This is a genomic window from Streptomyces sp. NPDC036815 (assembly GCF_055609205.1).
Genome location: NZ_JBVJPW010000032.1, coordinates 1 through 57,671, shown reverse-complemented (window position 1 = coordinate 57,671; position 57,671 = coordinate 1). Strand labels below are relative to the sequence as shown.

Here is a 57,671-nt window from a genome sequence, read left to right as displayed (position 1 = left end):
CCCGCTTTCCCTCGTACGCCGAGTAGTCGACGTTCATGTGGTGCGTCCGCGCCGACATGGTCTGCTCGGCGTGCGGGTCGTAGATGACGATGTCCGCGTCGGCGCCCGGGGCGATGGTGCCCTTCTTCGGGTACAGGCCGAACATCCGGGCCGGGGTGGCGCAGGCGACCTCGATCCAGCGGCGCCGGCTGATGTGCCCGTCGACCACGGCCTGGTGCAGCAGGTCCATCCGGTTCTCGACGCCCGGCATGCCGTTCGGGATCTTCGAGAAGTCGTCGCGGCCCATCTCCTTCTGCCCCTTGAAGCAGAAGGGGCAGTGGTCCGTGGAGACCACCTGCAGATCGTTCGTGCGGAGCCCGCGCCACAGCACCGCCTGGTGCTCGCGCGGGCGCAGCGGCGTCGAGCAGACGTACTTGGCGCCCTCGAAGCCGGGTTCCGCGAGGTTGTCGGTCGACAGGAAGAGGTACTGCGGGCAGGTCTCACCGAACACCGGGAGGCCCTCGTCCCTGGCCCGGGTGAGCTCGGCGACGGCCTCCTGCGCCGATACGTGCACCACGTACAGCGGGGCGCCCGCCACCTGGCTCAGCTTGATCACACGGTGCGTCGCCTCGGCCTCCAGGAGCGCCTTCCTGACCTCCCCGTGGTAGCGCGGGTCCCGCTCGCCGCGTGCCAGCGCCTGCTCCACGAGGACGTCGATGGCCAGGCCGTTCTCGGCGTGCGTCATCACCAGGCCGCCGTTGGAGGCCGCCTGCTGCATCGCCCGCAGGATCTGCCCGTCGTCGGAGAGGAAGACGCCGGGATAGGCGGTGAAGAGCTTGAAGGAGCTGACGCCCGCGGCGACGAGCCGGTCCATCTCCTTGAGCGACGACGCGTTCACGTCGGACATGATCATGTGGAAGCCGTAGTCGACGGCGCACCGCCCGGCCGCCTTCTCGTGCCACGCGTCGAGGCCCTCCGCGAGGGTCCCGCCCTTGGGCTGGATCGCGAAGTCGATGATGGTGGTGGTGCCGCCCCAGGCCGCGGCGCGGGTACCGGTCTCGAAGGTGTCCGCGGCGAGGGTGCCGCCGAACGGCATCTCCATGTGCGTGTGCGCGTCGACGCCGCCCGGGATCACGTACTTCCCGGTGGCGTCGAGCACGCGGTCGGCGCTCCACCCGTGGCTTTCGCGGGTGGCGAGGGCCGCGACCCGGCCGTCCTCCACCAGCACGTCGACGGGCAGTTCGTCGGAGGCCGTGATGACCAGGCCGCCGGTGATCAAGGTGCGGTTGCTCATGTGGTGCGCTCCCTTTCCTGCGGGCCTGCGAGGCCGGTACGTGAGGTCGACTAAGCGCTCCGCAGGGCGCGTTCGAGGATCGCGGCGCCCTCCTCCGCCTCCGCCACGGTCAGCGAGAGCGGCGGGGCGACGCGCAGCACACTGGTGTCGTGCCCGCCGCCCTTGCCGATGAGCAGACCGCCCTCGCGGGCCGCCTCCAGGACGGCGGCGGCCGCCGGTGGGTTGGGCCGGTCCGTGCCAGGTTCGACCAGCTCGACGCCGATCATCAGGCCCCGGCCGCGCACCTCGCGCACGACGGGCAGCTGGGCGCAGATTGCCCGCAGCCGCTCGATGAGGAGCCCGCCGACGCGCCGGGCGTTGCCCTGGAGGTCGTGCTCCAGGAGGTACGCGAGGTTGGCGAGGCCGGCCGCCATGGTGACCGGGGAGCCGCCGAACGTCGAGATGGAGTTGGCGTCGAGGGAGTTCATCACCTCGGCGCGGGCCACCACACCGCCGATCGACATGCCGTTGCCGATGCCCTTGGCGAAGGTGAGGATGTCCGGCGGACCGTTGTGGGCGTGCGCCTGCCAGCCCCAGAAGTGCTCGCCCGTGCGCCCCCAGCCGGTCTGCACCTCGTCGGCGATCCACAGGATGCCGTGCTCGTCGAGGACCTCGCGGAAGGCCGCGTAGAGGCCGTCGGGCGGCGAGGTGAAGCCGCCGACGCCCTGGATCGGCTCGGCGATCAGCGCGGCCACTCCCCCGCGGCTCTGCCCGAGCATGTCCCGCAGGTCGGCGACGCAGGCCGCGGTGAACTCGGCGTCGCCCAGTTCCGCGTACGGGCCGCGGCTGCGGACGCCGCCGTGCACGTACAGCGTCTGGAGCGGCGAGAGGCTGGTCGGCGACCACGACTGGTTGCCGGTGATGCCGACGGTGGTGAAGGAGCGGCCGTGGTAGCTGTTGCGCATCGCCAGGATCTGGTTCGAGCGGCGGTGCGCGGTGGCGAGCAGCAGCGCGGCGTCGTTGGCCTCGGTGCCGGAGGTGGTGAAGAAGACGCGGGCGTCGGGGATGCCGGACAACGCCGCGATGCGCTCGGCGAGTTCGACCATCGGCCGGTTGAGGTAGAGGGTCGAGGAGTGGATGATCCGGCCCGCCTGCTCGCTCACCGCCTTGGTGACCTCGGGCAGGGCGTGCGCCGTCATCGTGGTGAGGATGCCGCCGAAGAAGTCGAGGTACTTGGTGCCGTCGGCGGCCCACACGTGGCGGCCCTCGCCGTGGGTGAGCTCCATGGGCCGCTGGTAGTAGAGCGCGAGCCAGTCGGGCAGCACTGCCTTGTGGCGGTCGTACAGGTCGGTCACGGCTGCACCAGCCCTTCGTAGGCGTCGGGGCGTCGGTCGCGGTAGAACGCCCACTGCTGGCGTACTTCCTCGATGAGGGCGAAGTCGAGGTCCCTGACGACGAGTTCTTCGGTCTTGTCGCTCGCGGTCTCGCCGACGAACTGCCCTCGGGGGTCGACGAAGTACGACGTCCCGTAGAAGTCGTTGTCGCCGTACTCCTCCTGGCCGACGCGGTTGATCGCGGCGACGAAGTACTCGTTGGCGACGGCGGCCGCGGGCTGTTCGAGCTGCCAGAGGTGGGCGGAGAGGCCGCGCGAGGTGGCGGAGGGGTTGTAGACGAGCTGGGCGCCGCCCAGGCCCAACTGCCGCCAGCCCTCGGGGAAGTGGCGGTCGTAGCAGATGTAGACGCCGACCTTGCCGACGGCGGTGTCGAAGACGGGCCAGCCGGCGTTCCCCGGCTTGAAGTAGTACTTCTCCCAGAATCCCTTGACCTGCGGGATGTGATGCTTGCGGTACTTGCCGAGGTAGCTGCCGTCGGCATCGATCACGGCAGCGGTGTTGTAGTAGAAGCCGGACTGCTCGACCTCGAAGACGGGGACGACGATCACCATGCCGGTCTCGCGGGCGAGCTCCCGCATGCGCGTGACGGTGGGTCCGTCCGGCACGGGCTCCGCCCAGCGGTAGTGCTCCGGCTCCTGGACCTGGCAGAAGTAGGGGGCGTTGAAGACCTCCTGGAACCCGATGATCCGCGCGCCCTGCCGGGCCGCCTCCCGGGCGTGCTCCTCATGCTTGGCGATCATGGATTCGGTGTCGCCTGTCCAGGTCGCCTGGACCAGTGCGGCGCGTACGACGTTGACCATGAGCTGCTCCTTCGCGGGTCCTTGAGAGGACGTCAGAGAGCTTCTACGCACGTAGACTTGCTGCGTGGATTAGGAGAACGTAAGCCTCCGCCGACGGGCTGAGCAAGACCATCGCCGTCAACCGGCGGAGTCGATCATGTTTCGCACCCGAGCGGGCCAGAAACGGGCGGAAAGCGGCAGAAGCGCGGCAGCGCCACGCGTCCGCCCGGGCAGCTGTCCGGGCGGGCCCGCGACTCCCTCGGGACGGCCTCGGTCAGGCGCTGAATCCCGCGACGCGCAGGGCGTGCACCAGGTCCCAATGGTGTTCGTCCGAGACCGCCTTGGCCGTCTCCAGGAGTACGGGGATGAGGCGGTGCGGGTCGGTGTGCGCGCAGCGGGCGACGTCCTCGGGGGTGCGCACGCGCAGGTAGGAGTCGAGGAGCGCGCGGGCCTCCCGCTCGCGGCCCGCGTCGATCAGCGCGAGGAGCGCCTCGGCTATCTCGGGCGCGGGGCGCGCGACGCCCTGGCGGAGGAGCTTCCTGCAGTCGTCGCCGCGGCCGGCCCCGGCGAGCGCGTCCGCCAGCGCGACGAGCCGGTCGGGCGGCAGGGACGCGGCCTCCCACAGCAGGGTCGCCCAGTCCGCGCCGAGGCCCGCCCGGTGCAGCTCCCCGGCGAACAGGGGCAGCCGGGCGGCGGGCCAGGCCGCGGCCTCGACGAGCACGCCGTGCGCCTCGCCGCTGCGGCCCTCGCCGCGCAGCCGGACGAGGTCCCGTACGGCGTCGGAGGTGATGCGCTCGTCGGAACCGGCGTCGGCATCGGCGCCGCCGACGTCGGCAGGCGGTACGGGCGCCTGCGCGGCGGCGGGCGCGAACCGCGCGCCGCGGGGCGCCTTCCCCGCCTCGGCCGGGGCCTGCGCCGCGCCCTGACCGGCCGCACCATCACCGCCGTCCCCGAGTCCGGCGAACCGCGCGCCGCGCGGGCGCCGCCGGGAGCGCTCGGCGCGCTCCGGGGTCGGCCCCGGCGCCGGGTTCTGCCGGGGTACGCGGAGCTCGCCCTCCGCCGCGTCGAAGGGGTGGGGCGAGGCGTGGGCGTGCTCGGCGGGCTCCGCACCGGCCGCCCCGCCGCCGAAGTCACCGCCGAGGTCACCGCTGAAACCGCTCCCGAAGCCCCGGTCGAAGGCCTCGCCGACGTCCGCGCGCGCGGCCCCGGCGAAGTCGCCGCCCGGCGCCGCCGTGCCGAGGTCGACCCACGAGGGGCGCGCCGCCTCGGTCAGGCGGTCCATGCGCTCCTGGAGTTCGGCGCACCGGGCGGTCGCCCGTTCCTGGTCGTCGCGCACCCACGCGAGGTCGAGATTGACGCGGTCCACGTCATCGGCGTGGACCGCCTCGGCCAGCTGCCGCGACAGGTCCGCCTGCCGCTCCAGGGCGACCCGCTGCTCCCTCAGCATCATGTCGAGCCGGTCGCTGAGGAGTTCGCGCCCGCCCGGCCGGGCGTCGTACGCGTCGAGGGAGGCCCGGTGCAGGGCGCGCGCCCTGCCCGCCTCCCGCTCGGCCTCCGGGACGCCGCGGTCCGCCGCCAGGTCGTGGAGCAGCGCCTGCACCACGTCCCAGGGCGGTACCTCGGCGCCGTCCAGGCAGGCGCGCATGCCGTCGGGGTCGCGCTGCCAGAACACGCCGCACCAGCCCGCGTCCTGGTCGAGCAGCCCGACCAGATTCCTCAAATACCTTGCGAACTCCCTTACTTCTTCCGGGAGTTGTCCTACTGACATCTGTCCAGCACCGCCCCGTGGAGACTTGGAGTCTTCCGGTCCGGAAGATAACACCAGATGAGTTACGGGACGACTACATGCGGTTTTCCGCTCACTGGTCGGGATGTACCACCATCGCCGATCCGCCGCCCCTGCGGACCTTCTCCGCGGCCGCGAGCCACTTCCCGCCGGGCAGCCGCTGTACGCCCGTGGCGGCGCCGATCTCGGGGTTCTGCTTGAAGGAGTGCCCGATCGCCTCCAGGGACGTGCGGGTCCGGCTGTTCCAGAGCTCCGGTTCGAGCTCGGTCTGCGCGGCGTTGCGCTGGCTCGCGCGCGGCGCGGCGATCGCGTCGACGAGGGGAAGGCCCCGGTCGACGAAGCCCGTCAGGGTCTGCAGGACGGTCGTGACGATGGTCGCGCCGCCCGGCGAGCCGAGCGCCACCACCGGCCTGCCGTCCTTGAGCACGATGGTCGGGGAGATCGAGGAGCGCGGCCGCTTGCCGGGTCCCGGCAGGTTCGGGTCGTGCACCGCCGGGTCGGCGGGAGCGAAGGAGAAGTCGGTGAGTTCGTTGTTGAGCAGGAAGCCGCGGCCCGGCACGGTGATGCCGCTGCCGCCCGTCGATTCGATGGTGAGGGTGTACGCGACGACGTTGCCCCACTTGTCGGCCGCCGTCAGGTGCGTGGTGTTCTCGCCCTCGTACGTCGTCGGGGCCGCCCGGTCGCCCGTGCCGCACGCCCGGGGGTGGCGCGGGTCGCCGGGCGCGAGCGGGCTCTTGAGGACGGCGTCGTCCTTGATGAGGCACTCCCGGGAGTCGGCGAACCGCTGCGAGAGGAGGTGCTTCGTCGGTACGTCCTCGAAGGCGGGGTCACCCACCCAGCGCCCCCGGTCGGCGAAGGCGACGCGGCTGGCCTCGATGTAGCGGTGCAGGTACTTCGTCCTGGAGGCCGCGGAGAGGTCGGTGCGCTCCAGGATGTTGAGGGCCTCGCCGACGGTCGTGCCGCCGGAGGACGAGGGGGCCATGGAGTAGACGTCGAGACCGCGGTAGGAGGTCTTCGTGGGCTTCTGCCGCTTCACCCCGTACTCCGCGAGGTCCCTGACGGAGAGGTCACCGGGCCGGACGACGCGGCCGGACCCCGGGTCGACGGGCGGCTTGTTCACCGTGCGCGTGATGTCCTTGGCCAGCTTGCCGCGGTACAGCGCGTCGACGCCGTCGCGGCCCAGTTCCCGGTAGGTGCGCGCCAGGTCGGGGTTCTTGAACGTGGAGCCGACCACCGGCAGCCTGCCGTGCGGCAGGAACAGCTTCGCCGTGGCGGGGAAGTCCTTGAACCGCGCCTGGTTGGACTCGGTCTGCGCGCGGAACGTCGGATCGACGGTGAAGCCGTCGCGCGCGAGGCGCTCGGCGGGCTTCAGGAGCGTGCGCAGGCTCTTGCTGCCCCAGGTGTCGAGCGCCGAGCGCCAGGTGGCGGGCGTGCCGGGGGTGCCGACGCCGAGGCCGCTGGTGACCGCGTCCGCGAAGGGGATCGGCTTGCCGTTCTCCAGGAACAGCCCGGAGTCGGCGGTGCGCGGGGCCGTCTCGCGGCCGTCGATGGTGCTGACCTCGTGGGTCCTCGCGTCGTAGTGGACGAAGTACCCGCCGCCGCCCACGCCCGCCGAGTACGGCTCGGTGACGCCGAGCGCGGCGGCGGTGGCGACGGCCGCGTCCACGGCGTTGCCGCCCTTCCTGAGCACCTCGATGCCGGCCGCCGAGGCGTCCGGGTCGACGCTGGCGACGGCGCCGCCCTCGCCGACGGCGACCGGCGTCTTGGCCGGGGCCCTCGCAGCACCGTGTGCGGGTGCCGGTTCCGCTGAGCGCGTAGGCGAAGGGGGCGCGGCCGCACCGACCGACACCAATACCCCTCCGACCGCCCATAGCGTCAAATTCCGTACGACAGCGCGACGCATTCGTACCTCCAGTCAACAGCCGTCTGCGCAGCGTAACTTCGCGGCCCCCGTCGCGTCAGGACCTCCTCGAACACCGGTCCGGCAGCCCGCTAGCATGCGCCCCCATGACTGAAGACGTGCGGAACCTCGTCCTCGGCCTGATCGCGGTCGGCGTCAGCGCCGCCCTTGGCTGGCTCCTCCGCGGCCACCTGTGGAAGCGCAGGCTCCGCCGCAAGCAGGCCTTCTTCGGGCTGCCCGACAACTCCGAGTCGCTGCTCGTGGTGAACCGCGACGCGGGCGGCCCGGAGCTCATGGTGGTGCGCCAGGACGTGTTCGCGCTCATCGAGCTGGCCGCGGTGATCAAGGAGTGCGGCGCGCACGCCCAGGTCGTCGCGCACGACGCGGCCCAGCAGGGCTTCGGCGAGCGCACCGAGTTCTGCGTGGGGTCTCCGGCGGTGAACCGCCGCATGGCGGCCCACATGCACTCCCTGCTGCCCGGCGTCCGGGTGAACACCGAGCCGGAGCCGGTCCCCGACCGCGGCGCCTTCCAGATCGGCGGCGAGCGCTACCGCCTGGAGTCCGGTCTCGCCGAGCACGTGATCCTCGCCCGGCTCACCGCGGACCAGGGGCAGGACGCGCGCCCGGTCTTCCTCTTCTGCGGCCAGCGCGCGGTCACCAGCCAGGCGGCCACCCGCTATCTGGCCCGTCACCACGAGAAGCTCGCCCGCAAGTACGGCAACAACTCCTTCGTGCTGCTCCTGAAGATCGTCAATTCGCAGGCGTACGGGCCCGACGTCGTCGAGCTCGTCGCGGACGTGACGCGCGAGGCCCGGGCCCCGCTGCCCGTACCGGCCGCCCGCTCCTCCCATCGCGCCAAGTGACGCACCGCTCACGGAGCGCCGACACCATTCGGGCGCTTCTGTGACCTAGCAGGCATTTTCCGGACAACAGACAACCCGGCGGGGCGATCCGCCCTCTCTCCGTGCAGTCCACATTCGCACGGAGGTACGTTCCTTGACCCCCCAGAGCCCTTCGAGCCGCCGACGCCCCCTTCGCACCCGCCACGCGGCGGCAGCGGGCCTCGCGGTGCTCACCGCCGCACTGACCGCCTGTTCCGGCGGCAGCGGCTCGTCCGGCGCACAGGCCGCCGAGAAACCGAAGATCTCGGTGAACCTCTCCGGACAGCAGGCGAAGGCGGGCGGCCCGGTCACGGTGAAGCTGGCCGAGGGCCGGCTGGAGAAGGTGACGGTCGCCGACGACAAGGGCGCGAAGCTGCCCGGCAAGGTGTCCGCGAACGGCACCACCTGGACCTCGCAGCGCACGGTGGCGCCCGGCACCGCCTACCGGGTCGAGGCCAGCACGGACAAGGGCGGCAGCGCGAAGTCGTCCTTCAGAACGGCCGCGCCCGACCAGGTCAACAAGGTGACCCTCGCCCCGGGCAAGGGCACCACGGTCGGCATCGCCCAGCCCCTTTCGATCACCTTCGACCACGCGGTGCGCAACAAGGCCGAGGTCGAGAAGGCCCTCAAGGTGACGACGTCGAACGGCACCACGGGGTCCTGGGGCTGGATCAAGAACTACGACGGCAAGGACCGCGTCGACTGGCGCCCCAAGGAGTACTGGAAGTCCGGCACGAAGGTGAAGCTGGACGCCCGCCTGAACGGCATCGACTCGGGCGGCGACGACTGGTTCGTCCGGGACTACGCGACGAACTTCACCGTGGGGAAGAGCCAGGTCGTCAAGGTGGACCTGGACAGCAAGACGGCGACCCTGAAGCGCGACGGCAAGACCGTGCGGTCGATGCCCATGTCGGCCGGCACCCCCGGCGGCGAGAAGGCCTCCTGGGGCGGCACCTCCGTCCTGATGTCGAAGGAGGGTACGATCAACATGCGCTCCGAGACGGTCGGGCTCTCCGGCAGCAACAGCTACAACAAGATGGTCGACGACTCGATGCGCCTGACCTGGTCGGGCATGTACGCGCACGCGGCCCCGTGGAACGCCTCGTACTTCGGCAACACCAACCACAGCTCGGGCTGCATCGGCATGAGCGACGGCGACGCGGGCTGGCTCTACGGCCAGGCCCAGCCGGGCGACCCCTTCGAGGTCACCGGCAGCGGCTCGAAGGGCGTCCCGGACCCGGGCAACGGCTACGGCGAGTGGAACCTCTCCTGGTCCGACTGGCAGACCAAGAGCGCGCTGAAGTAGTCGCCACCTCTTCAACTATCGTTACCGGGGCGTAACTTACCGATGGGTTACCCCCGGTAAAGGGTCGCGGTTACCGTCGGGTCACTTTGCACTTTCAACGAGTGAGGAAGTGATCCGTGAGAGCTCCGCTCCCGCACCGGGCCCCGCGCACGACCGCCCTGCGCACCACCACCGTCGGCGCCGTCTCCGCGACCCTCGTCGCCGGCGCCGCCTTCGGTCTCGCCCCGACGGCGCAGGCGGCACCGGCCGCCGCGCCGCCGGCCGCGAGCTCCGGCGCCTCTGCCGACGTGCGCTTCGTCGACATCCCCGGCGACGGCGGCACGGTCCTCAAGGCCAACGTCTTCACCCCCACGGGCGCGAAACCGGGCGTCAGCTACCCCTCCATCGTGCTGCCCACCAGCTGGGCCATGCCCCAGATCGAGTACGTCGCCCAGGCGCAGAAGCTCGCCGACGCGGGCTACGTGGTGGTCAGTTACAACTCGCGCGGCTTCTGGCAGTCCGGCGGCGAGATCGAGACCGCGGGCCCCGAGGACATCGCCGACGCGTCCAAGGTCATCGACTGGACGCTGGAGAACACCCCGGCCGACCCCTCGAAGGTCGGCATGGCGGGCGTCTCGTACGGCGCGGGCATCAGCCTGCTCGCCGCCGGGCACGACAAGCGCGTCAAGGCCGTCGCCGCCATGAGCGGCTGGGGCGACCTCATCGACTCGATCTACAGCGGCCGCACCCAGCACGCCCAGGCGGCGGCCCTGCTCGGCGGCGCGGGCGCGCTCACGGGCCGGCCGAGCGCCGAACTCAAGCAGACGCTGCAGGACTTCCTCGGCTCCCACCTGGACAAGGAGGACGAGATGATCGCGTGGGGCGCCAAGCGCTCCCCCGCGACCTACCTCGACCAGATCAACGAGAACGGCGCGGCCGTCATGCTCGGCAACGCCTGGGGCGACACGCTCTTCCCGCCCAACCAGTACGCCGAGTTCTACGAGCGCCTGACCGGCCCCAAGCGCCTGGAGTTCCGCCCCGGCGACCACGCGACGGCCGAGGCGACGGGCCTGCTCGGCCTGCCCAACGACACCTGGACGTCCACGCGGCGCTGGTTCGACCACTACCTCAAGGGCGCGGACAACGGCATCGACAAGGAGCAGCCGGTCCAGCTCAAGTCCCGTTCGCAAGGAGACTACGAGGGCTACCCGGACTGGAAGTCGGTGGGCCCCACCCGCAAGAAGATCGCGATGGGCGGCACCACCACGATCCGCACGAACGTCGACTCGGGCGCCAACGGCGGCATCGCCATCCTCTCCAACGCCCTCGACCAGTTCCTGAAGATCCCGCCGATGGCCTCGGTGCCGCTGCTCCCGCGCCGCTACACGGGCGTCTGGCAGTCGGAGCGGTACGCGTCGGCCCAGCAGGTGCGCGGGACCGCGAAGCTGCACACGACGCTCTCCAGCACCGAGGAGAGCGGCACCCTCGTCGCGTACCTCTACGACGTGGGGCCGCTCGGCCTCGGCAAGCTGGTCAGCAACGCGCCGTACACCTTCCACGGCAAGACGCCCGGAAAGCCGTTCGGCGTGGACCTGGAGCTGTTCTCCACGGCCTACGACGTACCGGCGGGGCACAAGCTCGCCCTGGTCGTCGACACGGTCGACCCGCTCTACATCGAGCACAACCCGTCCGGCGCGCAGCTGACCTTCTCCTCGCCGGAGGCGGACCCGTCGTACGTGTCCGTTCCCCTGCGCGAGCAGTGATCTCCGGCTGCTGCCGAATCGGGTCTGGCCCTTCGCGCTGCTGCACTCCCCCTACGGCCCCGAAGGCGTGGGGGGACCCCCGGACAGCAGCGTCCCCGGTTCCGCCGGGGCCACGTCCGCGGCCTCGGTCTTGGGATTGCGCCGCTGACGCCTGGACACCCACTGGGCGAACCACGACAGCACCATGCACATCCCGATGTAGATCGGTGAGATCACCATGACCACGGGGATGAAAGGCAAATCGTAGTCGAGGTTCGAAGCGATCAGCTTCCCGGCGTGGAGGAACTCCTCGTAGGTGATCAGATATCCGAGCGAGGTGTCCTTCAGGGCCACCACCAACTGGCTGATGATGGCGGGCAACATGGCACGAACGGCCTGCGGTACGAGGACGTGTCCCATGACCTGTGTCTTGCGCATTCCGAGTGCGTAGGCCGCCTCCCGCTGCCCCCTCTCCACGGAGTTGACGCCGGATCGGAAGACCTCGGCGAGTACGGAACCGTTGTAGAGCGTGAGTCCGGCGACCAGCGCGGGAAGCGGCTGGACCTTCAGCGCCACGAAGACGAAGAAGATCATCACCAGGACCGGCATGGCGCGGAAGAACTCCACGACGAGTGTGGCGGCCCAGCGCACGGGCCGGTGGTCGGAGAGCCTGCCCATGGCGAGCAGGCCGCCGAGCGCGAGCGCGAGGACCGCGGAGATCGCGAAGGCCTTGAGCGTGTTGCCGAGGCCGCGTAGGAGGAGTTCCTGGATGCCCTTGTACTCGAAGGGCGTCCACTTCGTCGACGTGAACTGGTCGGTGTCGAAGAGCAGGTAGAGGATCCAGCCGACGAGCGCGAGCACGATCAGGGTGGAGATCGCCCCGTACAGCTTGTGGCGTCGGACGGTTCTGGGGCCCGGGATGTCGTAGAGGGCGGTGGAATCGTGGGAGAGGGCTTTCATCGGGCGACTCCCCAGCGCTTTTCGAGGACATTGAAGATCGCGCTGATGGCGAGGGTGATGACGAGGTAGCCGACGGCGATCCAGACGAACGTCCAGATGATGTTGTAGCCCAGCTCGTTGAGCGTCTTGTACGTGCCGAGCAGCTCGGTGACGCTGAACGCGCCCGCGATCGCCGAGTTCTTGGCGAGCGCGATGAGGTTGGAGCCGACCGGTGCGATGACCGACCGGAAGGCCTGCGGCAGGACCACCACGGACAGGGTCTGGCCGAAGGACATGCCGAGGCTCCGGGCCGCCTCGCCCTGCCCCTTGGGCACGGTGTTGATGCCCGAGCGGAGCGCCTCGCAGATGAACGCGGAGGTGTAGCAGCCGAGGGCGAGCACCGCGAACACCTTGAAGGGCAGCACCAGACCGAAGCGCGGCAGCCCGAGCAGCACGGCGAAGAAGAGCAGCGTGAGCGGGGTGTTGCGCAGGACCGTGACCCACGCCGTGCCGAACGCCCGGAAGGAGCCGACGGGTGCCACCCGGAACGAGGCCATGACGAAGCCGAGCACGAGGGCGAGGACCGAGGCGTACACGGTCAGTTCGACGGTGCCGAGGAAGCCTTTGCCGAACGTGGAGAAGTTGTCTGTCAGTACGTCCACGACGCCTCCTCAGCTCGCCGGGTAGCGGTCGATGGCGGGCGGCTTCGGCGCCGGGACCCCGGAGAGGCCGAGCGTGGCGTCGTACGCCTTCTTCCAGTCGCCGTTCTTCTCACCGGCCGCCAGGGCGTCGTCGACGGCGAACCGGAGGGCGTTGTCGCCGCGGGGCACGCCGATGCCGTACGGCTCCTTCGAGAACGGCTTGCCGACCACTTCGAGTTCGTCGGGCACCTTGGCCGCGTAGCCGATCAGGATCGCGTCGTCGGTGGTGACGGCGTCGACCTGATAGGTCAGCAGGTTGTCGACGCAGACCGAGTACGTGTCGTAGGCGACGAGGGTGGCCTTCGGGTAGTCCTGCTGGATCCGCTGGTAGGGCGTGGACCCGGCGGCCGAGCAGACGCGTTTGCCGGCCAGGTCCTGCGGGCCCTTGATGTCGTCCTCGTCGCTGCGCACCAACAGACCCTGGCCCGCCATGTAGTAGGGGCCGCCGAAACCGACGAGCTTCTTGCGGTTGTCGTTGATGGTGTAGGTGCCCACGTAGTAGTCGATCTGCCCGTTCTGCAGGGCGGTCTCGCGGTTGGCCGACGCGATGGTCTTGAACTGGATCCTGGCCGGGTCGAGGCCGAGCGAGGCCGAGATCATCTTGGCGATCTCGATGTCGAAGCCGGAGTAGCGCCCGCTGGCCGGGTCCTTCTCGCCGAGGTAGGGCTGGTCCTCCTTGGCGCCGACGATGAAACGGCCGCGGCTCCTGGCCTTCTTCCAGGTCCCCGACGCGGGCAGCTGGAAGCCGGTCGCCACGCGGTACTTGGGCAGTTCCTCGGCCGCGGGCCCCTTGGTGGGCGGGCTGCCCTCCTTGCCGCAGGCAGCGGCGGCGCAGGCGGCGAGGGCGAGCGCCGCGAGCAGGCGTGTCGTACGCATGGTGTGTCGCTTCACGAACACGTCCCCCCGTCAGTGCTTGAGGATCTTGGAGAGGAAGTCCTTGGCCCGCTCGCTCTCCGGGTGGGTGAAGAAGTCCTCGGGGGTCCGGTCCTCGACGATGCGGCCGTCGGCCATGAACACGACCCGGTTGGCCGCGGAGCGGGCGAAGCCCATCTCGTGGGTGACGACGACCATGGTCATGCCCTCGCGGGCGAGCTGCTGCATGACTTCGAGGACCTCGTTGATCATCTCGGGGTCGAGGGCCGAGGTCGGCTCGTCGAAGAGCAGCGCCTTGGGGTCCATGGCCAGTGCGCGGGCGATGGCCACGCGCTGCTGCTGGCCGCCGGAGAGCTGTGCCGGGTACTTCTCGGCGTGTGCGGAGAGGCCTACGCGCTCCAGGAGCTCCCGGGAGCGCTTGTCCGCCTCGTCCTTCTTGCGGCCCCGCACCTTGACCTGTGCGAGGGAGACGTTCTGGAGGACGGTCTTGTGCGCGAAGAGGTTGAAGGACTGGAAGACCATCCCCACTTCCGTGCGGAGCCTCGCGAGCGCCTTCCCCTCGTCGGGCAGTGGCCGCCCGTCGAGTCTGATGGTGCCCGACTGGATGGTCTCGAGCCGGTTGATCGTGCGGCACAGTGTCGATTTGCCCGACCCGGACGGGCCGATGACGACGACCACCTCCCCCTTGCCGACGGTGAGGTCGATGTCCTGGAGGACATGCAGCTCTCCGTAGTACTTGTTCACATCACGCAGCTCGATCAACGGATCGACGGCCATGGCAAGACCTGCCCACTCTCAGCTGTGTACGTCCGCGCAAACTATCCACGTGAAAACGGGACTTACTGGACGACACGCACTTATGGGCATTAACCGTATTTGAGGCAATTCGGGTTACGTCTCGGACGCCTCCGCGTAGACCTGGGAGAGCTCGGGCGCCCCGTGGACCGCCCAGTCGAGCCCCGCCGCGACGACCGGGATGTCCCGGCCGGTCTTCAGCCGGACGACGGGACTGCCGCCGGGCCAGACGTGCCAGGTCGCGCCCGGCACCGTCCGCACCACGACGGAACCCAGGTAGAGCCCCGCGTCGTTGCCGAGCCACGGCAGCAGCTCGGGGTCGTCGCGCCAGCGCGGCAGAAGCTGGTCGAGGGCCGCCAACGAGGCCGGGGAGTCGTCGAGTTCGAGCCCGGCGGCACTCGCCTGGGAGCGCAGCAGCTCGCACTCGGAGAGCAGGTCGCCGACGCCGTCCGGATCCTCCTGGAAGGCGGCCGCGAGCCCCTCGGCCGGATCGGTCGCGGAGTGCCGTCTGCACCACTTGTCGAGGAACGGGATGTTCATGATCGGCCTCTCCGTCGGGGGGTCGCGGGAGATCATCTCCCTCTCGTGCCCCCGGGCCTGCCGCGCCAACCTCCGTCGCCCGGGGGGTGCCGATGTTTGTAATCCCACGAATGTATCTTGCTTCAGTTGATCACGGAATCGGGCGAATTGGGCTGTGGATCTCGCGGGGCCCTTCGGGGGCGCGCTGGGCGAGCGTCCGCTCGCCGAGGGGGCTGTTCGAGGGAGCTGTTCGAGGGGCTCTTCGAGGGAGCTTCTAGGGGGAGCCGGAGCACCCGTAGCCGGTCGCCCACGCCGCATGCCTCGCTCCGGAGGTGACGGTTCGCCCGGAAGGGGTACCCGGGAGTACCTGAGGGTCGGATCCGGGTCGGTCCGGGAGGTGGACGATGGTGTGGTGGGCGTGGTTGGTCGCCGTGGTCGTCGTGTTGGGTCTGCTGGCCGCCGCGGTGGTCGGCGTGCAGGCCCGGCGGCGGCGCGGCGGAGTGATCGTGGTGCGGCGCGGTCGGCGCCCCGGGCGAGGGAGGGTGCGATGACGGCGCCCCTGCCCGCGGTGCTCGCGGCCGGTGATCTCACCAAACGGCCGGTGGTCACGCTGGGCGGCGAAGCGGTCGCCCAGGTCAAGGACGTCGTGCTCGATGGCGCGGGGGGCCGGATCGCCGGGTTCACGCTGGCCGGGCGGGGGCTCCTCTCCGGTCCGATGCGCAAGAGCCTGCCGTGGGCGGCGGTCCACGCCCTGGGCTCCGACGCCGTGATGATCACCTCGGCGGAGGCGCTGGCGGACAAGTCGGCGGTCGCCTCCTCGGAGGAGGCCTCGGGCGGCCTGATCCGCGGTGCCCGCGTGCTCACGGACCAGGGGGTGCAGGTCGGCACGGTGCTCGACGTGCTGATCGAGGCCGGGCGGGAAGGGTGGGTGGTCGGCGTCGAGATGACCTCCACGGAGGCCCTCGGCCGGCACGAGCGCAAGGTCTTCCTGCCGCTCGGCGGCCGGCCCGCCATGACCGGCGACACGCTGATGGTCCCGGCACGGGACACCGAGCACGTCGTCGAGGAGCTCGGCGAGCTGGCGGCGGCGGTGTGGCGCATCCGGCGCACCGAGGCGGCTGGGCCCGGCGATACGATCGGGCTGTACGAGAGCCGTGGGCACCCGGGGACGGGACGGCCCACCGAGGCGGCTGGGCCCGTCGACACGGCCGGACCGCACGAGACCCGTGCGCACCCTGGGGCAGGAGGGTCCGGCGATACGGTCGGGCCGCACGAGACGCGCGAGCATCCTGGGACGGGACGGCCCACCCGGACGGGCGGGCTAGCCGGACCGCCCGGGCCCGCTGCCGCGGGTGAGGAGCGGACCTCATGATGCTGCTCAGCCAGACCGTGGGACGTCCGGTCGTCAGCGCGTCGGACGCCGCGCACATCGGCACCGTGGCCGGGCTCGTCGTCGAACCGGAGGGGCCCGAGGGCGCCCTGATCACCGCCGTACGCCTGGAGGGCGTCAAGGACGGCGGTGACGTCGTCGCCTGGGCGGACGTCCACGCGGTGGGGCCCGACGCGGTCGTGGTCGGAGCTCCCACGGCGGCCCGGTTCACCTCCGCGGACTCCTCCGACCGCCAGAACCTGCTCGGCAAACGCCTGTTGACGGAGCTGGGCGACACCATCGGGACGCTGGCCGACGTCGCCTTCGACCCCGCGTCCGGCCGCGTCGACACCCTCCACGGCTCGCGCGGCGACCGGATCCCGGGCGCCCACCTGCTCGGCGTCGGCTCGTACGCCGTGGTGATCCGCGTGGGCACGGTGGGCGGCGCCTGACGGGCCGTCCTCCCCCGGGGCTCACGCGTCGCGCCGGTCCACGGTGAACACGGCGACGGCCGCCGCGACCACCGGCCAGAGCGCGAGGACCAGCCACGCGCCCGCGGGCGTCCACGGGTAAGGCGTGTCGACGCCGCCCTGGCCCGCGAGGCGCAGCCACGCCTGGTACGGCATGGCGTGCCCGACGACCGCCGTCCAGTGGCGGTCGTCGGCGAGTACGACGGGCAGCAGGAGCAGCAGGACGAACGAGGCGACCAGGGTGGTGCCGCTGTGCCGCAGGAGGGCGCCGAGCGCCAGACCGGCCACGGCGGAGACCGGCGCGAGCAGCGCGGAGGCGACGACGAGGCGCCACGCGCCGGGGTGGCCGATCGGGACGCCCACGCCCCTGCCGGACAGGATCGCCTGGGTCAGCCAGAAGGAGCTGCCCGCGACCGCCGCCCCGAAGGCGGTCATGACGGCGGCGGTCACTATGACCTTGGCCGCCATCAGCGGCCGCCGGGCGGGGACGGCCGCGAACGTCGTGCGGATCAGTCCGGTCCGGTACTCCGCGACGAGGGAGAGGGCGCCGACGGCTCCGGCCGAGAGGACCAGGACCAGGATGGCGTTCGCGGTGAAGGCCTGCTGCAACGGGATGCCGTCGCGGATGTACCGGGCGCCACCCGCCGCGTCGTCCCGCGACCAGTAGTGGTAAGTGTCGTACGCCGTACCGACGTTGAGGGCGACGACGGCCAGTCCGGCCAGCAGCAGGGACCAGCCGGTGGAGCGCAACGACCGGAGCTTCAGCCACTCGGCGGCGACGAGGTCGCCGAAGCGGGGGCGCGGCTCGGCGGGTGACGGCGGCAGTGGCAGCTGCCGTGGCAATGGCAATGGCGGCGGTGTCATCGGGAGTCTCCTGCCGGGTATTCGACGCTGTCGGCGGTCAGTTCCATGAACGCCTCCTCCAGGGAGGCCGTCCGCGTGGTCAGTTCGTGCAGCGCGATCCGGTGGTCCAGGGCGAGTTCACCGATGCGGGACGCGGGGAGGCCGCTCACCGCGAGCCGTCCGTCGCCGTCTGCGGCCACCGACGCACCCGCGGCGGTCAGCAGCGGCGCCAGCGAGGGAGCGTCGGGCGCCCGTACGGTCACGGTGGCGTCGCCCGAACGGGCCGCGAAGGCGGTGAGGCTCTCCGCGGCGATGAGTGCGCCGCGCCCGATGACGATCAGCTGGTCGGCGGTGTGCTCCATCTCGGACATGAGGTGGCTGGAGACGAACACGGTGCGGCCCTCGGCGGCCAGGCGCCGGAACAGGCCGCGGACCCACCGCACGCCCTCGGGGTCGAGGCCGTTGAGCGGTTCGTCGAAGAGCAGCACCGGCGGGTCGCCGAGGAGCGCCCCCGCGATGCCGAGGCGTTGGCGCATGCCGAGCGAGAAGCCCGCGACGCGGCGCCGAGCCGCGTCGCCCAGGCCGACTTCGGCGAGGACCTCATCGACCCGGGGGCACGGGATGCGGTTGGCGCGGGCGAGGACGCGGAGATGGGCGCGGGCGGTGTGGCCGCCGTGCACGTCGCCCGCGTCGAGGAGCGCGCCGACGTGGCGCAGGCCTCGCGCCCGGTCGCGGAACGGCCGCCCGCCGACGGTGACGGAGCCGCCGGTGGGGGCGTCGAGCCCCAGGATCATGCGCAGGGTGGTGGACTTCCCGGCGCCGTTCGGGCCGAGGAACCCGGTCACGAGCCCCGGGCGCACCTGAAAACTGAGCGCGTCGACCGCGGTCTTGGCGCCGTATCGCTTCGTCAGTTCGTCGACTTCGATCACGGGGACCACGGTGCCGCGCGCCACCCCCGCCCGTCGTCGGACCGGCGCTGACACCTGCCGGTGACGGATGTCGACCCGGGTTGTACGACCGGGGTTCGATGTCCGAACGCACCGGCCTGGCTACGATCGGCCCATGACCGCCTCCCCGCCCGTGTCCCTGCTCAGGTACGCCCCGCCGGGCGTGTGGGCCGCCGCCGCCTGGTTGCTCGGCATGGCGTTCGCCGCGCGGTCATACTCCGGGTTCCCGCTGATGCCGACGAGTGCGAACGAGGGGCCCGCTCCCCTGGAATGGGTGGTCGTCGCCGTGGCCGCCGGGACGGTACTGCTCACCGCGCGGCTTCTCGAGCGCCGCCCGATGACGGCGCTCGGGCTGCTGATCTGCTGCTCGTTCGGCGCGACCCTGGCGATCGACGAGACGGGCATCACCTTCCTCCAGTACGTGGCCATCGACATCGCCGCGGGCTACATCGTGGCGACCGGCACCGCCCGCGCCCGCCGCGCGGCCGTTCTCCTCGCGCTCTGCGTCCTGCCCGCCCACGCGCTGCTCCGGCAGCTGCTCGGCCTCCCGCTGCACCTCCCGCACACCGTGAGCACCAGCTGGTCGGACTGGCGGATCTACTCCCTGACGGCCGCCGTGGCCTGGCTGGCCGGTGACTCGGTGCGGCGGGCCCGCGCCTACGCGCAGCGGCTGAGCGCGCAGGCCACCGCACAGGCCGTCACCGCCGAACGGCTGCGCATCGCACGGGAGATGCACGACACGGTGGCGCACAGCATCGGCATCATCGCCCTGCAGGCGGGCGCGGCGGCGCGAGTCGTCGAGACCCAGCCGGCCCGGGCGCGGGAGGCGATGACCGCGGTCGAGACGGCGGGCCGGGAGACCCTGGCCGGGCTGCGCCGGATGCTGGGCGCGCTGCGCGGGAGCGAGCCCGGCCAACGCCCGGTCGGGGCAGGGGAGTCGACGCCGCGCGGCCCGGCCGAGGGCCTCGCGGACGTGGCGCGGCTCGCCGCGTCGACGACGGCCGCCGGGGTGCGGGTGGACGTGACGTGGCGGGGCGAACGGCGGGCGCTGCCCCCGGACATCGACCTGTCGGCGTTCCGCGTCATCCAGGAGTCGGTCACCAACGTGGTGCGGCACGCGGCCGCCACGGCCTGCACGGTGTCCGTGGAGTACCGCGACGAGGAGGTCGTCATCGAGATCGAGGACCGCGGCCGGGGCCGGGCGAAATCCGCGGCGCACCGCGCCGGAGCGAGCCCGGACACCGGGTACGGGCTGGTCGGCATGGGTGAGCGGGTCGCCCTGCTGCACGGCGACTTCAGCGCCGCGCCCCGCCCCGGCGGCGGCTTCCGGGTGCGCGCCCGGCTGCCGCTGCCCGACACGGCCGGTGTCGTCACGGCGAGCACCCTCACGGCCGGTGCCCGATGACGGTCCGCGTCCTGCTCGTCGACGACCAGCCCCTCGTCCGTACCGCCCTGAGCATGGTCATCACCGAGGCCCCGGACATCGAGGTCGCGGGCGAGGCCGCGTCGGGCGACGAGGCGGTCCGCCGGTGCGCCGAACTGCGCCCGGACGTCGTGGTGATGGACATCCGGATGCCCGGCATGGACGGCATCGAGGCCACCCGGCTGATCACGTCGGGCCCGGCTCCCCCGCACGTGGTCGTCCTGACCACGTTCGACGACGACGATGACGTGTACGGGGCGCTGCGCGCGGGCGCGGCGGGTTTCCTCGTCAAGGACATGGCCCTCGACGACATCCTGGCGGCGGTGCGAACCGTCGCGACCGGTGACGGGCTGCTCGCGCCGAGCGTCACGCGCCGCCTCATCAGGGAGTTCGCGGAGCGGCCCGCGTCCGCGGCGCCGGCCGGGGTGCCGCTCGCGGGCATCACGGACCGCGAGCGCGAGGTCCTGACGCTGGTGGGCCGCGGCCTCTCGAACACCGAGATAGCCGAGGAGCTCTGCCTCAGCGTCGCCACCGCCAAGACGTATCTGACCCGGCTGCTCGCCAAGCTCGGCGCCCGGGACCGGGTGCAGCTGGTGATCATCGCGTACGAGAACGGGCTGGTGTCGACGGCGCGTTGAGAGCCTGCGCGCCACCGGTGTGCCCGGCGAGTTCGCGTCGTGTTCACGCGCCCCTCATTGACGCGCCTCCGGTGCCTCCTTAGCTTCATGGCGCATCCGTCATCACCCATCGACCACCACCCTTCGACCTCACTCATCGACCGGTCGCCCGCCGCTCATCATCGGGCCATCACACGCGGGAGGATCTGCCGTGCGCCGACGCATCTGGGGAGCGGCCGCCGTGCTCGCCCTGTTCACGGGGCTCCTGCCGACGGCATCCGCACAGGCCGGCACCGCCGCCGCGGCCGGACCCGGGCCGCTCCCCCTGGAGCGGCTCTTCGACAACCGGGCGGTCAGCGCGGACGACCGCCCCGCGGACGCGGACTTCGACGGTTCGGGCAGCTCACTGTCCGCGCGGGACCTGGCCGCCGCGGGCTGGACTCCCGGGCGGTCCCTGGCCGTCGACGGGGCCCGGCTCACCTGGCCGCGGACCGCGCCGGGCGCACCGGACAACGTACGGGCCGACGGGCAGGCGGTGCGGGTGCGCGGCCGCGGGAACGCGCTGGCCTTCCTGGTCGCGGGCACGCGCGGCGAGGCGAGCGGCACGGGCACGGTCCAGTACCGGGACGGCTCGCGCGGCGGCTACCGGCTCACCGCCCCGGACTGGCGCTCGGGCCCGCTCGCCACCAAGTCCGTCGCACTCCCCCACGTCAACACCCCCGGCGGCCAACTCGCCGAGCGGGCACGGCTGTACGTGGTGACGGTGCCGGTGGCCCGCGGGCGTGAGGTCGCCTCGGTGCGGCTGCCCCGCGACCCCGGCGCCCCCGACCTGCATGTCTTCGCGGTGTCCGTGCGGGCCGAGACGCGCGGGTGGACGGGCACCTGGTCGGCGTCGACCGCCGGGTACACAGCGGTGGGGCCCTGGGCCGACCGGAGCGTGCGGCTCGTCGTGCACACCAGTACCGGCGGGCCGCGGGTGCGCGTCCGGCTCGACAACACCTTCGCCGCGGCTCCGGTGCGGATCGGCGGGGCGACGGTGGCGGTGCGGGAGGCGGGGGCGGGCGCCCGGGGCGAGCCGCGGCGGCTGTCCTTCCGGGGCGCTCCCGGTACGGAGATCCCGGCGGGCGCCCAGGTGTTCAGCGATCCCCTCGACTTCGACGTGCCCGCCGACACCAGCCTTCTGGTCAGCTTCCACCTGCCCGGACCCGTGACGACGGCGCCCGTGCACAGCCAGGCGCTCCAGCGGTCCTACGTCAGCACCCCGGGCGACCACACGGCGGACGGCTCCCCGGCCGCGTACACCTCGACGATCACGACGTGGCCACTGCTCACCGGTGTCGACGTGGGCGGCGGACCCGGCTCCGTGGTGCTGCTCGGCGACTCGATCACGGACGGCGTGAAGTCGACGCCGGACGCCGACCGACGGTGGCCGAACGTCCTGGCCACCCGGCTCCTGAACCAGTCGGAAGTACCGCGCTACGGCGTGCTCAACCAGGGCATCTCCGCGAACCGCGTGGTCGCCGACCGCTACCCCGGCGACGGCGTCTCCACCGACACGGGCGGCGTGAGCGCCCTGCACCGCCTCGACCGGGACGTCCTCGCCCAGACGTCGGCGCGCACCGTCGTCGTCTTCCAGGGGATCAACGACGTGCGGTGGGGCGCTTCCGCCGACCAGTTGACCGCCGGTCTGCGGGAGATCGCGGACCGCGCCCACGCGCGCGGGCTGCGGGCCGTGGCGGCGACGATCGCGCCCTGTGAGGGCGAATCGCTCTGCACGGCGGCCGCGAACGCGCAGCGCGAGGCCGCCAACGCCTACCTGCGCGGGAGCGGCGACTTCGACGCCGTGCTCGACTTCGACGCGGTCCTGCGGGACCCCGCGCATCCGGAGCGGCTTTCGCCCGCCTACGACAGCGGGGACCATCTGCATCCGGGCGACGCGGGGCTCGCCGCGCTGGCGGAGTCGGTGGACCTGCGGCTGCTCGTGCCGTAGTCCACCGGGCGCGCTACACGTCGAGGTCGACCACGACCGGGGCGTGGTCGGACGCGCCCTTGCCCTTGCGCTCCTCACGGTCCACGTACGAGTCGGAGACGGCCTTGGCGAAGGGGCCGTTCCCGTACACGAGGTCGATGCGCATGCCGCGGTTCTTGGGGAAACCCAGCTGGCGGTAGTCCCAGTACGTGAACGGGTGGTCGTACTTGAGGGGGCGGGGCACGATGTCGGTCAGGCCCGTCTCGCGCAGGGCGGCGAGAGCGGCGCGCTCGGCCGGGGTGACGTGTGTGGCACCGACGAAGAGCGAGGGGTCCCAGACGTCGTCGTCGGTCGGCGCGACGTTGAAGTCGCCGAGGACCGCGAAGGGGCGCGGGCCCGCCGCGTCCTCGGCGACCGCCGCCTTCAGGGCCTCGAACCACTGGAGCTTGTAGGCGTAGTGCTCGTGGTCGACCTCGCGGCCGTTGGGCACGTACACCGACCAGACGCGGACCGGGCCGCAGGTCGCGGAGATCGCGCGGGGCTCGTCCAGGCCGTCGTACCCGGGGCCGCCAGGCAGGCCCTTGACAACGTCGTCGAGGCCGACCTTCGAGACCAGTGCGACGCCGTTCCACCGCCCTGTCGCGTTCACCGCCGACTCGTACCCCAGCTCGCGGAGCTCGGCGGCGGGGAACTGCTCGGCCGTCGTCTTGGTCTCCTGGATGCACAGCACGTCGGTGCCGGTGCTCTCCAGCCAGGCCAGGAGCCTCGGCAGACGGGCGGTGATCGAATTCACGTTCCAGGTGGCGATGCGCATGTTCTCCAACCTACCGGGCGCCACCGACAGTCAGAGCTCGGCCGACTCCCCCGGCGTCAGACGCAGGTGCTCCGTGCCGCCCAGGGAGCCGATCTGGTGGTCGTAGACCGGCCGGGCGAGGTCGGTGAGGAGCGCGTCGTGGACGTCGTAGGCGCGCATCGGCCGGACCTCCCGTACGTAGTCGATCACCTCGGAGATCTTGTTCCACGGGGCCATGACGGGCAGCAGCAGCGTCTCGACGGGGTGGTCGGGGACGGTCAGCGCGTCGCCCGGGTGGAAGACCGAGCCGTCGACCAGATACCCGACATTCGTGATCCGCGGGATGTCCGGGTGGATCACGGCGTGCAGCTCGCCGTGCACCTGGACGTCGAACCCGGCGGCCGTGAAGGCGTCACCGTGGCCGACGGTGTGCACGCGCCCGGGAAAGGCCGCGGAGATCTGGTCCGCGACGGACTTGAGGGTCCAGATCTCGGCGCCGGGGCGCGCCTCCATGGCGGCCCGCAGCCGGTCCTCGCTGAAGTGGTCCGGGTGCTCGTGCGTCACGAGGATGACATCGGCGCCGAGCGCGGCGTCCTCCTCGCTGAAGCCGCCGGGGTCGACGACGAGCGTGCGCCCGTCCTTTTCGAGCCGCACGCACGCGTGGGACTTCTTCGTGAACGTCGTGCTCTTCGCGCGGGCGGACCGGCTGTCGGCAGAAGTCGTCATGCTCCCATTCTGCTACCCCCGCGACTCCCGCTCCTCCTGCACCTGCACCTGCACCTGCACCTACTCCTGCGGCGTGGTTTCCTCACGGATCACGGCCTGCGCGACCCGGAAGGCCGAGTTCGCCGCCGGGACGCCGCAGTAGACGGCGGCCTGCAGCAGGACCTCCTTGATCTCGGCCGGGGTGAGTCCGTTGCGCAGCGCGGCCCTGGTGTGGAAGGCCAGCTCGTCGAGGTGCCCGCCCGCGACGAGCGCGGTGAGCGTGACGCAGCTGCGGGAGCGGCGGTCCAGGCCGGGACGGTTCCAGACCTCGCCCCAGGCGTAGCGCGTGACGAGCTCCTGGAAGTCCTCGGAGAATTCGTCGGCGGCGGCGAGGGTCCGGTCGACGTGCGCGTCACCGAGGACCTCGCGGCGGACCTTCATCCCGGCGTCGTACGCGTCCGGTCGCACCGTGCCCGGCACGGCCTCGGGCTGCTCCATGGCGGCGATCTCGCCGACGGGCGCGACGGGCGGCGGGGCGATGACGGGCTTGACGGGCGGCGCGCTGATGGCCGACTGGCCGAGCGTCGCGTCGGCGGCGGGCTGCCAGGCCGACGAGAAGTGGCGTACGAGGAGGTCGGTGACGGCGGCGGGCTGCTCGACCGGCGCGAGGTGCGAGGCGCCAGGCACGACGGCGAGCCGCGCGTCAGGAATTCCCGCGACCAGCGTGCGCGCCTCGCCCTGCCCGGTGACCTGGTCCTCGGAGCCCACGAGCACCAGCGTCGGCACGCCGATCCGGCCCAGCTCGGCGCGGACGTCGAACGCGGCGAGCGCCTCGCAGGCGGCGATGTAGCACCCCGGGTCGGTGGTGCGCACCATCTGCACGGCCCAGTCGGTGATGGCGGGCTGGGCGGCGGCGAAGCCGGGCGTGAACCAGCGGTCGGGGGCGGAGCGGGCGATGGGATCGAGCCCATTGGAGCGCACGATCACGCCGCGCTGGCGGAACTCGTCGGCCGTGCCGAACCGCGGCGAGGCGGCGATCAGCGCGAGCGAGGCGACGCGCTGCGGGTGCCGGAGCGCGAGCTCGACGCCTATGGCGCCCCCGAAGGCGCAGCCCGCGTACCCGAAGCGGTGCACTCCGAGCTCGTCGAGCGTGGCGAGCAGCCGGTCGACGACCTCGCCGACGGACCCGCACGGGTGGGCGGGCGCGCCGCCGTGACCGGGCATGTCGAAGCGGAACACCCGCCACTGCCGGATCAGCTCGGGTATCTGCCGATCCCACATATGCCAGGTGGTACCCAGTGAGGCACCAAGGATCAGGACCGGGGCGTCCTCCGGCCCGTCAAAGCGGTATTGCAGGGTGTTCATCGGTGTCTCACTCACCCGCCAGACCCTCTCATCTGTCACGACAGCCCCTATGAGCGGGGTGCTGGGTGTAGCTGTTTGACCAGGTGGAAGACCTCCCGGGCAGCGTAGCGTTTGAGGCAACGGATGATTTCGCGACGGGTCTTGCCCTCCTTGATCCGGCGCTGGTAATAGTCCTGAGTGCGCGGGTCGACCCGCAGACGGGTGAACACGATGCGATGGAGCGCGGCGTTGGCCTGCCGATCACCGCCGCGGTTGAGGCGACGGAACTGCCGGCGTCCCGAGGAGCGCTCGACAGGGCTGACACCGCACAGCGCGGCGAACGACGCCTCGCTGTCCAGCCGTTCCGGATTGTCCCCCACCGTGATCAGCAACGTGACCGCCGTGTCCGGGCCGATCCCCACCACGTCGAGCAGCTGCGGGGCATACCGTTCCACGAGCCGGGCAAGACGAGTCTCCACATCCCGGATCTGCTCGGAGAGCTGTCCAATCCTGCAAGCCAGCCAACCCAACGTGATCCGAGTGGCCTGCAGCACCGACTCCTCGCCGATCTCCTCGCAACTGCTCGCGTCCGCGAACCGCGCACAAGTACGGAGGAGTTCGGCATTGCCCAGTCCGGCCATTTCTTCCCGTAAAGCGGGATCAGCAGTAATGAGCACGGACTTGAGCTGATTGATGGCCTGGGTGCGGGCTTTGACGGCCGATGCCTTCGTGAGTTTGTACATTCTCGCGATCTGCACCGGCCCGTCGCCCGTTTTGGCCCGGGCTCGGGCCCGCCCGCTCAACACGGCTCGCGCCGCGTTCTGAGCATCGAGCGGATCCGATTTACCGCGCCGCCGACGATCCGCCCGGTCCATCCAATTCACGTCAAACACGTCCACGCCCTGAGCCAGCAGATAGCGCGACAAGGACGCCCCAAAAGAGCCGGTCCCCTCCACCCCGGCCCGCCTCACGGCTCACGACTTCCTGGCCCACTTCAGCAGAGCTCGGTATCCCGCCGCGGTGGCCGGGAACTCGTCGGTGGCAAGGACTGCCCCCGTCATGGAGAGCACCGAGGCTACGTGGGCATCCCGGTGCGTATCCACTCCCAGAACCACCTCCCCCGCCGGGCGACGACGGCGGGTCTTGGGAGCAGGCAACGTACTGGGCACGATCGAACTGGACATGCCCGTTCCTCTCCTTCCGGTCCGATGACATGTCGCGTCGCCGGTACCGGGTCGCGTCAGACGGTCAGAATCGTGAGGACGCCACAACACTCGACAGGCCCCTATCGGGACACACCCCGCCAGCCCGGCACCGACAACGCACCATCCCCGGCCAACAGCCGACACTGTGACACCAGGACACCTCGGTCAGAAATGTCATGAGTCAGACCCCAGACCCGGGACAGCACCCACCCATCCTCCCGCCCCCTTACCACCCCCGCTCAGGGGCCGCAGAACATGCTCAATCCCCCTCACGCAACACCCAAAACTTGATCGCAGCCGACCACAACAGCGCACGAAGATAAGTGGCGCGTTCAGAGGGCGGGGCTGCTCGTGGGCAGAGGCTCCGCCGCCGACCAGCTCCGCCGGGCTCGCCCTCTGGGGCACGGTGGGCCATCCGCGGCACGGCACCCGCGAACTCGCCCCGGTACGTGAGGAGGCGGAACGCAGGGCACGCGCCGCGCTCGGCGACAATCGTTCGGGTTGGCACACGACCGAGGCAGCGGTGATGTCGCCGCAGGACTGCAACTTGCCTAGCAGGATCTCCCGAGAACACAAGGCTGAGGGCGCCGGTACGCGAACTCACGCTGAGCCCACGCTGATCCCGCGCAATTCGCCCAGACGAGCGGTGCCCGAGCCCTCTGCCGTCGGCGGTCGATGCCCGCGACGTGCACCCCGGAACTGGTCCACCGCCTGATTTCGATCGTCTGCAGCAGCACTCTGCCATGGAGTCACGGAGAGCCGACCGTTTCCTCCGCGACCGACGATGCTCGACGACGGCATCGGCGGCCCCCCTGCGCGGCCTGTCCGACGGCGTGCGCTGGTGTCCTCCGATCCTCATAGTCGACGATCCCGTCGCACGCCACGTGCACATCGGCGGCCGGGACCTGCTTCTCGTGCCGCCCTACTTCAACTTGGGCGCGCCTGTCGCACTCCCGAGGCACCGAACTGCCCCCCGTGCTCATGTACTCGGCAGCTCGCCGCGTTCCCCCTGGCCCCTCCGAGGGCGCTGGATCCGGTGCTGTGCACAATCAGCGGGCGAGTCAGGCTGTGGCCCTGTCGGACCGTTCGGAGATGCGGCACGCGCTCGCGCCCTTGTCGCCGCGGAAACTTCTCGACAATTCCGAACGTGTACACGGGTGAGTCGTGAGAGGTTGTCCTGCGGCGTGCGGCCGCGAATGGGGGCGAGCATGCTGTTTGAAGAGCTGACGGCACTGGCGACAGAAGGCGGACGGGCAGTGGTCCGGGCCGTGGGTACCGCGATCTGGCCCGTGACGCAGCGTCGTGCCGCGGAGTTGGTCGGCCGCGGTGACGCCGAGCGCGTGAGGGCGGAGCTCGTGCGGCTCGATCGCACCGCGCAAGCCCTGGCGCCCCCGCTGTCAGGCGATGCCAGCGCGGAGCGGGCACGGCAGGAAGGGCTCTGGGCCGGACGGTTCGAGGCCCTGCTGGACCGCCTCGAAGGGACCGAACAGTCCGGTGCGGCAGCAGAGTTGCGCGCGCTCCTTGAGTCCCTCACCGCCTCGGTCGGCGACACGGCCATCGACACCGGCAACGCGACGGCCCGCGACGGCAGCAGCGCGATCACTGGAATCCGGAACGCCAGCAGTAGCCAACCCGGCCCGTCGAAGGTCACGCACACGGGAGACGCGGAGGCCGCCGGCCCCGGATCCACCGCCATCACCGGGATCGTCAACGAATAGGCCCGTCCCGCACAGCCAGGAGCCTCGTGCAGAGCATTGCAAGCACTGGAGACGCCGACGATCGACGTCGCACTGCGGACCTCATTCCCGAGCCCCGTGAACTGGCAATCAGCCAATTGAAAAACGTGCTGCCTCGCACACCGCATACCTCTGAAACATGGCCTTTGTAGCGAGATCTTCGGGCCCGCATAGGCGTGTTGGCCGACCACACCGAGGGCGGCGCCGAAGCCGGTGTCGCCAGAATTCTTTTTACTTCCGGCCTCTGCCTTGCGTACCAAGGACTGTCCTTGTCGGCTATGGCATATATCCGTCGAGCCTTGGGAGTGTTCGAGAAAGTCATGGGCGAGGACCATCCCTATGAGTTGTCCTCGCGCAACTCCCCTACCTACGCCTATCTGTCGGTGCCTGATCCGGCACGGGCGGTGCCGCTGTTGGAGCGGGCGCTGCGGGACAGCTAGCGGGTGCGGGACAAGGACGATCTGGTCGCAGCGAACGTCCGCATCAAACTCGCCGCAGTCGCCGATCGCAACGGACAACGAGGTTCATCATGGCCGGGCGGTCACATCACCCCCGCTCGCCGACACCGCCCTCCCCTCCCGCCCACTGCAGCAGTGCTTGAACTTCCGCCCCCGCCGCATCATGCATGGACACGGCGCATTCCTGCGTGGCCGCACCACCGTGAGCGGCACGGCTGCGCCAACAGCCTGCCCGAGGAGGATGGCGCGGTTGAGGTGCGTGGGGTCGTCCGCCACCATGCCCGGAAGGTTCCGGCCGGCGACGACGATCAGCGAGCCCTGGTGGGTCCGCTCGTACCAGTGAGGAAAGAAGTTGAGCGGCAGCCCGGGCAGGAGGTCGCCGTGGGGGCTGCTGAGGGTGAGTTTGTTGTCGACCAGGCGGGCCTGAAGGTCCCGGTCGGAGACGGGCGGCAGTTCGCGGGGGTCGAGGGGCTTGCCCCCGTTTTCGGTGTACAGGGTGCGCAGGTTGGTGAAGCCCGACTCCAGGAAGAGCCGGAGGGCGACGTCCTCGATGCGACGGCTGCCGTTGATCGCTCCCCAGCCGCCGTGGCAGTCGAGGACGACTCCGGCACGGTCGCCGCCGAAGAGGATGCATTCGGCGTCGAAGCGATCAGGGGAGCGATCGGGGGCCGGGCCGGTAAGTTCGATCACGTCGGAGAGGTGGCAGTGGGTGTGCGCGAGCCGGAGCATCGGGTGGTGGACATCCGGGTGGCGGAGGTAGAGGAGTTCGGCCTCGCCGGACTCGTCGATGATCAGGTTGCACATAGTGCAGTACTGCCGGGAGGTGGCGTACCGAAGCGTGAGCGACTCCAGGTCGAATGCGGACAACGCCTGTTGCACGGTGGCGGAGATCCGCACGCTGCGCAGCCGGGGCAGGTTAGGTGACGGCGCCACGGCGTCGTCGCGACCGTCCCGGAGGACGCGAGCGCGGAGTGATTCGAGGACGCGCAGGTCGATTGGCGTGTCGCCCACGAGCTCCACGGGGCTGGGCACGGTGCCGTCCGGGTCCGTCTCCTGGTGGAGTGCGCCCAGGAAGACCAGCGTCTCGCCCGCCTCCGGCCAGTTGCCGAGCGCCTGGTGGAGCGCGAAGGCCCGCCGGGCGCGGGAACGCGCGGCCTCCGGCGCGTGGAGGGCTTTCTCGGCACGGGCCAAGTTGAACAGGCAGGTGGCGCGCAGGGGGCCGTCGTCGAGACGTTCGGTGATCTGCAGGGCCGTGCGGAAGGACGCGGCCGCGGCGGGGTGGTCGCCGGCCTCGGCGTGGCAAGCGCCGAGGTTGGTGTGGAGGGATGTCAGCACGCTGTCCATGCCGAGCTTTTCGGCGAGCGGGATGTTCTTGGTCATCAGAGCAACGGCTTCGTCCCGGTTGCCGGTATGCAGCATGCATGTCGCGGCCTGCGCGCGGGCGGAGAGGAGGACATGGAGATCTTTGTGCTCGGCAGCGGCTCGCGCGGTCTGTTCGTACTGATCGGCTGCTTCGGCCCACCGCCCGGCCCGTGCGTGGATGTTGCCCAGTGCCATCCGGCAGTGCAGGACGCCGTTGACGTCGTCGTGTCGCTCGCAGTCGTTGAGTGCCGTGGTGATCGCAGACAGGGCTTCGGTGTGCTGGCCGCGTCGCGAGTGGAGGACGGCCAGGGCGCGCGTCGCCCGGGCCCGGGTGCGGGGGGAGGCGGCGTCGCTGAAGTCGGAGACTACCGACCGCAGCATGCGGGCGCCGTCCTGCCACTGCCCCGCGACGACCAGGGCTTCGCCCAGCGCCGCCCGCACCTGGGCGAGCGCCCGACTCTCGTCAGTAGCGGCGAGAGACTGCTCCGCTTCGGTCAGTAGGCGGACGGCGTCTCCGATCCTCCCCCGGTGCCACAGCAACTGGGCTCGCTCCCGCAGGACATCTGCTTGAAGTACCGGGCTACCGGACTCTTGGGCCATGTCCGACGCGACCTTGAACTGCGACTCCGCGGTCTCGTGATGCCCGATGCCGCCGCTGTACGAGGCGAGATAGGTCAGGGAACGCGCCGCATGCTGATGGTCGCCGATTCCGATGGCGAGCTCGGCGCACTGCGCGAGGTAGGTCGCGGCCCGGTCGAGGTCAGCGCGGTGCGCGGCATCCTCACCGAGCCGGAACAACGCCCGGACCTGGCCCTGCACGTCACCAGTCTCCTGATGGATGGAGAGAGCGGCCTCGAGCGGCTCCGCAGGAGCCGACTCCGGCCGGGCACTGGCCGGGACCGCCGCGAGGTCCATCAGCGCCCGCGCCTCCCACTCTCGGCTGCCGATTGCCCGTGCCCGCTCGATGTCCCGGACGGACTCCTCCGCCGCCTCCGCTTGGCCGCCCGTGCTGCTCAGCAGTTTGGCAATCGACCGGGTGGCGAGCATCTCACCCAAGCCGCTGCTCCGGCTCAGGTCCCGGCTGTTGCGCAGGTAGTTCTCGGCCCTGCGGGTCTGTCCGACCGCCAGGTACGCCTGGCCCAGATTGCCTAGAGCGAGCGCGAGTGCCTGACGATGCCCGACGGTCCGCCAGTAGTGCAGTCCGCTTCGCAGGTACTGGATGGCGTCGCGAGGCCGGCCCAGGTTGATCAGCAGCGTCCCCAGGCCGAGCTGCGCCATGAACAGGTGCTCGGCATCGTTGGCCGCGCGCGCCGTTTCGGCGCAACGGTGGAATAGGTCAGCCGCATCCTGGCTCTCGCCGAGGTGCCCGGCAACCACGGCCCGGTTGTACAGCGCGGTGGCCGTCCAGTTGGTGTGTTCGGCCAGCTCCCCGGCCTCCTGTACGCACTGGTAGACGCGGTCCAGATCCTTCCAGTGACTGGCAACCCGCAGGTGCTCGGTGAGCGCGAAGGCGAGAAGCAGCAGGTGGTCCCATGCCTCGTACTGCCGGGCCGTCTCGACGAGCGCAACTGCGCCAGGACGGTCCGCGTCCAGCGACCGCAACGCTTCGGTACTGCTCTCGGCGGGGACGGTCGCCTCTTCGTCCAGGAAACCGATCGCATCGGTAGAAGACCGCACGCGGGCGGCTGTGACGAGACAGGCGTGATGGACGACATCCGCCCGTTGCTTCCCTGACCACTGCGCGGACGTCAGCCGGGCGAAGCGGTGCTGAATTTCGTGCATCACGAATCGGTCGTCGTCGAGCTGCTCAATGAGGTTGAGTTCGACCAGGGTGTCGAGGAGCGCGGCCGTGTCCGTGAGGTTGTCTTCGTCGAGCTCTTCTAGCGGTGGCCGTGCGATGCCAGCGGCGACGACGTCGACAGTGAACGACATGTGCGGCAGGACGCCGAGCGCGGAGAAAACCTGTGCCTGGTCGCGTTCGAGCGCGTCGAAGCTCTGCTGGAACACGGGCTGCAGCGCGGTCTGGCCGGCGACGAGGGCCTTGACGCTGCGGTCGGGGTTGGTGATCTCGGACAGGTAGCGGTCGGCGTTCACGCGGGGCCGACGGGCCAGGTGCGCCGCGGCGATGTGCAGGGCGAGCGGGTGACCGGCACACGCCGCGGACAGCGCGGCCGTCTGCTTGCCGGTCAGCCGGCCGGGGCCGGCGACCGACCGTACGAGCTCCTCGCTGGGCGCGGCCGGCAGTGGACCGAGATCGATGAGGCGGACTAGGCCGCTCAGTCCGCTGAGCTTGACTCGGCTGGTCCCCACCAGCGCGAACGGGCCGTCGATGGAGAGGATCTCAAGGAGCGCCTCTTCCGAGACGATGTCGTCGACGAGCAGCAGAACGCGCTTGTCGGCGAGCGTCCTCCGTAGCAGCGCTAGCTGCTGGTCACGGCGGTCCGGCAGAGGAGGCTCGGGCGGATAGAGCGCATGGAGTATCGACGACACGAGGTCCGTGGGTCCGGTCGACAGCGCGAGATTGATGTGGAACTGGCCGTCCGGGTACCGCTCCGCGGCCAGCCGGGACATGCGCAGGGCGACGTCGCTCTTCCCGATGCCAGGAGCTCCGGTCACCACAACAGCCGCCCGGCCGTCGCCCGCACGCTTTAGCGGGTCGAGGCCGGCGGAGATCTCCGCCTCGCGCCCGAACAGGCGCGAGCGCCGTTCGCGAGGCAGGACGGAGTCCTGCACCGAGCGGGCTGGTAGGGACGGCAGCGTCACACGGACATCGCCCGCCACGTACCCAGTGATTGCCACCCCACCGTGCGAGGCGGACGCCGCCCCCGTCGCACTGACCGAGACGGAGCCGGGCGCGCCAGCCGCCGTCGCCGCGCTGACTCCGGTGATCGCGGTGCCGCCGTCCGTCGCGCGGGCGTCGCCGCTGTCCCGCACCTCAGCGCCCGGCTGGGCGTCGCCGGACCCGTTCTCGTCCTCCATCAACCCGCTCCCCGAGACTAGCTGTAGTCGATCCCGGTACCGGCACTGCTGCCGGACCCGTCAGCCGTCGCGTCACCAGTCCGATCCACCCGCGCCGATCCCGTGCCCGCCCCACCGGGCCTGCGAATCCCGGTGTGCGCCGACCCACCACCGGACGCATTCGCCTGGCCGGTATCCGTGGCCGAGTCCCCCTGCCAGGGCTGCAGCCACGCCCACACCAGCGCTGCGACCCCGGTGCCGACCTGCAACGACGCCCCGACCAGCTCACCGGTCCCCGAGCCATTCAGCAACCACACCATCGGCGTCGCCGCGATGCAGGCCACCCCGACCATGATCAGCACGATCTTCCACGGCCGTATCATGCCGTCCACCTTCCCCCTGGCCAGCCTTTCCGCAGGTATAACAAGGACGTTCATTCCGTTGCCACTGGTTCCGACGGTCCGGGTTGTCCGTGGTCATACCTCGAACGATCCGTGCGACGGTGAACGACACCCCGCCGGAGCGTAGTCGTATTAGGTCCCGTCTACGCAGGACCCCCGTCGGAGCAAGCCGACGGGGGTCCTCACATGTCACAATAACGGGGGGTCTGCAGAGACCGTTCTGACCAGGTTGAAGACCTCGCGGGCGGCATATCGCTTGAGGCATCGGATGATCTCACGCCGAGTCTTGCCCTCCCGGGTGCGGCGTTCGTAGTACGCCTGGGTGTGCGGATCGTGGCGCAGGCGGGTGAAAACGATGCGGTGCAGAGCGGCGTTCGCCTGCCGGTCGCCGCCGTGGTTGAGTCGGCGCGAGCTCCGGCCGCCCGAGGAGTACTCGATGGGGCTGACGCCGCATAGCGCGGCGAAAGACGCTTCGGTGCTCAGCCGCTCGGAATTGTCGCCCATGGTGATCAGGAGCGCGGCAGCGGAGTCCGGGCCGATACCCACCGGCCCGAGCAGCTGCGGGGCATGACGTTCAACGAGCCCGGTCAGTCGCTGATTCAGCTCGTCGATCTGCCCGGTGAGCTGCTCGATGCGCTGAGCCAGCATGCTCAGCGTTATGAGAGTGGCCTCGGCTAAAGGGTCCTCATCACTCCCACCTGCCTCGCCCTCGCGCAGGCTGAGGCGTGCGCAGATGCGGAACAGTGCGCGGTTGCCCAGGCCGGATAGTGGCTCCCGCAGGACCGGGTCGGCTACGACCAGGACGGCCTTGAGCCTTGAGCTGGTTGATCGCCTGGGTACGGGCCTTGCCCGCGGAATCCTTGGCAATCTTGAACATCCGGGCGCTCTGCACCGGACCGTCGCCGGTCTTCGCCCGGGCCCGGGCGCGACCGCTGGGCACGGCCCGCGCGTCGGCTGTGCGTCGAGCGGGTCCGACTTTCCGAGCAGTCGACGAGCCGGGCGGGCGGGCCGGTTCACCTCGAACACCACGACCTGCTGCGCCAGCAGGTAGCGCGACAGGCCCGCGCCAAAGGTACCGGTGCCCTCCACTCCGGCCCGGCGCACCGTGCCCAACTTGCGAGCCCAGGCGAGCAGCCGACGGTAGCCGACCGTCGTGGCCGGAAAAGACTTGGGTGTAGCTCCTTTGGAGGCACTGGCTGAGCTGGGGCTTTGTCAAAACGAGCGCGTGAGGTACGGCCCCGTCGATCGAAAGCCGCAGGTCGCTCCACCAGTCATATCCAAGATCGGTTGGACGGCTGGTAGTTGCCATCGTCTGTCATCGCTGAGCATCTTCCCACGGTCCAGAGATAGCCCGACCCGGGCTCGTACTGGTGTGGGCCTGGGGCTGGTCACAGGCAGACAATCCGTGCTGAACTGATCGTGTGGATGGTGCTTTAGCAAGCCTCGTAGCGGTTGCAGGGACCTTGCTTGGATCCTTCCTCACATTCCTCTTTCAGCGCAGGACGGTGGACCGAGCCGAAGCCTTCACCTGGAGACGCCTGACCCGGGAAGAACGCCTGACTGCCTTCAGCGGCTTTGCCGAAGCCGTCGTCGCCTACCGCCGAGCGCAGTACGACCCGTTCCACCGAAAAACGGAAGACCGAGACAGTACGACGCTTGTCGAAGCGCAGGCTGAGGCTTACTACCGCCGCATGGTGGCGCAACAAGCTCTATTCCGGGTCCACCTCGTCACTGATGATCCAAGTCTTACTCAGCTCGCAGAAGGAGCACTTGAAGCCACCAGGTTGATGGCGGAGGCGGCGGACAGGCCAAGCTTGGAAGACAGCGTCGAACGGGCCAAACAGGCGCTCGACGAATTCGTACTCCGGGCGGGCAAATATATTCGCAGCTGAACTCGTTCACTGTCCGACCACAGTGCGTCCTCTTCAGGCCGTACCTCCCCACCGTCTTTGCCCACCACGCTCGCCACCACACGGCCGCTGGGGCTTCGAGCTGATTAGGGCTGTGCTTGGGGCTCCTCGTCCCTACCGTGGTGGTGGAGGTGGTCGCCATGGTGTCTTTGCCGGCGGAACTGCAGGCGCGGGAGGCTGCAGCTCGACGCGATGTGGAGAAACTCCAGGTTGAGGCTGCGGAGTTGGTCCTCCGGCTGGAGCGGGCGCGGGAGGATCTGTTGCGGTTGGAGATCACGCGGGAGGCCGTCGCGCAGGTGCTGGCGGAGTTGTCGGCCGCAGAGGCCGAACCGCACGACGCGGCGGGGGATGCGCCGGAGTCGGACGAGACGTCGGTGCCTCACGGCGTCGGAGCGATGATGGTGCCGCCGTGGCGGGAGGGCCTGGTCGCGGCGGTATTGCCGGATATCTACCGGGACATCGTGGAGATCATCACTGATGCACCAGGGCCGGTACAGGCCAAGCAGATCGTGCCGAGGATCGGTCTGCCGACGACGACCGGGAAGATCGAAGGCACTCGGGGGAAACTGAAGCGGCTGGTGGAGCGGGGCTGGCTGGACGAGGACGCGCCGGGACAGTTCACCCTCGCTCGACGAGGCCCAGGTCGGGATCGGGCCAACTCCCAGTAAGCAAAGGGCTCTTCTTCGTAGATTCGTAGGTGCCAACCTGAACGAATCACTCGCGAAGAAGAGCCTTCGATGGAACCGTACGACGCCTTACCCGAGCCTGATCCGTACTCCGCCTCCCGTGATGCCTTCGAACGCATCATCTCGACGCTGGCCGGCGGTCCGGCAGCGGACATGCCGCATGACGAACTGGGAGCGCAGCTCGAACGGTTGGGACGCGAACTGCTGCGGCAACTCATGCGGAACCACCTCGATCAGCGAGCCAGGAAGGAGGAGGACACGGTGCGAGCGGATGGAGGGCAGCCCCTGGTGCTCGGTCCCGAAGGGCAACCGCGGACCTGGCGGGAGACGGGCCACCGTCGACTGCTGACCTGTGTGTTCGGGCCGGTGCGGGTGACCCGGATCGCCTATCGCGGCCGGGGTCTTGCCAACGTGCATCCAGCGGACGAAGTGTTGTCGCTGCCCGCTGGCCGGCACTCACGAGGACTGGCCCGGCTCGCGGTCCTGGAAGCAGTTCGCGGTTCATACGACCAGGCCGCCGCCGCGATCGACCGACGATGCGGCAAGGTGCTGGGCAAGCGCCGCCTCAAAGAGCTGCTGGTCGCCTCCGCGGTCGAGATCGGCGCCTACTACACGGCGAAGATCTCCACCCCGTGCACCCGCGAAATGCCCCTGGTCATCCAGGTCGATGGGAAGGGAGTCGTGATGCGCCCCGAAGCCCTACGCGAGGCCACCCGGCGGGCGGCGGCCAAGAGCGCGGCGGCTGGGCGACGCGGACGCCTCGCCCCCGGCGAGAAGCCCAACCGCAAGAGGATGGCGACGGTGGCCTGCGTCTTCGACACCGTTCCCGCCTCGCGTCGGCCGCACGACATCATTCATCCACCCGGCGGCCGCAGCGAAGCCCGGCCGGTGCGGCCAGGTCCGAAAGCCTCCGCCACCCGTCGCTCGTAGTACGCCTGGGTACGCGAATCCCAGCGCAGCCGGGTGAGCACAATGCGGTGCAGGGCAGCAGCATTCGCCTGCCGGTTGCCGCCGCGGTTGAGCCGACGGTGCTGCCGAGTCCCCGATGAGTACTCAACAGGGCTTGCCCCGCACAACGCCGCGAACGAAGCCTCGCCTCGCATGCGCTCGCTGTTGTCACCCAGGGCCGTCAACAACACGGCTGCGCTGTGCGGACCGACCCCGACGGAGGCCATGAGGCGGGGGTAGTGCGTCCCGATCAAGTCCGCCAGGCGCTGCTCCAGCGCCCGCGCCTGTACGCCGAGCTGCTCGATGCGCTCGGCCAGCACCCGCACCGTGAACCTGCCAATTGCCCGAACTCAGCCTCCGCAGATATAGATGAGCTCCTCACCTTGTGGCCACACCAGCGTCAGCAGGCCAGCCCCATCATGAGCCTTCGCCAGTTCGGCCACGCGTTCCCGGATCACGGCCTCGCGTCGTTCCAACTCCTCCAGCAAGAACACAATCACCCCACCCTCCTCACCGAGCACCCCCGACCAGACCGCACCGGCAAACACCCAGGTCAGCCAGCCACTCGAAACGAACCGGCCCCCTCCGCATGCTGCCCAGTGCAACAGCGCTCGAGCGAACCGCGGTGGCCGGACGGCGAGAGAGACAGGGCGGCCACTTCAAGCCGACCAGCGTGTTCCGGTCAAAGCTGACGTACAGCCATTCGAACCTGACTTGTACACGTAATCTGTAAAGCACGCCCACCTGCGGCACGCCCGTACGTCGTCACTAGGTGGCTAAGTACTTCTAGAGGCCCCGGGTCCCGAACTCCCCACACCTGACACCGGCACGGGTTCGCGTATGCACCGACTCAGCCTCACTGAATGATCTTTTCATCCCCCCACATGCAGTCAAGCGACAGCCGAAAGGCGCCACTTGACGCCGGGTCCGAGGGCAGTGCTCGACCTGCCTGCGATGAAGGGATGGAGATTGCGAAGATATTGTTGGGTCTCGGCGCTGGTCACGGTCGTTGCATTGATGCTGACAGCTCTTCCGGCCAGTGCCGTGACAGACGATGTGCGCGAGTTCACCAAAACTCGATTCGCTATGCCGCAAGGTGCTCAAACCCCCCAGCCAGGGGTGCAGAAGCGGGGACATGTCAGCCCAGAGAGTTCGGCAGAGGCGAAACGTCGCACCGACTACGTGAAGACGCTCCCCCAAAGGACCCGAGCAGCAGACGCGGTGAACATGAGCGAATGTTGGGACGCGATGGCGCCCTCAACAGGCGGCGAGGACACCCTCGCTCACTTCACCTGGTGCAAGGTCGGGATCTTCACTGTGGAAGACGTTCGATGTGACCCCAGCTGCAAGACTGTGGGATCTGTCAGCTTCCGTATGTCCATGATGGGAATGGGCAACCAGGGGTCGAATGCAACGGAAGATCGCAAGATCCGCGCCTGGGTCATGCTCGATCAGGCCGTAATATCGACGCCGCCCCCTGACCTGACCAAGCAGTTGCGGTTCGCCCCGGACTGCTCCACGACGAACAGCAACACCACGTGCAAACCCGGACCTGAGACTGGGGACACTTTCACTCTGGGTGACTGGTCGCGATTTGGTGGGCTCAGCACCAACATCGACTTCACCCTCCCGCCGGGCACCGCCACGGACACGGAACGAATTGCGTACGGCGACTTCACATTGACATCTCAAGTCCTGGGAAACCCTGCGAATACAGACAGTCTCATCCTCGGCCCGGAAAGCGGGTTCCGCTGCGACTCGTCCCCCTCGGTTAACTACCACGGATGCGTTTTCCCTGACGTCATCTCGCAGTTCTGGCTGAAGGCCACTCCAGATGTCATAGAGGAAGCGAACCATGTCTGGAAGGCTCAGAACCAGTCAGACCTCACCCTCCCCATCTCGCCAGATGGCAAGTCCATCCCAGGGTCCCGGAAGACCGGGAAGCCCTTGGAACGTCTCACCCATGCCGCATCAAAGAAGGCCAACAACGACAAGTCTGCACGCTATTGTCGCGAATATTGGGGCAGGGGGTATTCGCAAGGAAACACCAAACAGTGCGATGAGTACCCCTTCCAGTCGACCTGGCAAGGCTCATCCGTCGGCGGCTCGGCCACTAAGCACTTCTCCGTCGAAGTCATCGACCGGGAACAAAACCGAGTGGGTGGCGATCACCTCAGCGCCTTCTACAACAGCCAGCGCATCATCGAGCAGGACAAGTTCTATGTCGATGTGCTCGCAGCTGACGGCAGCCCATACCAGGGCGCCGGTGCACCTAGCGGCGTTGCCGCCCCCGTCAAGTACAGCAGCTGTGACGACTCCACCCTGGTGGAAGCGAAGCAAGTGGAAACCGCGGCGTATCCGCAGGACGTGTTCAATAAATACGCTTCGACTACCGCACGTGGTTGGACCGGCGGTGACTCGACATACAGCGTCACCCTCCCGGACGGACGCCGACTCTGGCTATTCTCCGACACGTGGCTGGGCCCTCTGAAGGCCGACGGCACAAGACCCACGAACGCCCCCTTCATCAACAGCTCGATCGTCAGCCAAGTCGGCGACAACCTGGAAACGACCGCGGGCGGCACGACCGGCAATCCAACTGCGCTCATGCCACCTCCGGCAGACAACCACTGGTACTGGCTGGGGGACGCCCTCGTGGCCGATGTGGGAGGAAAGAAAAAGCTGCAAGTTGTGTTCCACGAGTGGTACAAGTTCGGCGACGGCGCCTGGGACTTCGGCTTCTATCGGGCACTAGTCGCCACCTTCGACCCCGGCGACCTATCGTCTCCAGAGTCCATAGCACCCCTCCCCTCCAGAGCTGACGTGCAGTGGGGTGCTGCAGTCATGTCACCCAAGCAAAGCGACGACGGCTACACGTACATATACGGCGTCAATGACGCACCGGTGAACAAGAAGATGAGAGTCGCCCGCGTCAAGGGGAGCAACATTGCCGACGCTAGCAAGTGGCAGTATCTCAACACCGAAAAAGGCGCGTGGATGTATGGTGAGACCGAAGGGAACGACACGACGGTCGGAATCGCCAACGAATACAGCGTGACCCCGCACAATGGCAACTTCGTCTTGGTCAGCCAGGACAGCACCGAAGCATTCAGCGGAAAAATTAGAATGTGGCAAGGCTGCGATCCATACGGACCGTTCGGATCATGGGTGGGTCATGACGAGGTCTACCGGATGCCCGAAGGGGGCCCCGTGCCCTTCGGGGACTGCGTGGCCGCAGGTAAGGAAGAAGACGGCAGGTGCTTCTCCTACAACGCGCACGTCCACCCCTCCCTAGCCTCCGGAGACCGATGGACCCTGTCCTACAATGTCAACAACTTCGACACAAGGGTCTCCCCGGAGGGTGCCCACTTCCGCGATCCCACCATCTACAGACCCCGCTTCGTCTCGTTCAAGCTGATCTCCACCGGAACGCTAAGGTCCAAGGCCAAACTGTCCTACTCCGCTAGTAGGCCCAGTAGAGCGACGACCTTTGCATGCCGCCCCAACTCGCCCCCCATTGCCGGAACCTTCTCAATGAAGGCTGGCCCGCCCTGCGCATGAGGTGAGAGGTGGGTGCGTGGCGCCACGCAAGAGGGAAAGTCACGCACCCACGGCGGCGGAACACCGCGCAAACACGAGGATATCCACGAGCGGGGTGGAGCCACTACAACGCCTCTCTTGCGGTGCTAGAGCAAGCCGCGCGACGATGCTGCCATGACGATCAATGACGCCTGGTATGGGATCGAGGAGTGGCTACGGAGTCAGGCTCCCGCAACACACGCGTCACTTCCCGAGCCAGCCAGCCACGATGATCTGGCCGCCGTTGAGCGACAGCTGGGCATGCCTTGTCCGGACGAGCTTCGAGAGTCGCTCCTGCGACACGATGGGTCAGGAGAGCTGATCCTGCCCATTTTCTACCGATTCGCCACCGCTCGGCAGATCGAGTACGAATACCGGCAGATGGTGGCAGCCGATGAGCGCCGCACGCAGCAGCTGAGAGAACAGCACCAGGAACGCCCCCATCAGTTCCCCAACCCCTTACCGGGTGAACATCTGGTCTGGAACCCGAAGTGGATTCCTGTCTGTTATGACGAGAGCGGCAACCTCTTGTTCATCAGCCAGGTCGAGGATGAGACCCTTGGCAAGATCGGCATATTCGATGTCGACTCCGGCGGATCCTTCGATGACAACCCGGCATTCCTGACGCTGACTCATCTCATGCAAGCAGCTGGCAACGCTCTGCATGCCGCCCGCTTTGATATGTGGGGCCAGTGGTACCCCTGCACAGACGATGACGGCTTCCTGGAGTGGCGGGAAGCAGACGAGACCTAAGAGGACGTTTTCACCTGGCTTGCTCCGCCTCATGCATCACTTAACTCGCCCCAGGTCTCACGCGGGTCGATTCCCGGTTCGCCGCTACTGCAGACAGCACCATCGAAAGTCATGAGCCAGAACCCAGCGCGGGAGCACAACAACCGGTATACCCAGGTCCCGACGGCTCGCAATCGCTCGCACCGCCGGGGCCGGCAGCTGAACTGCCAGCGTCAGAAGGCGCTGTGCGACGTGATCAGCCGGATGGTCAGCTCCACGGTGCTCAGGTACCACCAGAAGATCCAGTCGAGGAACGCCTCGTCGTACTCACCGCGCTGGTCGGCTCGGCGCTGACGCAGGTCGAATCGGTTGGCGATCTCGAAGAGGGTGCCTTCGTCCTTGCCGAGTTGGTCCTTGATCAGAGTGCGGCGCTCTTCGAGGATGCGGCCAAGGTTGAAGATGGCCGACCGCTTACTCTCGGGTGAGGCATCACGGCTGCGGTAGAGCGCGATGGCGTGGCGGACGCCAGCGGTGATGTCGGGTGGGCTGTCGTTGAGGGCGTGGTGCATCAGCTGGCCGCGGGCGTCGTCGGTGACGGCAACCAGGCGGCCGAGGTCCTCGCCCTCCGCGGCCAGCTCGTACTCGGTGCCGACAGCGCGAAGCAGTTCGTTGACCTTCGCGCGGTACAGGATGCGGGTCGGCCCGTTGTGGAACTCCGAGTGGTGCCAGCCGCAGTTGCAGAAGTCGTGGTAGCGCCGCATCCGGGGACGGCTGACGAGGTCGTGGAAGACCTCGATGAGGCCGTAGAAGGTGTCTTCGTCCCAGGTCTCCGGGGCCAGGGGCCACAGGCCGGGAACCTCCTGACCGCCTACTGGGCGTTGTCCGGCTACGGCCTGAGTGCCTCTCGAGCCGTGGGTGGCTCGCTGCCGCCATGCTCCTCACCATCATGCTGCTGATGGGCTTCGGGCTCCCGAAGGGCTCCCCGAAGCAGGAAGCGACCGAAACCGTACCGCCCGGCGGCGGCAGAGTCACCTTCGAGATCGACAAAGCTGATCCCCAGAACCCCACCGGGGACAGGGTCACCGGCGAGCGCTTCGAGAAGGCCCTGAACGTCACGCTCAACTCGGTGGTGTTCCGCTCCTCCGGCCAGGACCTGACCACCACCGGCACTTACATCGAGATGGTGTCCCGCGTGACCGAGCCGATCCTGTTGGGCTTGGCGGTCCTGGCCGTCCGCAACCGCGTCAAACGCTGACTCCAGCGCACCCACGGTCAGAGACGGCAGAGCGCCGCAGCCACCGGACACCAAAGCAACCAGTGCGCCCGGACAGCCATGAGTCGCCGCACGGAAGATTTCAGTGCCCAGGTCACAGTCCCGCCCACTGAAATCTTCCGTGCGGCCTGGCACTTACACCTGCGCTCGTCGGTTCGGACGGCGAGGACAGGTGGCGGCTATGTGGTCGTGGGGAGGATGCAGTGCTGTTCGGCATCGGTATCGAGACACCCGGGATATCGGAGAGCGCCCGCCGCAGGTTGGTGACGAGCCGTCTGCTTGCCGAAGATCATGTCATCGGGCGGGACTGGGTGCCGTCGAGGGAGATGGCAGTTTAGTCTCATCGATGCTGAGGGTGCTGTCTATGGCAAGGCTGCCTGAAACCTGATCACGTCCGCATTGACGATGACTTGACGACCCGCAGGAGCCCTCGCTAGCGGTGGCCTACCGCCACGGGGTCTGGGCGCGCTGGGCCTCTCGCTGTGCGGAGAGAGCGTCTGCTCGGGCCATGGACAGGAGGTGGACGAGCCGCCCGGCTGCGTTGGTGGTCCACCAGCAGTGGGCCTCGGGAGAGAACGCGGCCTTGGGGACGTTGTCGATGGCCTCTTGGTAGACGGCTGGTGAGTCGTGCCACTCAGTGTCGGCGATCACCCGCAAAGAGCGAGTCGAGAGACCATCAAGGATGGTGAAGAGCTGAGGGAGAGCGGTCAGGCGGTGTCGGCATTGACTGGCTTGGCGGACACCGCCCGGGTATTGGGCCCAGAGGAGGTACTGGGCCGGCCAGGGCAGATCGATCACCTCGCGCCCGTCGTAGGCCACGACCACCGGCTCGGCCAGGGAAGCGGCAATGCCGGTCACCATTCCTCGCCCCGTGTCGTGCAGTTGATCGACCAGTCTGGTCACCCATGACTCATCGCGAAGGTCGCGCTTGATTCCGCGCTCCAAGGCATCGCGAGCGCGGGCCCATCGCGCCGCGACAGGCGAGGTGTGGTCGTGCTGCTCGGCAGGGGCGAGACACATGAGAGCCCGGAGCCACCCCTCACACCATCGGTCGAATCCGTACTGGTATTCATAACGGGCCGGGCCCGACGAGGTGTCCTTCAGCTCTTGTGCGGCCAGGGCTTCCTCGCAGATCTCCTCCCACATCTCCTGCCAGGGCAGCCGGAACTTCCCAGGCCGACGGCGACGGAAGTCGGAGTCGAGGAGCGCGGCCGTTCCGATCAGCAGTAGCTCCTCCCTGGACTCCCCGTCTCGGTACGCGTCGACATGGCGTTCCGCCAACCGCTCCCGGGCGGCGTCCAGTGACAGGAGCGGCTTGCGCAGCAGACGGTGGGCGTCCTTGGAGTCGCTGCCTCCCGGGCCGTGCATGCCGAATGCGAGAACGTCGCAGTACGCCTCCAGGTCATGTCCGGAGTCGAGCCGATCAGCCAGCGCGCGCAGCGCTTCCATACGTGAGATCAGATGGCGGGCCTGCGTATAGTAGTCAGGGAACGGGCTGGGACAACGCCGACAGCCGCCAGGCTCCGGAACGTCGGCCATGCTGCCGCGGCCCGGTACACGCAGGCTGACACCAGCCCGCTGCGCAGGGACTCGGAACGCCCCGCACTCCGCCGACAGGTGGAGCACTGAGCCGGTCGCTGCCTGCCACAGCGGCACGTCCATGCCTGCCAGGGGACCGAGTGGAACATCGCGTGCCGTTGGAAGAGGAACCTCGTCATCTGCTGCAACGCTCGGGGACATGCTCGTGAGCTCCTGGCTAGGGATACCGGATGTGTGCCACACCAGCCTGTCTTATGCCCGAAGGTCAAGACATGGCTTTGGCCGATCGGATGAAGGAGCACGTGTCATCAACACCGTTCACGCACCCGGACCACAAAAGCCCCGCCTGTGTGAACGGCACCGATCTAGACCACGTAGACGCCAGAAGACGCCTTCGCCCACCTTCAGGGTGTCCCGTACGTCCTCTACAACGATATCGCCTGGCAACGAGAACAGTCTCCGAAAAACCACAGCTCTCGGACCGGTACGTAGGCGAGAGCGCCCCTGCGCATTGGGCCACTGCGATTACCTTGCCAATTGGACTGCGGTGAAGATTCGCTGGCAGCTCACCGTCGACCCCGCCGAAGCCAAATGCCTCGCCCAAACTGCGACCGTCCTGTGAATTCCGTCCTCCCTCTTGACGGTGGCTGTCGACCCCAGCGAGGGCGCCTTCGAAAGAAGGTTTCTAGGTGGTCGGGTTCTGGCTTGCTTTGCTGCGATGGGTGGTCGAACAGACAGCCAGGAGGGCTTGGGGATCGTCGAGGCCGTTGGCACAAGCCTGCCTTTCGACCGCTGTCCACGCCGAGGCCCGCTTCGCGGTTGCCCTGGCTTCCGCTGAGAACAGTTGGGACGACGAGGGCATCGTTGCACGGCTCCTTGAACACCACCGGCTCTCTCGGGCGGGCTAGTTCCCGGCATACTCCGAGACGCCGCCGCAGCTCGCCCTCCGCGGACGAGCGCACCGCCCTTGGCGAAGCACAGGCAGAATACGTCCCCCCTGCCTTTTCGGACTAGCCAACGATGCATGCTGCTGCTCGTGCAGGTTACGCGGCACGGGGACGGGGTTTACGGATGACGTTCTCCGGCGGGAAGTGTTCGGTGCCAAGAACTTCGGCGGCATGATGGATTCGGACCGTAAGATCGGGCATCCCCCGGAGCGGGTTCAGGTCTACTTGCCGGTGCTCGTCAGCCCAGATCGTCAGGACTGACAAGCTCGGAAGCTTGGCGCGTACGACTGCGAGGTCGTCGCCAAGCCGCCACTTGCCGAGCCAGAGTTCGGTGATCTGGGGCACCTCCGGTAGCTGCTCCAGCATGGAGGGCCCCGCACTGCCGACGAACACGAGGTCCTCAAGTGCGCCCAGCTCCGTGATTCGGGCGAAGTCTCTGGGGCGGCCTGAGAGGTCCAGCCTGGTGAGGTTGGGCCAGCGAGTGATGCCGTCCAAGGAGAGCTTTCTGCACACCTTTGGGCCGAGGATTAACTGAGTCAGGTTAGCGTCGACGGGCAGAGCGCCGATCCGGCGTTCCGGCAGCTCCATATCGAGACTCAGCATGTCGAGTTCGGCCAATGTCTTGAGGCCCTCGATACGTACCGATCCGCACCCGTGGATCTCCAAGGCTCGCAGGGGAACTTCGGTTAGGGGCGTCAAGTCGCTGATGTTCGGGCATGTGAAGAGCCCGAGACGGGCCAGATTCAGATAGGGGCGCAGGAAGTCCAGAGCTCGCACGGTGTGGTTCCGGTCGATGTTCAGGACTCGGAGGTTCTCCTTTGCGAAGGGCGCCGTCATCTCCGTCCCCGTGAAGTCGCCGATGAAGGCAGCCCGCTCGAGGGGCCGCAGATGGGGCAGTTCCTGCAGTTCCTCTCTGGTCCGAATGGTCACGGTGGAGAGATCGGGTATGTGGGCGAGTATTTCGCGGGCGTAGTCGTGGGTGTCGAAGTTCGTCCACGCGTTCGAAAGGGTCCAATGCGCCGAGCGGTGTGTGCGGAATTTCTTCAACAGGGCCAATGCTGCTGTGCCACCGATGAGTTCGGCGGTATGGATCACAGCCGCCGCTTCGTCGTCGTCCAGGCCGTCGGGTCCCGGCAGGACGTGGAGGATGACCGGCCCGGCGAGGGCGAGGATCTCCGCCTCGTCCTGGCTGCGTGGGGGCACCAGGGCTGCGGCGCGCTGTTCGACTTCCTCGCGTACGCCGGGGTCGAGCTCGGTGGCGTACTCAAGACACGCCGCAGCGAGCACGTGCAGTCGGGTTCGGTGTGTGGGTGTGCGGTCCCCCCGGGCTATCAGTCGGTGCAGCAGGGTGACACGCTCCTGGGGGCGTGCGTGGGCGACCGCCATACGTACGACGTCTTCCCACTGGTCGTCGTGAGCGTTGCGTATCAGGAGCGGGATATCTCGGGCGTCGAGGACGGCTTTGGCTCCGAGGAAGTCCTGGAACGTGCGGTGAACAAAGTCGATGGTGTCCGCAGCGGGGGTGCGCAGAAGGCCGGAGCGGGCCAGCAGGTGAGTAAGTACACCGGCGGAGTCGCTCTGCCGGGCGACCTGCGGCATGGCGAGCAGTGCATCCTCGATAAGGTCGATCGCCGTGCTGCGGCTCATCTCGGTCTGGCCGTTGCGGATAAGCCAGTACGCGAGGCGTTGCAGCAGTTGGACACTTTGGTGCTCGGTGAGGACAAGGCTCTCGGGAGCGTCGATGCCGCGTTCGCGGTCACGACGCATCAACAGCATGGACAGGGCTGCCTCGTAGAGTTCCATGCGGCCGTGCGGGAGGTGACCGCGTCTGTCGCGGTTGAGCGCGCACACCAAGGCGCACAGCAGTGGGGTGCTGGCGAGTTGGGCGAGATCCTGCTGGGACCGCACGGTGTCCCGCAGCGTCTCTTTCAGCGAGGCAAGGTAGGAATTCTCCTCCGCGGAACTCGTATCGTCGGCTGCGGCGGTGTGCCAGCGGGCGATGAATACGGACACGTCACCGGCGCGCATCGGGCAAATGGACAACTCGGTGAATCCGTACTCCGCCAGCCATCCATCGGGCACTGCGGACGGTCGGGTGGTAACGAGGTAGGCCGACTGAGGGTAGGCGGCCAGCAACTCGAGTAGCCACTGCCGGGTACGTGCCCGCTGTTCCTGGGGAATCTCATCCAGGCCGTCGATGAGGAGCAGGGCGCGTCCACCGGCCAGTGCCCGGTCCGTCCAGCCAGTCGGCTGCGCCACGTGCAGGGGGCAGCCGACGGCGGCCAGATACTCCTGCGGACCGGGCAGATCTCCTCTGCGGACCAGAGTGCGCAAGGGCAGTACAAAGGGCACACAGCCCTCCAGATGCGCTAGTTCGTCCGGCAGGTCCTGACGAGCGGTCATGACGGCGAGCCACTGCAGCAAGGTGCTCTTGCCACCACCAGCCAGCCCGCGAAGCACGGTGCGTCGTCGCCCTGCCAGAGCCTGCTCGGCCCGCTCCGCTCGCACCTCCGTGCCGACGCCCGCGAGGTCGAACTTCCAGACCTGGTCGGAGGGCTTGGTCCGCACTCCCGGTTCGGGTGCTGTGCGAAGTGCGAGTTCGAGACTGAGGTAGGAGGTATCCAGTGGCCACGACGCCCGATCCGACTGGGAAAGCGCCAGGCCGATGACAGACAACTGCCCGTGCCGGTGTTCCACGTACTGGCGGTACCGTTCTTCGAATCGCGTGTCCGCGTCGTCGACCGCCGTCTTGCCGACAGGTGCACGGCTCGGGACGGGCTCCTCCAGCAGCGCCCGGCGGCGCTGTGCGAGCAGTGGCCCGGCGTCGGTACCTAACGCACGGGCCAGGGCGACGACGGTGGCTTCGCTGGGCACCGTGGAGCCGTTCAGCGCCCGGCTTGCGGTCGTGTGCCCGAGCCCTGCCCGCAGTTCCAGTCCGGACATCGACAATCGGCGCTCTGCCCGCAACTGTCGCAGCTGTGCCTTCAGCTCGACGAGCTCGTCCCGGATGCCCCCGCTCACTCGGTCTCCCCCTCCAGCCAGCCTTGGCCCCCTGGTACCTGTCCGTTCATCATCGTCCAATCGCATGCTGCCGCACGTCCGTCTCGCCATCTTCGCTGCGACAAAACCTCCCGCTACGGAACGGAAGAGAACCGTGCCTGTATCACCAACCACCGTGACGCTGCTGACTCTTGTGATGCTCGTCGCCGCGCTTCTCGCACTCCTGGCGGCCGTCGGCGCCGGCCTGCTGGCCCGCATGGACGGTGCCACGCTGCCCGCCGCCCTATTGCGTGCCGGTGTCGCCTTCGGCGGCACCTTGACCCTCATCACGGCGCTGCTCGCCCTGGGGATCAGCACCCTGATGTGACCCCCTGCGAGGCCCGGTCGGTGTTTCTAGTCCGCACGGGCCGCATCGAGGCCGGCTCGGACATGACGAAGGACACAGCCGGGATTGCTCGCCGGGACCGCCCGCCCGCGCCTCGACCCCGTCGATCAACGCCTGTTAACCGACGGGCGGGCCAAACTGCACTCCGCCTGACAGGCCGTGCAGCACCTCATCGAAGGAGAGAACACGAAGTGAGCGACCACGTAACACGCATCACCACCGCCGCCCACCACGTGACCGTCTCCAGCGACACGAAGGCCGTCACGGGCTGGGTAGTGTGCTACTTCGGATTGTGGTGGAACGCCATCGAGACGGCGGGTCCGGAGGCGGGTTCAGTAGGGGCCGCCAACGTGGGACGAAGCGATGGTGATCCTGTCCGAGCCGGTCAACGCCCCTGCGGCCGTCAGCAAAGCCACCTAGAGCGTGTCTCTTTGACGGATTGATCAGTTGGTCGGATGTGTCTGTCCGATTGGTGATCACTGATGCGATGTGGGCCCGGATCGAGCCGCTGATGCCGGCCGAGTCAGTCCGTGGACGACGGTGGGCCGACCACCGCCGGACCCTGGAAGCGATCGCGTGGAAGTACCGCACCTGCTCACCCTGGCGCGACCTGCCAGAGGAGCTCGGCTCCTTTCAAACCGCACACAATCGCCTGATCAGGTGGGCTATGGACGGGACTTGGCAACAGGTCCACGCGGTGGTTCTTGCAGTGGCTGATGCCGATGACGATGTGGGCTGGACGGTCTCCGTGGACTCCACCGTCTGCCGGGCTCACCAGCATTCGGCAGGGGCCAGGAAAAGGGGGCGCCCGGCAGATCCGAGCCCGACGACCACGCACTCGGACGCTCTCGCGGCGGCTTGAGCACGAAGGTCCATCTGGCCAGTGACAGTCGGGTAAGACCTCTGTCCATCCACATCACCGCGGGACAGGCCGGTGACGCGCCGGCCTTCGAGGCAGTCATGGCCGGAATCCGGATCCCGCGGTGCGGGCTCGGCAGGCCAAGAACCCGCCCTGCGGTCGGCCTCGCGGATCGCGCCTACTCTTCCCGCGCCATTCGTTGGCACCTTCGTCGACGCGGCATCCGTGCGGTCATCCCGCAGCCCGCCGACCAGATCGGCCACCGTCTGCGGCGAGGTCGCGCCGGTGGACGCCCGCCCGGCTTCGATGCCGAGACATACAAGGAGCGCAATACCGTCGAGCGGTGCATCGCCCGACTCAAGCAGTGGCGCGGCCTCGCCATGCGGACGGACAAGCTCGCCATCGCCTGCGAGGCCGCGCTCCACCTTGCTGCCATCCTCATCTGGACCAGGCGATGAAGAGGGTGTCCGAAGGGTTCGTCAGGCTGGCCCGTGAACGACGAGTCGGTTCTGCTCGCCATCAAAGATGTCGGCCAGGACGTTGGCCTCCGGTCGGTGCCCGTCAAAGAGACCTTGCTGGTCGACGTGCACGATCAGGATGTCGTGGCTGTCGATCACCTCAGAGATGCCCCGGGTCTCGATCGTGTCCGACCACGCGTCCAGGTTCCGACCGAACCACTCCGGGAGCCCGCACGGCTCGCTCACCGCATCCCAGAAGTCGTCGAGTGTCTCGATCAGCCGACCGCGTAGGTCAACAATCAGCTCGCTGTCCGTCATCGCAGCAGGCTAACCAGCCTCATCACAGGCGCTCATCGGCCAAAGAGACAGGCTCTAGGCGAACTGGTGTCTGCGGTACGTGAGAGACGGCGACCTGGTCACCGCCACCCAGCCCCGCGATCAGCTCGCCTACCGGTACGAGCCCGGACACCTCCGCATCGCTAGAGCCACGGAAACCCCGGTGGCGTTGGCCGCCACCCGGCTCGCCCGCGAGATCCTGCGCGACAACCTGCTGGCCGAGGGGTGGTCGAATCTGCTCGCCTCCGCCGTCACATGCGCGGGTGAAACCGTCCTCACCCTCTGCGGAACGGGGGTCGGGACGACCTGATCGCGGGACTCGCACTTCTCTCGTGGGACTACGTGAGTAGGCCATTGCTGGTCATCACTTCTGGGATTGAGCAGCTCGGGACTCCGAGGAGAGCGGCGGCGCGGCTCTCCTGCGCTGCTCGTTGCCTGTCCCGACGCAGGGCCGTTTCCCGGGCTTCGGGGACTACGGCGTCGCCGAAGGTGATTGCCGCTGAGGAAGTGACGGGTGACATCGAGTACCGGATGGGAGAGCGGCTGGAGCGTGCGGGCAGGTGTAGACGGGCGACACCATCCGGAAGCCCGGTGCGTACCGCCCCGTGCCAGCGAATCCACAGCGCTGGGTGCCCGCGGAGGGCTTCATCGCGAAGCTTGTCCACGCCGGTACTGGCGTCCTTTCGGTCGATCTCGATGGCGACCGGGGGGCCGTTCTCACGAACCACGCGGAGATCCAGATAGGCCAACCAGGGTGGCGACCAATACGTGACGCAGCCTCCATGCACCCTGCGAGGTGGGTCGATGTAGCGCATGGGTTCCTCCGCGTAGCACCGCCAACCTGAGGCACGTGCCCACCTGGCTACTGCCAGGGTGATACATCGGGTTGCCTCCGGGCCGGTGAGCCCGGTGAAGGCGAGTCTGGTTTCCGAGAGGTAGGTACGCAAGGCACTGGCGAGGATCACAGATTCGCCATCCGCCGTAGGTTCGCTGGCCATCCGCGGATTCTCTCCCCCAGCACTGACAACGGCCGGGCCAGCGCCCCTGGGTAGCGGAAACATGCAGGAGCGCGCCAAACGAGACTGGCTGAACGTACTTCCGCAAGCTGAACCCGCCGAGCACAAAAGCCCCGCATCGTCAACAACAAGACGCTCGTGCAACTGGCCACGACACCTGCCACTCCCCGTCAGTCAGCCCAGCAGGACGCCCTCTGGTGAGCAGACTCTGACAGCCTCTGCCAACCGCATGACAGGCCTCGCCGGAGCAATCCGACGAGGCCCGTCGGATCAGACCCCCCTCCACGCAGAACCCCCGCTGCGCCATGCCACCTGAAGTGCCTCACGTGTCACGCCGGTGTCACCAACCCCGTAGACACTCCCGGATGACGGGGAACACGCCTCCACAAACGGCATCGTTTCAAACTGCGTGGACGCCAGAAGACGGTTCTGCCGACCTGTGCCATGTGGTACCCAGTGAGGCACCAAGGATCAGGACCGGGGCGTCCTCCGGCCCGTCAAAGCGGTATTGCAGGGTGTTCATCGGTGTCTCACTCACCCGCCAGACCCTCTCATCAGTCACCTGCACACCCTCATCCAGGTCTGCCCCTGGCCCCAGCACGCGGCCACATACGCCCGGATGATCCGCGCCGACCACGCCCGCCGCAGCCTGCGCCTGCACGCCGAGCGCCTGGCCCAGGCTGCGGTCGACACCGCCCTGCCCGACCGCGCGAGGGCCACCGTCCACCAGGCCGACGCCCTCGCCCGGTTCCTGGACGACCTCTCCGGCCGCTTCACCCCGCACCCCGGCTCCCTGCCGCGCGCCTCGCTGCCGCCGGCGCCCGCCAGGGACACCGGCGAGGAAGCCCTCGACGAGGAACGCCTCCTGATCGCCACCGCGACCGCGTACCCCGCCGAGACCAGCCAGATGCGCTGGCTCATGCCCGGGGACTTCGCGCTCCCCCTGCACGCGGCACTGTGGCAGTGCCTCACCGCGCTCACGCACCGCGGCGAGGCCGTCGACCCGATCACGGTGCTCTGGGAAGCCCAGCACCGCGGCCTGCTCGCACACGACATCGCCCCCGCCGACCTGCTGACCCTGCTCTCCACGCCGGTCGGCTTACACGAACACTGGGGCGAGAAGGTCCTTGAGCGTGCCCTGCTCAGCCGCGCACAGACCACCGCCGTCAAAATCACCGCCCTCACCCATGACCCGGCGAACAGCCCCCACCAGCTGATCACCGGCAGCCGTCGGGCGCTGGCCGAGCTGACCGCCGTGCGCTCCCGCTGGCACCAGGCCACCGGCCCGGCCACGCCGCGCACCGCCCGCCCGGCCCGCTCCCCGGCTGCCCCTCGGGCCGGGCCGCCTCCGCGGGCCGCCCCGCTACCCGTCCGAGCCACCCGCTAGAACCCCCGGTCCGGGCCGACCTCCGCATCGGTCCGGACCGGCGAAACGGGCCCTATATGCCCGACGTCTCCGGCGACACTCTGCGTTTCAAGAAGGCCGCTGACGGCTCCTACACCACGCCCAAGGGCTACTCGAAGGAGCTGAAGAAAAACGCCGACGGCACCTACACCGTCACCAACTGGAAGTCACACACCAAGGACACCTACAACGAGCACGGCACCCTGACCAAAGTCACCGACAAGAACAAGGGCACCATCACCGTCACCAGCACGACCAGGGCAAAGAGCACAAGGGCTTCAAGCTGACCGAGACCCGCTCAGGGCGCTGGATCGACCTGCTCAAGACCGACGCCTCGCAGTGGCAGGCCAAGGACAACTCCGGCCGCACCGCCGTCTTCGACCTCGACCCGGATGGCAACCTGCACAAGACCACCGACGCCGAGGGCAAGACCACCACCTTCGGCTACGACCCCTCCCGCCGCCTGGAGAAGATCACCACCCCCGAAGGCCGCGTCACTGTTTTCACCTACGACGACGCCAACCGCGTCACGTCGATGCTGCGGGCCACCGAGCTGAACGGCTCCGGCCACACTGGCCCCACCTGGACCTACAAGTACAGTGCGGAATCGCCGACCGTGGCCGGCACGACGACCGTCACGGACCCCGAGCAGCACGCCACGAAGTACAAGCACGACGGCGACGGCCAGGTCGACGAGGTCACCGACGCGCTCGGGCACAAGCGATCCACGAAGTTCGACGCGAACCACAACATCGACACGACCACCGATGCGATGGGCACCGGCACCACCCCCGGCAACGTGTCCGACTACGGGTTCAACACCCGCAACAACCTGGAGAGCATCAAGTCCCCGACCGGCGGAAAGTCGGTCACCAGCTGGCAGACGGTCGCCGGTGGCGACAAGCCCAAGGACTCCACCAACGCCGACGGCGAGAAGACGTCCTTCACCTACGACACGGCCGGCAACACTAAGTCCGTCGCCCAGGCCGGCACCGGCGGCGGCAACGTCTCGTACACCTACAACCCCGCCACCCCGGACTGCGGTGGCTTCGAGGGCCAGCGGTGCACGGCCCAGACGAAGATGTCGTCGACGAAGACGGTGAAGACGTCCTTCAGATACGACGACAAGGGCAACCTGGCGAAGGTGACTCCGCCCAAGCCGCTGGGTGAGACCACGTACACCTACGACGCGTTGGGCCGCACCGAGACACTCACCGACGGCCGCGGCATCAAGAAGGTCTTCACCTACGACCACCTGGACCGCATCAAGACGGTGTCTACGACCAACGACACGGTCCGCTACCACTACGACGGTGACGGCAACGTGCGCCAGCGCGACGACTCCACCGGCACCGTGAAGTACGACTTCGACCCGCTCCAGCGCGAGACGGTCCGCACTCTCCAGGACGGCTCCCAGACCCTGCTCGCCTACACGCCCGTGGGCAACGTCGACTACTACCAGGACCCGGCCGGCAAGACCGACTACACCTGGAACGAGGTCAACAAACTCAAGGAGTTCAAGGACCCGCAGGGCAAGACCACCACGTACAAGTACAACAACAACGACATCCGCACCCAGACCACCTACCCCGGCGGCACCGTGCAGACCGTCGATGTGGACAAGGCGAGCCGCCCGGAGAAGATCAAGGCGACCTCCCCCAAGGGCACCCTGGTCGACCTCACCTACACCTACGGCTACGGCACCGACGCCAAGACCGACGGCGACAAGATCCGCACCACAGCCGACGCAGTGACCGGCATGAAGACCAGCTACACCTACGACGGTGCGGGGTGCTTTTTTTACGCCGAGGAGAAGAAGGGCTCGACCCTCAACTTTCCCTGGCAGTACTGCTACGACCTGGCCGGGAACCTCACCAGTCAGGGCATCGCCGAAGGCTGCCCTCGCGGCACGACGTACGCCATCAACGACGCTCAGCAGATCAACGCGAAGAATGACTCGACCACGAACTGGTCGTATGACGCCGAAGGCCATGAGACGGCTGGCGCGTCCACGCCGGAGGGCACCCGCACCGGCGAGAAGTGGTCGGATCACAGCCAGCTCACCTCCCTCACCGTCGGAGGGAAGACCTACGAGGGCCGGTACGGGTCGACCGACCAGAGTGAGCGCGTCAAGCTCGGCGACATCTATTTCCACAACGGGCCGCTCGGCCTGTGGGCGACCTCAACTGCCGGTGTGGACACGGGATTCAACCGTGAGCCCGGGGGCACGTCGAACTCCATGACCCGGGACGGGAAGACGTACTTCTACCTCACCGCCGCGCTCGGCTCCGTCGTCGCGGTCACCGACGAGGCCGGCGAGAAGGCCAACACGTACTCCTACAGTCCCCGTGGCGTTACCCGATCCGCGAGCAGCGAGAAGACGTCTCAGCCCTACCGATTCGCGGGCGGGTACCAGGACGTGACCGGGCTCTACCACTATGCGGCCCGCTACTACGACCCCAACATCGGCCGCTTCACTCAGCCTGACCCCTCCGGCCAGGAACAGAACCCCTATCTCTATGCAGCAGGGGATCCTGTCATCAAGATAGATCCCACTGGCCTTTTGCCCGAGTTCCTCAAAGCAACCGGCCGGTTCCTTAAGGACAAGGGCCCGCGATTTCTGGGCAGGGCCTCGAGCGCGGCGCCAGCGGGGGGTTACGCAAAGAAGGCATGGGAAGACACCGACAACTCGCTCAAGGACGAAGCAAAGGACCTGAACAGCTGCTTCAACCCGTACGCGTGGGCGACGGAGTGAGAGGAAACAAAAAGTGAACCCGGAAGAGTACGCCAGTCGCGCGAAGAGCGCTTTGTGGCTTACCTTTTCACTCGCGGTCGCGTTGAACCTGGCCGAAGAACTGTGGCATCCGCCCGGCACCGCCTGGCTCGTCTCACGCATTGCAGTGTCAGTCCTCTTCACAGCTGCTCTGATCGCATGCGTAGTGCCCTGGATAGTTCGGAGCCGGCAACGGAGAGCAAGGGCTGAGTAGACGGCGGCCTCGACCAAGCACCTGGTCGGGGCTGCCGCATGTCCGTAGTTCATTGCCGACGAGCAGGTGAGGGCGCCTGGACGGCCGTTTTGCACGGCGTGGTGGAAGCAGAGGGCCAGTTCCAGAGCGGTCTGGGCGGCTGTCAGTCCGGCATTGGTGATCTCCGTGCGCAGGAGGCGTACGGGTTCGAGGCTGTCCAATGTTCCGGCGTCCCGAACGATGGCGGCGATCTCAGTGGTGAGAGTGGTGGCGCGCAGATCGAAGCCCGTGAGCAGCTGGTCGGCGAGGTGGAGTTCGTCGGCGGCGGCGTTCGGGTCGGTGAAGGCCAGGACGAAGGCGCGCTGGGCCTGGCTGGTGGCGCGCTCACCGGCGATGTTGTGCTGCTCGGCCTGGAGCGGTACGTCGTGGGCAAGCTCAAACGTCCCCGCAAAAACCTCCGCGGGCGCCTGGAACGCGAGGTCAAGAAGCGGTGGCAGCCGCAGATCCGCGCGAAGGCGAGGAAAAGGGCGGCGACCACGGGCGGTCTGGTCATCTCCACCCGCGCCCGATTCGGATTCGAAGCCTCCGGAGGCACGACCGACGACGCCCGCGTACGGGACATCACCCAGGCCCTGCCACCCCAGTGCCTGTTCACCGCCCGCGCGCAGGGCGCCACCGAGCAGCAGCTCCAGCAGATCGCGGCCGACGGCCTCGCGCAGATGTACTTCCGCGCCAACAACACCCGCGCCCACGGACTGGGCGTGGAACTCACCGACGTGCAGCGGCTCGACATCAAGCTGTGATCACCCGCCCATGACAAGGGGCCCCGAACCGCGCGCGGTTCAGGGCCCCTCCGTATACCACCGCCGGGTCAGCCGGCGGCGGCCTTCTCTTCGGCAAGCCTCTTCCTGACCTGCTGGTAATCCACGTACGTCACGGTGGGCAGCGCATTGATCCGGGCGAGCGTCTCAACCGTGTCGTCCTCAAGTATTTTTTCCTGCCCTACAAAGAAGTTGGCTTCGTGAGTGGCTTCTTCGCCGCAGCCGGCGGTGCGGCGGCTGCAGTACCCGCCGTGCAGGCCAGTGCTGTGACTACTCCAAGGGCGGTGGCCCTCAGCTTCAATGTTGATTTCATGGCCCTCGTATTTTCGATCTTTGAGTCGAGCCGAGGGGGCTGTGATTTCGCATTGACGTCTGCGCGTACCCCCCCCCCGGCCAGGCGGTCGGGCACACCCGTACGGGCTGCGCTAGTTGGAACGAGTTGTCGACATAGCTGCCCGGCGTCCACACCCGCTACTCCGCGGCCTGGACGTCGCCGTCGGCGGTGTTGCGGTACGCGGGCAGCCCCACCTCATACGCCAGCCGCGCGGCGTCTTACGCCGGTCCCGCAGCCGGGCGGTGAGCTCTTGGCCGTCCGGCAGGACCACCAGCACGGCCGCCCAAGGGCGTGGTTGTCATGCGGGCCTCTGTCCGCAGGCCCGGTCGGGTCGGTGGGCGTGGTGCGCCATGGCGAGTTCGGGCGCAGTCCAGGTGCGGGCGGGGGTGGCTTGGTGGTGCCGCGCGCACATCAGGTGCGGCGGCCGGTGAACCCAGGCGGTGTCGGTGGCGCCGTGGCTGTGGTGGCGGGCGCGCAGGGTGCAGGCGCGGACGGGCTGCTGCCCGGCCTCGAGCCGTTTCCAGCGTGCTGTGGCCGTCTCGGTGTCGTGGGCGTCGTCCAGCAGGGCGAGATGGGGGCAGGGCGCGCCGTAGATGGGGGAACGGAATGCGGGTCAGGTTGGCGAGGTGCTGCTCCACGAACGCCTTCGGGCGCTCGATGCACCCCTCGCGTTTCTCGGGACGCACCGCGCTCATCACGACTTGGGTAGCTGCCCTGGTCGTGACAGCGGGCGGGCCCGCGGGTGCTGAGTCTCGCCTGTCGGCAGGGACAAGTCGCAGTGGTTCGAGCGCCGGGACCAAAGTCCCTTTGGTGGGACCTTGGTCCCTTTTCTTATTTAGATCCTATAACCGCCTTCTGCGGCGTTTGCGCCATATGGCGCAGTCCTTCAAGATCATCATGGCGCAGGAGGTTCCGCCATATCTCCTGCGCGGATGCGCTTTGAACGTCAGACCGGAAGGGCCTCATGAATATCCGTCAGCGCACTGCGACCGGCATGGTTGCCGCAGTGACTGCCACCTCGCTCATCATCG

At 68.6% G+C, this 57,671-nt stretch carries 41 protein-coding genes and 6 pseudogenes (1 of these 47 running past the window's edge); 22 read left to right on the top strand and 25 right to left on the bottom strand.

Annotated features, from left to right (window positions below):
• The 5 genes from hydA to ggt form a co-directional block, all read right to left on the bottom strand.
• A protein-coding gene (gene hydA, locus ACZ69I_RS37135; protein WP_470836924.1) for a dihydropyrimidinase crosses the window boundary here: on the bottom strand, nt 1-1,273 show its 5' portion. The gene continues 119 nt to the left of window position 1, outside the view; only the first 1,273 of its 1,392 coding nucleotides appear in the window; the start codon lies at nt 1,271-1,273; its stop codon lies off the left edge, out of view.
• Nucleotides 1,274-1,323: 50 nt separating this feature from the next.
• Nucleotides 1,324-2,607 carry an aspartate aminotransferase family protein gene (locus ACZ69I_RS37130; protein ID WP_470836923.1) on the bottom strand — a complete coding sequence of 428 codons (1,284 nt, stop codon included), beginning with the start codon at nt 2,605-2,607 and terminating at the stop codon, nt 1,324-1,326.
• Nucleotides 2,604-3,446: a nitrilase-related carbon-nitrogen hydrolase gene (locus ACZ69I_RS37125; protein WP_470836921.1), complete on the bottom strand. Its 843-nt coding sequence runs from the start codon at nt 3,444-3,446 to the stop codon at nt 2,604-2,606. The genes ACZ69I_RS37130 and ACZ69I_RS37125 overlap by 4 nt, the downstream gene beginning before the upstream one ends.
• 253 nt (nt 3,447-3,699) lie before the next feature.
• Nucleotides 3,700-5,145, bottom strand: a complete 1,446-nt coding sequence (locus ACZ69I_RS37120) for a hypothetical protein (RefSeq protein ID WP_470836920.1) — start codon at nt 5,143-5,145, stop codon at nt 3,700-3,702.
• A 139-nt stretch (nt 5,146-5,284) separates the two neighbouring features.
• Nucleotides 5,285-7,114 carry a gamma-glutamyltransferase gene (gene ggt / locus ACZ69I_RS37115; RefSeq protein ID WP_467678667.1) on the bottom strand — a complete coding sequence of 610 codons (1,830 nt, stop codon included), beginning with the start codon at nt 7,112-7,114 and terminating at the stop codon, nt 5,285-5,287.
• Between the two features lie 104 nt (nt 7,115-7,218).
• Between ggt and ACZ69I_RS37110 the strand changes: the two genes are divergently transcribed.
• The 3 genes from ACZ69I_RS37110 to ACZ69I_RS37100 all read left to right on the top strand — a co-directional run bounded on the left by ACZ69I_RS37110 (nt 7,219) and on the right by ACZ69I_RS37100 (nt 11,040).
• Nucleotides 7,219-7,974: a hypothetical protein gene (locus tag ACZ69I_RS37110; protein WP_470836918.1), complete on the top strand. Its 756-nt coding sequence runs from the start codon at nt 7,219-7,221 to the stop codon at nt 7,972-7,974.
• 133 nt (nt 7,975-8,107) lie between these two features.
• Nucleotides 8,108-9,298 carry a L,D-transpeptidase gene (locus tag ACZ69I_RS37105; RefSeq protein WP_470836917.1) on the top strand — a complete coding sequence of 397 codons (1,191 nt, stop codon included), beginning with the start codon at nt 8,108-8,110 and terminating at the stop codon, nt 9,296-9,298.
• A gap of 116 nt (nt 9,299-9,414) precedes the next feature.
• Nucleotides 9,415-11,040, top strand: coding sequence for a CocE/NonD family hydrolase (locus tag ACZ69I_RS37100; RefSeq protein ID WP_470836915.1), 1,626 nt, complete (start codon nt 9,415-9,417; stop codon nt 11,038-11,040).
• A gap of 51 nt (nt 11,041-11,091) precedes the next feature.
• Here ACZ69I_RS37100 and ACZ69I_RS37095 read toward each other — a convergent pair whose 3' ends face one another.
• The 5 genes from ACZ69I_RS37095 to ACZ69I_RS37075 all read right to left on the bottom strand — a co-directional run bounded on the left by ACZ69I_RS37095 (nt 11,092) and on the right by ACZ69I_RS37075 (nt 14,867).
• Nucleotides 11,092-11,979: an amino acid ABC transporter permease gene (locus ACZ69I_RS37095; protein WP_467678659.1), complete on the bottom strand. Its 888-nt coding sequence runs from the start codon at nt 11,977-11,979 to the stop codon at nt 11,092-11,094.
• Nucleotides 11,976-12,620 (bottom strand): amino acid ABC transporter permease, encoded by a 645-nt coding sequence (locus tag ACZ69I_RS37090; protein ID WP_467678657.1) that lies wholly within the window; start codon nt 12,618-12,620, stop codon nt 11,976-11,978. Before ACZ69I_RS37090 ends, ACZ69I_RS37095 begins: the two co-directional genes overlap by 4 nt.
• 9 nt (nt 12,621-12,629) lie before the next feature.
• The gene (locus ACZ69I_RS37085) at nt 12,630-13,535 is read right to left on the bottom strand and encodes a glutamate ABC transporter substrate-binding protein (RefSeq protein ID WP_470836913.1); all 906 of its coding nucleotides are present in this window, start codon (nt 13,533-13,535) and stop codon (nt 12,630-12,632) included.
• A 30-nt stretch (nt 13,536-13,565) separates the two neighbouring features.
• Complete coding sequence (locus ACZ69I_RS37080; RefSeq protein WP_470836911.1) at nt 13,566-14,309, bottom strand: amino acid ABC transporter ATP-binding protein; 744 nt, start codon at nt 14,307-14,309, stop codon at nt 13,566-13,568.
• Nucleotides 14,310-14,423: 114 nt separating this feature from the next.
• The gene (locus ACZ69I_RS37075) at nt 14,424-14,867 is read right to left on the bottom strand and encodes a DUF6278 family protein (protein ID WP_470836910.1); all 444 of its coding nucleotides are present in this window, start codon (nt 14,865-14,867) and stop codon (nt 14,424-14,426) included.
• Nucleotides 14,868-15,393: 526 nt separating this feature from the next.
• On the opposite strand from ACZ69I_RS37075, the gene ACZ69I_RS37070 reads away from it, so the two are divergent.
• Nucleotides 15,394-16,218 (top strand): PRC-barrel domain-containing protein, encoded by an 825-nt coding sequence (locus ACZ69I_RS37070; RefSeq protein WP_470836908.1) that lies wholly within the window; start codon nt 15,394-15,396, stop codon nt 16,216-16,218.
• Nucleotides 16,215-16,667 (top strand): PRC-barrel domain-containing protein, encoded by a 453-nt coding sequence (locus ACZ69I_RS37065; protein ID WP_470836906.1) that lies wholly within the window; start codon nt 16,215-16,217, stop codon nt 16,665-16,667. The genes ACZ69I_RS37070 and ACZ69I_RS37065 overlap by 4 nt, the downstream gene beginning before the upstream one ends.
• A gap of 21 nt (nt 16,668-16,688) precedes the next feature.
• On the opposite strand, the gene ACZ69I_RS37060 is transcribed toward ACZ69I_RS37065, so the two are convergent.
• Nucleotides 16,689-17,549 (bottom strand): ABC transporter permease, encoded by an 861-nt coding sequence (locus ACZ69I_RS37060; RefSeq protein ID WP_470836905.1) that lies wholly within the window; start codon nt 17,547-17,549, stop codon nt 16,689-16,691.
• A complete protein-coding gene (locus tag ACZ69I_RS37055) occupies nt 17,546-18,457 on the bottom strand; it encodes an ABC transporter ATP-binding protein (protein ID WP_470836903.1) in 912 nt (303 codons plus the stop codon). The genes ACZ69I_RS37060 and ACZ69I_RS37055 overlap by 4 nt, the downstream gene beginning before the upstream one ends.
• 133 nt (nt 18,458-18,590) lie before the next feature.
• Here ACZ69I_RS37055 and ACZ69I_RS37050 point away from each other — a divergent pair, with 133 nt between their 5' ends.
• The 3 genes from ACZ69I_RS37050 to ACZ69I_RS37040 all read left to right on the top strand — a co-directional run bounded on the left by ACZ69I_RS37050 (nt 18,591) and on the right by ACZ69I_RS37040 (nt 22,505).
• Nucleotides 18,591-19,880 carry a sensor histidine kinase gene (locus ACZ69I_RS37050; RefSeq protein ID WP_470836902.1) on the top strand — a complete coding sequence of 430 codons (1,290 nt, stop codon included), beginning with the start codon at nt 18,591-18,593 and terminating at the stop codon, nt 19,878-19,880.
• Nucleotides 19,877-20,536 carry a response regulator gene (locus tag ACZ69I_RS37045; RefSeq protein ID WP_470836900.1) on the top strand — a complete coding sequence of 220 codons (660 nt, stop codon included), beginning with the start codon at nt 19,877-19,879 and terminating at the stop codon, nt 20,534-20,536. The genes ACZ69I_RS37050 and ACZ69I_RS37045 overlap by 4 nt, the downstream gene beginning before the upstream one ends.
• 190 nt (nt 20,537-20,726) lie before the next feature.
• The gene (locus ACZ69I_RS37040) at nt 20,727-22,505 is read left to right on the top strand and encodes an SGNH/GDSL hydrolase family protein (RefSeq protein ID WP_470836898.1); all 1,779 of its coding nucleotides are present in this window, start codon (nt 20,727-20,729) and stop codon (nt 22,503-22,505) included.
• 13 nt (nt 22,506-22,518) lie between these two features.
• On the opposite strand, the gene ACZ69I_RS37035 is transcribed toward ACZ69I_RS37040, so the two are convergent.
• From ACZ69I_RS37035 to ACZ69I_RS37020, 4 genes and pseudogenes are all read right to left on the bottom strand, one after another.
• Nucleotides 22,519-23,298 carry an exodeoxyribonuclease III gene (locus tag ACZ69I_RS37035; RefSeq protein WP_467678634.1) on the bottom strand — a complete coding sequence of 260 codons (780 nt, stop codon included), beginning with the start codon at nt 23,296-23,298 and terminating at the stop codon, nt 22,519-22,521.
• 30 nt (nt 23,299-23,328) lie between these two features.
• Nucleotides 23,329-24,003, bottom strand: a complete 675-nt coding sequence (locus ACZ69I_RS37030) for an MBL fold metallo-hydrolase (protein ID WP_470836896.1) — start codon at nt 24,001-24,003, stop codon at nt 23,329-23,331.
• 60 nt (nt 24,004-24,063) lie between these two features.
• The gene (gene pcaDC, locus ACZ69I_RS37025; RefSeq protein WP_470836894.1) at nt 24,064-25,362 is read right to left on the bottom strand and encodes a bifunctional 3-oxoadipate enol-lactonase/4-carboxymuconolactone decarboxylase PcaDC; all 1,299 of its coding nucleotides are present in this window, start codon (nt 25,360-25,362) and stop codon (nt 24,064-24,066) included.
• A gap of 32 nt (nt 25,363-25,394) precedes the next feature.
• Nucleotides 25,395-26,510 (bottom strand): annotated as a pseudogene (locus ACZ69I_RS37020) (IS110 family RNA-guided transposase).
• A gap of 1,229 nt (nt 26,511-27,739) precedes the next feature.
• Here ACZ69I_RS37020 and ACZ69I_RS37015 point away from each other — a divergent pair.
• The gene (locus ACZ69I_RS37015) at nt 27,740-28,249 is read left to right on the top strand and encodes a hypothetical protein (protein ID WP_470836893.1); all 510 of its coding nucleotides are present in this window, start codon (nt 27,740-27,742) and stop codon (nt 28,247-28,249) included.
• 197 nt (nt 28,250-28,446) lie between these two features.
• Entirely contained in the window at nt 28,447-28,707 is a 261-nt protein-coding gene (locus ACZ69I_RS37010; RefSeq protein ID WP_470836891.1) for a tetratricopeptide repeat protein, read from the top strand.
• An 87-nt stretch (nt 28,708-28,794) separates the two neighbouring features.
• On the opposite strand, the gene ACZ69I_RS37005 is transcribed toward ACZ69I_RS37010, so the two are convergent.
• The 3 genes from ACZ69I_RS37005 to ACZ69I_RS36995 all read right to left on the bottom strand — a co-directional run bounded on the left by ACZ69I_RS37005 (nt 28,795) and on the right by ACZ69I_RS36995 (nt 34,094).
• Nucleotides 28,795-33,066 carry a tetratricopeptide repeat protein gene (locus ACZ69I_RS37005; RefSeq protein ID WP_470836890.1) on the bottom strand — a complete coding sequence of 1,424 codons (4,272 nt, stop codon included), beginning with the start codon at nt 33,064-33,066 and terminating at the stop codon, nt 28,795-28,797.
• 17 nt (nt 33,067-33,083) lie between these two features.
• The gene (locus ACZ69I_RS37000; RefSeq protein WP_470836934.1) at nt 33,084-33,428 is read right to left on the bottom strand and encodes a hypothetical protein; all 345 of its coding nucleotides are present in this window, start codon (nt 33,426-33,428) and stop codon (nt 33,084-33,086) included.
• A 207-nt stretch (nt 33,429-33,635) separates the two neighbouring features.
• Nucleotides 33,636-34,094, bottom strand: a complete 459-nt coding sequence (locus ACZ69I_RS36995) for a transposase (RefSeq protein ID WP_470836888.1) — start codon at nt 34,092-34,094, stop codon at nt 33,636-33,638.
• Nucleotides 34,095-34,951: 857 nt separating this feature from the next.
• On the opposite strand from ACZ69I_RS36995, the gene ACZ69I_RS36990 reads away from it, so the two are divergent.
• The 3 genes and pseudogenes from ACZ69I_RS36990 to ACZ69I_RS36980 all read left to right on the top strand — a co-directional run.
• Entirely contained in the window at nt 34,952-35,338 is a 387-nt protein-coding gene (locus ACZ69I_RS36990) for a hypothetical protein (RefSeq protein ID WP_470836886.1), read from the top strand.
• Nucleotides 35,339-35,475: 137 nt separating this feature from the next.
• Nucleotides 35,476-36,024 (top strand): hypothetical protein, encoded by a 549-nt coding sequence (locus tag ACZ69I_RS36985; protein ID WP_470836884.1) that lies wholly within the window; start codon nt 35,476-35,478, stop codon nt 36,022-36,024.
• Between the two features lie 69 nt (nt 36,025-36,093).
• A pseudogene (locus tag ACZ69I_RS36980) lies at nt 36,094-36,951 on the top strand (ISKra4 family transposase); the annotation flags it as partial.
• Here ACZ69I_RS36980 and ACZ69I_RS36975 read toward each other — a convergent pair.
• Nucleotides 36,951-37,211: pseudogene (locus ACZ69I_RS36975) on the bottom strand (transposase); the annotation flags it as partial. The pseudogenes ACZ69I_RS36980 and ACZ69I_RS36975 sit on opposite strands and share 1 nt — an antisense overlap.
• 129 nt (nt 37,212-37,340) lie before the next feature.
• Complete coding sequence (locus ACZ69I_RS36970) at nt 37,341-37,490, bottom strand: hypothetical protein (RefSeq protein WP_470836883.1); 150 nt, start codon at nt 37,488-37,490, stop codon at nt 37,341-37,343.
• 727 nt (nt 37,491-38,217) lie between these two features.
• On the opposite strand from ACZ69I_RS36970, the gene ACZ69I_RS36965 reads away from it, so the two are divergent.
• Nucleotides 38,218-40,551, top strand: coding sequence for a NucA/NucB deoxyribonuclease domain-containing protein (locus tag ACZ69I_RS36965; RefSeq protein ID WP_470836933.1), 2,334 nt, complete (start codon nt 38,218-38,220; stop codon nt 40,549-40,551).
• 153 nt (nt 40,552-40,704) lie between these two features.
• The gene (locus ACZ69I_RS36960) at nt 40,705-41,322 is read left to right on the top strand and encodes an SMI1/KNR4 family protein (protein ID WP_470836881.1); all 618 of its coding nucleotides are present in this window, start codon (nt 40,705-40,707) and stop codon (nt 41,320-41,322) included.
• Nucleotides 41,323-41,534: 212 nt separating this feature from the next.
• Here the strand turns inward: ACZ69I_RS36960 and ACZ69I_RS36955 are convergent.
• Nucleotides 41,535-42,158, bottom strand: a pseudogene (locus tag ACZ69I_RS36955) (hypothetical protein); the annotation flags it as partial.
• Here ACZ69I_RS36955 and ACZ69I_RS36950 point away from each other — a divergent pair.
• Nucleotides 42,159-42,556: pseudogene (locus ACZ69I_RS36950) on the top strand (pentapeptide repeat-containing protein); the annotation flags it as partial.
• 462 nt (nt 42,557-43,018) lie between these two features.
• On the opposite strand, the gene ACZ69I_RS36945 reads toward ACZ69I_RS36950, so the two are convergent.
• Both ACZ69I_RS36945 and ACZ69I_RS36940 read right to left on the bottom strand, forming a co-directional pair.
• The gene (locus ACZ69I_RS36945) at nt 43,019-44,236 is read right to left on the bottom strand and encodes a hypothetical protein (RefSeq protein WP_470836880.1); all 1,218 of its coding nucleotides are present in this window, start codon (nt 44,234-44,236) and stop codon (nt 43,019-43,021) included.
• Nucleotides 44,237-45,156: 920 nt separating this feature from the next.
• Nucleotides 45,157-48,081 carry an NACHT domain-containing protein gene (locus tag ACZ69I_RS36940; protein WP_470836879.1) on the bottom strand — a complete coding sequence of 975 codons (2,925 nt, stop codon included), beginning with the start codon at nt 48,079-48,081 and terminating at the stop codon, nt 45,157-45,159.
• Nucleotides 48,082-48,235: 154 nt separating this feature from the next.
• On the opposite strand from ACZ69I_RS36940, the gene ACZ69I_RS36935 reads away from it, so the two are divergent.
• Entirely contained in the window at nt 48,236-48,427 is a 192-nt protein-coding gene (locus ACZ69I_RS36935) for a hypothetical protein (RefSeq protein WP_470836878.1), read from the top strand.
• Between the two features lie 505 nt (nt 48,428-48,932).
• A protein-coding gene (locus ACZ69I_RS36930; RefSeq protein WP_470836932.1) for an IS5 family transposase occupies nt 48,933-49,762 on the top strand; the annotation gives its coding sequence in 2 pieces (ribosomal slippage) (nt 48,933-49,271 and nt 49,274-49,762; 828 coding nt in all).
• 21 nt (nt 49,763-49,783) lie between these two features.
• Here ACZ69I_RS36930 and ACZ69I_RS36925 read toward each other — a convergent pair.
• Entirely contained in the window at nt 49,784-50,080 is a 297-nt protein-coding gene (locus ACZ69I_RS36925; RefSeq protein ID WP_470836876.1) for a barstar family protein, read from the bottom strand.
• A 79-nt stretch (nt 50,081-50,159) separates the two neighbouring features.
• On the opposite strand from ACZ69I_RS36925, the gene ACZ69I_RS36920 reads away from it, so the two are divergent.
• The 4 genes and pseudogenes from ACZ69I_RS36920 to tpg all read left to right on the top strand — a co-directional run bounded on the left by ACZ69I_RS36920 (nt 50,160) and on the right by tpg (nt 56,288).
• On the top strand, nt 50,160-50,408 hold the full coding sequence (locus ACZ69I_RS36920; RefSeq protein ID WP_470836875.1) for a hypothetical protein: 249 nt from the start codon (nt 50,160-50,162) through the stop codon (nt 50,406-50,408).
• Between the two features lie 1,325 nt (nt 50,409-51,733).
• Complete coding sequence (locus ACZ69I_RS36915) at nt 51,734-52,501, top strand: DnaB-like helicase N-terminal domain-containing protein (protein WP_470836873.1); 768 nt, start codon at nt 51,734-51,736, stop codon at nt 52,499-52,501.
• A gap of 62 nt (nt 52,502-52,563) precedes the next feature.
• Nucleotides 52,564-55,274, top strand: a pseudogene (locus tag ACZ69I_RS36910) (RHS repeat-associated core domain-containing protein); the annotation flags it as partial.
• 330 nt (nt 55,275-55,604) lie between these two features.
• The gene (gene tpg, locus ACZ69I_RS36905) at nt 55,605-56,288 is read left to right on the top strand and encodes a telomere-protecting terminal protein Tpg (RefSeq protein WP_470836872.1); all 684 of its coding nucleotides are present in this window, start codon (nt 55,605-55,607) and stop codon (nt 56,286-56,288) included.
• The last annotated feature ends 1,383 nt before the right edge of the window (nt 56,289-57,671 follow it).

Bases quoted from the DNA above. Each gene is read 5' to 3' on its own strand.
- ACZ69I_RS37125 (WP_470836921.1), bottom strand. From the start codon at position 3,446: ATGGTCAACGTCGTACGCGCCGCACTGGTCCAGGCGACCTGGACAGGC.
- ggt (WP_467678667.1), bottom strand. From the start codon at position 7,114: ATGCGTCGCGCTGTCGTACGGAATTTGACGCTATGGGCGGTCGGAGGG.
- ACZ69I_RS37110 (WP_470836918.1), top strand. From the start codon at position 7,219: ATGACTGAAGACGTGCGGAACCTCGTCCTCGGCCTGATCGCGGTCGGC.
- ACZ69I_RS37095 (WP_467678659.1), bottom strand. From the start codon at position 11,979: ATGAAAGCCCTCTCCCACGATTCCACCGCCCTCTACGACATCCCGGGC.
- ACZ69I_RS37085 (WP_470836913.1), bottom strand. From the start codon at position 13,535: ATGCGTACGACACGCCTGCTCGCGGCGCTCGCCCTCGCCGCCTGCGCC.
- ACZ69I_RS37080 (WP_470836911.1), bottom strand. From the start codon at position 14,309: ATGGCCGTCGATCCGTTGATCGAGCTGCGTGATGTGAACAAGTACTAC.
- ACZ69I_RS37075 (WP_470836910.1), bottom strand. From the start codon at position 14,867: ATGAACATCCCGTTCCTCGACAAGTGGTGCAGACGGCACTCCGCGACC.
- ACZ69I_RS37070 (WP_470836908.1), top strand. From the start codon at position 15,394: ATGACGGCGCCCCTGCCCGCGGTGCTCGCGGCCGGTGATCTCACCAAA.
- ACZ69I_RS37065 (WP_470836906.1), top strand. From the start codon at position 16,215: ATGATGCTGCTCAGCCAGACCGTGGGACGTCCGGTCGTCAGCGCGTCG.
- ACZ69I_RS37060 (WP_470836905.1), bottom strand. From the start codon at position 17,549: ATGACACCGCCGCCATTGCCATTGCCACGGCAGCTGCCACTGCCGCCG.
- ACZ69I_RS37050 (WP_470836902.1), top strand. From the start codon at position 18,591: ATGACCGCCTCCCCGCCCGTGTCCCTGCTCAGGTACGCCCCGCCGGGC.
- ACZ69I_RS37045 (WP_470836900.1), top strand. From the start codon at position 19,877: ATGACGGTCCGCGTCCTGCTCGTCGACGACCAGCCCCTCGTCCGTACC.
- ACZ69I_RS37035 (WP_467678634.1), bottom strand. From the start codon at position 23,298: ATGCGCATCGCCACCTGGAACGTGAATTCGATCACCGCCCGTCTGCCG.
- ACZ69I_RS37030 (WP_470836896.1), bottom strand. From the start codon at position 24,003: ATGACGACTTCTGCCGACAGCCGGTCCGCCCGCGCGAAGAGCACGACG.
- ACZ69I_RS37015 (WP_470836893.1), top strand. From the start codon at position 27,740: ATGCTGTTTGAAGAGCTGACGGCACTGGCGACAGAAGGCGGACGGGCA.
- ACZ69I_RS37005 (WP_470836890.1), bottom strand. From the start codon at position 33,066: ATGGAGGACGAGAACGGGTCCGGCGACGCCCAGCCGGGCGCTGAGGTG.
- ACZ69I_RS37000 (WP_470836934.1), bottom strand. From the start codon at position 33,428: ATGATACGGCCGTGGAAGATCGTGCTGATCATGGTCGGGGTGGCCTGC.
- ACZ69I_RS36995 (WP_470836888.1), bottom strand. From the start codon at position 34,094: ATGCTGGCTCAGCGCATCGAGCAGCTCACCGGGCAGATCGACGAGCTG.
- ACZ69I_RS36965 (WP_470836933.1), top strand. From the start codon at position 38,218: ATGAGCGAATGTTGGGACGCGATGGCGCCCTCAACAGGCGGCGAGGAC.
- ACZ69I_RS36960 (WP_470836881.1), top strand. From the start codon at position 40,705: ATGACGATCAATGACGCCTGGTATGGGATCGAGGAGTGGCTACGGAGT.
- ACZ69I_RS36945 (WP_470836880.1), bottom strand. From the start codon at position 44,236: ATGGACGTGCCGCTGTGGCAGGCAGCGACCGGCTCAGTGCTCCACCTG.
- ACZ69I_RS36925 (WP_470836876.1), bottom strand. From the start codon at position 50,080: ATGACGGACAGCGAGCTGATTGTTGACCTACGCGGTCGGCTGATCGAG.
- ACZ69I_RS36915 (WP_470836873.1), top strand. From the start codon at position 51,734: ATGATCCGCGCCGACCACGCCCGCCGCAGCCTGCGCCTGCACGCCGAG.